The organism is Nocardioides sp. YR527 (assembly GCF_900101045.1).
Lineage (GTDB): Bacteria > Actinomycetota > Actinomycetes > Propionibacteriales > Nocardioidaceae > Nocardioides.
Window position 1 is genome coordinate 170,918 of the sequence record NZ_FNFN01000002.1, and the last position, 57,671, is coordinate 228,588.

51 protein-coding genes and 1 tRNA gene (1 of these 52 cut by a window edge) are annotated in these 57,671 nt (G+C 68.1%); 15 read left to right on the forward strand and 37 right to left on the reverse strand.

The annotated features are described in order from the left end of the window. Nucleotides 1-3: 3 nt before the first annotated feature. The 4 genes from BLT25_RS05280 to BLT25_RS05295 are packed head-to-tail and all read right to left on the reverse strand — an operon-like array spanning nt 4 to nt 4,659. Complete coding sequence (locus BLT25_RS05280) at nt 4-1,134, reverse strand: glycerate kinase (RefSeq protein WP_091042891.1); 1,131 nt, start codon at nt 1,132-1,134, stop codon at nt 4-6. Nucleotides 1,135-1,143: 9 nt separating this feature from the next. Then, on the reverse strand, nt 1,144-2,919 hold the full coding sequence (gene gcl, locus BLT25_RS05285; protein WP_091042893.1) for a glyoxylate carboligase: 1,776 nt from the start codon (nt 2,917-2,919) through the stop codon (nt 1,144-1,146). Nucleotide 2,920: 1 nt separating this feature from the next. Further along, a complete protein-coding gene (locus BLT25_RS05290; protein WP_091042897.1) occupies nt 2,921-3,814 on the reverse strand; it encodes a 2-hydroxy-3-oxopropionate reductase in 894 nt (297 codons plus the stop codon). Between the two features lie 23 nt (nt 3,815-3,837). Continuing rightward, nucleotides 3,838-4,659, reverse strand: coding sequence for a hydroxypyruvate isomerase family protein (locus BLT25_RS05295; protein WP_091042900.1), 822 nt, complete (start codon nt 4,657-4,659; stop codon nt 3,838-3,840). A 195-nt stretch (nt 4,660-4,854) separates the two neighbouring features. Between BLT25_RS05295 and BLT25_RS05300 the strand changes: the two genes are divergently transcribed. From BLT25_RS05300 to BLT25_RS05325, 6 genes are all read left to right on the forward strand, one after another. Next, on the forward strand, nt 4,855-6,387 hold the full coding sequence (locus BLT25_RS05300; RefSeq protein WP_091042901.1) for a PucR family transcriptional regulator: 1,533 nt from the start codon (nt 4,855-4,857) through the stop codon (nt 6,385-6,387). Nucleotides 6,388-6,669: 282 nt separating this feature from the next. Further along, complete coding sequence (gene uraD / locus BLT25_RS05305) at nt 6,670-8,625, forward strand: 2-oxo-4-hydroxy-4-carboxy-5-ureidoimidazoline decarboxylase (RefSeq protein ID WP_256328464.1); 1,956 nt, start codon at nt 6,670-6,672, stop codon at nt 8,623-8,625. Then, a complete protein-coding gene (locus tag BLT25_RS05310) occupies nt 8,622-10,085 on the forward strand; it encodes a xanthine dehydrogenase small subunit (RefSeq protein WP_091042908.1) in 1,464 nt (487 codons plus the stop codon). The genes uraD (BLT25_RS05305) and BLT25_RS05310 overlap by 4 nt, the downstream gene beginning before the upstream one ends. 118 nt (nt 10,086-10,203) lie before the next feature. Next, nucleotides 10,204-12,582, forward strand: coding sequence for a xanthine dehydrogenase molybdopterin binding subunit (gene xdhB / locus BLT25_RS05315; RefSeq protein WP_091042910.1), 2,379 nt, complete (start codon nt 10,204-10,206; stop codon nt 12,580-12,582). Beyond that, on the forward strand, nt 12,570-13,397 hold the full coding sequence (xdhC, locus tag BLT25_RS05320; protein WP_091042912.1) for a xanthine dehydrogenase accessory protein XdhC: 828 nt from the start codon (nt 12,570-12,572) through the stop codon (nt 13,395-13,397). The genes xdhB and xdhC overlap by 13 nt, the downstream gene beginning before the upstream one ends. 8 nt (nt 13,398-13,405) lie before the next feature. Continuing rightward, nucleotides 13,406-14,707, forward strand: a complete 1,302-nt coding sequence (locus BLT25_RS05325) for a guanine deaminase (RefSeq protein WP_091042915.1) — start codon at nt 13,406-13,408, stop codon at nt 14,705-14,707. A 507-nt stretch (nt 14,708-15,214) separates the two neighbouring features. Here BLT25_RS05325 and BLT25_RS05330 read toward each other — a convergent pair. The 7 genes from BLT25_RS05330 to aceB form a co-directional block, all read right to left on the reverse strand. After that, nucleotides 15,215-16,627, reverse strand: coding sequence for a nucleobase:cation symporter-2 family protein (locus BLT25_RS05330; RefSeq protein WP_091042917.1), 1,413 nt, complete (start codon nt 16,625-16,627; stop codon nt 15,215-15,217). 10 nt (nt 16,628-16,637) lie between these two features. Then, entirely contained in the window at nt 16,638-17,543 is a 906-nt protein-coding gene (pucL, locus tag BLT25_RS05335; protein ID WP_091042919.1) for a factor-independent urate hydroxylase, read from the reverse strand. A 1-nt stretch (nt 17,544) separates the two neighbouring features. Further along, nucleotides 17,545-17,883 carry a hydroxyisourate hydrolase gene (gene uraH / locus BLT25_RS05340; RefSeq protein WP_091042921.1) on the reverse strand — a complete coding sequence of 113 codons (339 nt, stop codon included), beginning with the start codon at nt 17,881-17,883 and terminating at the stop codon, nt 17,545-17,547. Then, nucleotides 17,880-18,386: a 2-oxo-4-hydroxy-4-carboxy-5-ureidoimidazoline decarboxylase gene (uraD, locus tag BLT25_RS05345; RefSeq protein ID WP_091042923.1), complete on the reverse strand. Its 507-nt coding sequence runs from the start codon at nt 18,384-18,386 to the stop codon at nt 17,880-17,882. The genes uraH and uraD (BLT25_RS05345) overlap by 4 nt, the downstream gene beginning before the upstream one ends. 102 nt (nt 18,387-18,488) lie before the next feature. Then, a complete protein-coding gene (locus BLT25_RS05350; protein ID WP_091042924.1) occupies nt 18,489-18,956 on the reverse strand; it encodes a helix-turn-helix domain-containing protein in 468 nt (155 codons plus the stop codon). A 41-nt stretch (nt 18,957-18,997) separates the two neighbouring features. Beyond that, on the reverse strand, nt 18,998-20,224 hold the full coding sequence (locus tag BLT25_RS05355) for a DUF6986 family protein (RefSeq protein WP_091042925.1): 1,227 nt from the start codon (nt 20,222-20,224) through the stop codon (nt 18,998-19,000). Then, nucleotides 20,221-21,810 carry a malate synthase A gene (aceB, locus tag BLT25_RS05360; protein ID WP_176883642.1) on the reverse strand — a complete coding sequence of 530 codons (1,590 nt, stop codon included), beginning with the start codon at nt 21,808-21,810 and terminating at the stop codon, nt 20,221-20,223. Before aceB ends, BLT25_RS05355 begins: the two co-directional genes overlap by 4 nt. Before the next feature lie 165 nt (nt 21,811-21,975). Between aceB and BLT25_RS05365 the strand changes: the two genes are divergently transcribed. Beyond that, entirely contained in the window at nt 21,976-22,743 is a 768-nt protein-coding gene (locus BLT25_RS05365; RefSeq protein ID WP_091042930.1) for an IclR family transcriptional regulator, read from the forward strand. 13 nt (nt 22,744-22,756) lie between these two features. Here the strand turns inward: BLT25_RS05365 and BLT25_RS05370 are convergent, their stop codons facing one another. Beyond that, the gene (locus BLT25_RS05370) at nt 22,757-23,131 is read right to left on the reverse strand and encodes a VOC family protein (protein ID WP_091042933.1); all 375 of its coding nucleotides are present in this window, start codon (nt 23,129-23,131) and stop codon (nt 22,757-22,759) included. 104 nt (nt 23,132-23,235) lie between these two features. On the opposite strand from BLT25_RS05370, the gene BLT25_RS05375 reads away from it, so the two are divergent. Together BLT25_RS05375 and BLT25_RS05380 are read left to right on the forward strand one after the other, a co-directional pair. Beyond that, a complete protein-coding gene (locus BLT25_RS05375) occupies nt 23,236-24,024 on the forward strand; it encodes a carbonic anhydrase family protein (RefSeq protein ID WP_091042935.1) in 789 nt (262 codons plus the stop codon). Between the two features lie 227 nt (nt 24,025-24,251). After that, nucleotides 24,252-25,466 carry a type II toxin-antitoxin system death-on-curing family toxin gene (locus tag BLT25_RS05380; RefSeq protein ID WP_091042937.1) on the forward strand — a complete coding sequence of 405 codons (1,215 nt, stop codon included), beginning with the start codon at nt 24,252-24,254 and terminating at the stop codon, nt 25,464-25,466. Nucleotides 25,467-25,576: 110 nt separating this feature from the next. Here the strand turns inward: BLT25_RS05380 and BLT25_RS05385 are convergent, their stop codons facing one another. From BLT25_RS05385 to BLT25_RS05395, 3 genes are read right to left on the reverse strand one after another with little or no spacing between them, the layout of a single operon-like run. Continuing rightward, complete coding sequence (locus BLT25_RS05385) at nt 25,577-25,993, reverse strand: PPOX class F420-dependent oxidoreductase (protein WP_091042939.1); 417 nt, start codon at nt 25,991-25,993, stop codon at nt 25,577-25,579. 10 nt (nt 25,994-26,003) lie between these two features. Continuing rightward, a complete protein-coding gene (locus tag BLT25_RS05390; RefSeq protein ID WP_091042941.1) occupies nt 26,004-27,188 on the reverse strand; it encodes a PrsW family intramembrane metalloprotease in 1,185 nt (394 codons plus the stop codon). Then, a complete protein-coding gene (locus BLT25_RS05395; protein WP_218131249.1) occupies nt 27,185-27,826 on the reverse strand; it encodes a hypothetical protein in 642 nt (213 codons plus the stop codon). Before BLT25_RS05395 ends, BLT25_RS05390 begins: the two co-directional genes overlap by 4 nt. A gap of 430 nt (nt 27,827-28,256) precedes the next feature. Here BLT25_RS05395 and BLT25_RS05400 point away from each other — a divergent pair, with 430 nt between their 5' ends. Beyond that, nucleotides 28,257-28,844, forward strand: coding sequence for a hypothetical protein (locus tag BLT25_RS05400; RefSeq protein ID WP_091042946.1), 588 nt, complete (start codon nt 28,257-28,259; stop codon nt 28,842-28,844). Nucleotides 28,845-29,086: 242 nt separating this feature from the next. On the opposite strand, the gene BLT25_RS05405 is transcribed toward BLT25_RS05400, so the two are convergent. The 3 genes from BLT25_RS05405 to BLT25_RS05415 all read right to left on the reverse strand — a co-directional run bounded on the left by BLT25_RS05405 (nt 29,087) and on the right by BLT25_RS05415 (nt 34,492). Then, nucleotides 29,087-30,187: a hypothetical protein gene (locus BLT25_RS05405; RefSeq protein WP_091042949.1), complete on the reverse strand. Its 1,101-nt coding sequence runs from the start codon at nt 30,185-30,187 to the stop codon at nt 29,087-29,089. A gap of 91 nt (nt 30,188-30,278) precedes the next feature. Then, complete coding sequence (locus BLT25_RS05410) at nt 30,279-32,831, reverse strand: DEAD/DEAH box helicase (protein ID WP_091042951.1); 2,553 nt, start codon at nt 32,829-32,831, stop codon at nt 30,279-30,281. Next, entirely contained in the window at nt 32,828-34,492 is a 1,665-nt protein-coding gene (locus tag BLT25_RS05415) for a site-specific DNA-methyltransferase (RefSeq protein ID WP_091042953.1), read from the reverse strand. Before BLT25_RS05415 ends, BLT25_RS05410 begins: the two co-directional genes overlap by 4 nt. A gap of 375 nt (nt 34,493-34,867) precedes the next feature. Between BLT25_RS05415 and BLT25_RS05420 the strand changes: the two genes are divergently transcribed. Continuing rightward, nucleotides 34,868-35,071 carry a hypothetical protein gene (locus BLT25_RS05420; protein ID WP_091042955.1) on the forward strand — a complete coding sequence of 68 codons (204 nt, stop codon included), beginning with the start codon at nt 34,868-34,870 and terminating at the stop codon, nt 35,069-35,071. A 634-nt stretch (nt 35,072-35,705) separates the two neighbouring features. On the opposite strand, the gene BLT25_RS05425 is transcribed toward BLT25_RS05420, so the two are convergent. Both BLT25_RS05425 and BLT25_RS05430 read right to left on the reverse strand, forming a co-directional pair. Beyond that, nucleotides 35,706-36,053 (reverse strand): hypothetical protein, encoded by a 348-nt coding sequence (locus BLT25_RS05425; protein WP_091042958.1) that lies wholly within the window; start codon nt 36,051-36,053, stop codon nt 35,706-35,708. A gap of 2 nt (nt 36,054-36,055) precedes the next feature. Beyond that, on the reverse strand, nt 36,056-36,514 hold the full coding sequence (locus tag BLT25_RS05430; protein WP_091042961.1) for a prevent-host-death protein: 459 nt from the start codon (nt 36,512-36,514) through the stop codon (nt 36,056-36,058). 467 nt (nt 36,515-36,981) lie between these two features. Between BLT25_RS05430 and BLT25_RS29390 the strand changes: the two genes are divergently transcribed. Next, nucleotides 36,982-39,204 carry a CHAT domain-containing protein gene (locus tag BLT25_RS29390; protein ID WP_176883644.1) on the forward strand — a complete coding sequence of 741 codons (2,223 nt, stop codon included), beginning with the start codon at nt 36,982-36,984 and terminating at the stop codon, nt 39,202-39,204. A 48-nt stretch (nt 39,205-39,252) separates the two neighbouring features. Here the strand turns inward: BLT25_RS29390 and BLT25_RS05445 are convergent, their stop codons facing one another. After that, nucleotides 39,253-39,459 (reverse strand): hypothetical protein, encoded by a 207-nt coding sequence (locus BLT25_RS05445; RefSeq protein ID WP_091042967.1) that lies wholly within the window; start codon nt 39,457-39,459, stop codon nt 39,253-39,255. A 66-nt stretch (nt 39,460-39,525) separates the two neighbouring features. Next, nucleotides 39,526-39,607 (reverse strand) — tRNA-Tyr (locus tag BLT25_RS05450). Nucleotides 39,608-39,743: 136 nt separating this feature from the next. Here BLT25_RS05450 and BLT25_RS05455 point away from each other — a divergent pair. From BLT25_RS05455 to BLT25_RS05465, 3 genes are read left to right on the forward strand one after another with little or no spacing between them, the layout of a single operon-like run. Further along, the gene (locus BLT25_RS05455; protein ID WP_091042969.1) at nt 39,744-40,235 is read left to right on the forward strand and encodes a YajQ family cyclic di-GMP-binding protein; all 492 of its coding nucleotides are present in this window, start codon (nt 39,744-39,746) and stop codon (nt 40,233-40,235) included. Between the two features lie 4 nt (nt 40,236-40,239). Continuing rightward, nucleotides 40,240-40,734, forward strand: a complete 495-nt coding sequence (locus BLT25_RS05460) for an SRPBCC domain-containing protein (RefSeq protein WP_091042972.1) — start codon at nt 40,240-40,242, stop codon at nt 40,732-40,734. A gap of 39 nt (nt 40,735-40,773) precedes the next feature. After that, nucleotides 40,774-41,232 carry an RrF2 family transcriptional regulator gene (locus tag BLT25_RS05465; RefSeq protein ID WP_091044275.1) on the forward strand — a complete coding sequence of 153 codons (459 nt, stop codon included), beginning with the start codon at nt 40,774-40,776 and terminating at the stop codon, nt 41,230-41,232. Between the two features lie 130 nt (nt 41,233-41,362). Here the strand turns inward: BLT25_RS05465 and BLT25_RS05470 are convergent, their stop codons facing one another. The 15 genes from BLT25_RS05470 to nuoF form a co-directional block, all read right to left on the reverse strand. Beyond that, a complete protein-coding gene (locus BLT25_RS05470; RefSeq protein WP_091042975.1) occupies nt 41,363-42,340 on the reverse strand; it encodes a sulfate/molybdate ABC transporter ATP-binding protein in 978 nt (325 codons plus the stop codon). Between the two features lie 14 nt (nt 42,341-42,354). Further along, entirely contained in the window at nt 42,355-43,197 is an 843-nt protein-coding gene (locus BLT25_RS05475; RefSeq protein WP_091042977.1) for a sulfate ABC transporter permease, read from the reverse strand. Further along, entirely contained in the window at nt 43,190-44,041 is an 852-nt protein-coding gene (cysT, locus tag BLT25_RS05480) for a sulfate ABC transporter permease subunit CysT (protein WP_091042979.1), read from the reverse strand. Before cysT ends, BLT25_RS05475 begins: the two co-directional genes overlap by 8 nt. Before the next feature lie 7 nt (nt 44,042-44,048). Beyond that, complete coding sequence (locus BLT25_RS05485; protein WP_091042981.1) at nt 44,049-45,125, reverse strand: sulfate ABC transporter substrate-binding protein; 1,077 nt, start codon at nt 45,123-45,125, stop codon at nt 44,049-44,051. 239 nt (nt 45,126-45,364) lie between these two features. Beyond that, a complete protein-coding gene (gene rarD / locus BLT25_RS05490) occupies nt 45,365-46,282 on the reverse strand; it encodes an EamA family transporter RarD (RefSeq protein WP_091042984.1) in 918 nt (305 codons plus the stop codon). 161 nt (nt 46,283-46,443) lie between these two features. Next, entirely contained in the window at nt 46,444-47,457 is a 1,014-nt protein-coding gene (locus tag BLT25_RS05495) for a polyprenyl synthetase family protein (protein WP_091042986.1), read from the reverse strand. Beyond that, nucleotides 47,454-48,998 carry an NADH-quinone oxidoreductase subunit NuoN gene (gene nuoN / locus BLT25_RS05500; protein WP_091042989.1) on the reverse strand — a complete coding sequence of 515 codons (1,545 nt, stop codon included), beginning with the start codon at nt 48,996-48,998 and terminating at the stop codon, nt 47,454-47,456. Before nuoN ends, BLT25_RS05495 begins: the two co-directional genes overlap by 4 nt. A 4-nt stretch (nt 48,999-49,002) precedes the next feature. Next, the gene (locus tag BLT25_RS05505; RefSeq protein ID WP_091042991.1) at nt 49,003-50,424 is read right to left on the reverse strand and encodes a complex I subunit 4 family protein; all 1,422 of its coding nucleotides are present in this window, start codon (nt 50,422-50,424) and stop codon (nt 49,003-49,005) included. A 1-nt stretch (nt 50,425) separates the two neighbouring features. Beyond that, the gene (gene nuoL, locus BLT25_RS05510) at nt 50,426-52,291 is read right to left on the reverse strand and encodes an NADH-quinone oxidoreductase subunit L (RefSeq protein WP_091042993.1); all 1,866 of its coding nucleotides are present in this window, start codon (nt 52,289-52,291) and stop codon (nt 50,426-50,428) included. Beyond that, nucleotides 52,285-52,590, reverse strand: coding sequence for an NADH-quinone oxidoreductase subunit NuoK (gene nuoK, locus BLT25_RS05515; RefSeq protein WP_008356449.1), 306 nt, complete (start codon nt 52,588-52,590; stop codon nt 52,285-52,287). The genes nuoL and nuoK overlap by 7 nt, the downstream gene beginning before the upstream one ends. After that, complete coding sequence (locus BLT25_RS05520; RefSeq protein ID WP_091042995.1) at nt 52,587-53,303, reverse strand: NADH-quinone oxidoreductase subunit J; 717 nt, start codon at nt 53,301-53,303, stop codon at nt 52,587-52,589. The genes nuoK and BLT25_RS05520 overlap by 4 nt, the downstream gene beginning before the upstream one ends. After that, nucleotides 53,303-53,980 (reverse strand): NADH-quinone oxidoreductase subunit NuoI, encoded by a 678-nt coding sequence (nuoI, locus tag BLT25_RS05525; protein ID WP_091042998.1) that lies wholly within the window; start codon nt 53,978-53,980, stop codon nt 53,303-53,305. Before nuoI ends, BLT25_RS05520 begins: the two co-directional genes overlap by 1 nt. Then, nucleotides 53,977-55,272 (reverse strand): NADH-quinone oxidoreductase subunit NuoH, encoded by a 1,296-nt coding sequence (nuoH, locus tag BLT25_RS05530; protein WP_091043000.1) that lies wholly within the window; start codon nt 55,270-55,272, stop codon nt 53,977-53,979. The genes nuoI and nuoH overlap by 4 nt, the downstream gene beginning before the upstream one ends. After that, nucleotides 55,269-57,482 carry an NADH-quinone oxidoreductase subunit G gene (locus BLT25_RS05535; RefSeq protein ID WP_091043002.1) on the reverse strand — a complete coding sequence of 738 codons (2,214 nt, stop codon included), beginning with the start codon at nt 57,480-57,482 and terminating at the stop codon, nt 55,269-55,271. The genes nuoH and BLT25_RS05535 overlap by 4 nt, the downstream gene beginning before the upstream one ends. After that, nucleotides 57,461-57,671: the final stretch of an NADH-quinone oxidoreductase subunit NuoF gene (nuoF, locus tag BLT25_RS05540; protein WP_091043005.1), read on the reverse strand. It continues 1,103 nt past the right edge of the window; 211 of the gene's 1,314 nt are visible here — the last part of the coding sequence; its start codon lies beyond the right edge, outside the window — the gene reads right to left on this strand; it ends in the stop codon at nt 57,461-57,463. Before nuoF ends, BLT25_RS05535 begins: the two co-directional genes overlap by 22 nt.

Consider the following 57,671-nt stretch of genomic DNA (forward strand, 5'->3'; position numbering starts at 1 on the left):
CGCTCATGCGTCCCCCCAGATCAGATGGTCGGCGGCGATCCGCTCGGCGACCTGCTCGAGCAGGACCGCACCGTCGCTCAGGCAACGGGCCAGGTCAGGCTCGATGTCCACCAAGGCGTACGCAGCACCGATCCCGGCCGCCCGCAGCCGGTCGTGGTCGAGATGGTTGACCCCGCAGACCGCCACGACCGGGACACCGGTGCGTGCGGCCGCAGCCGCGACGCCTGCTGGGGCCTTTCCGTTGAGCGTCTGCTCGTCGAGCGCTCCTTCGCCGGTGACGACGAGGGCCGCACCGTCCAGGGCCGAGGCGAAGTCGACCAGCTCGAGGACGAGCTCGATGCCCGATCGCAGCTGCGCGCCCAGCAGGGCGAGCGCGGCGAAGCCGACACCGCCGGCCGCTCCGGTCCCGGGGTGATCACGGAGATCGGTCCCGGTGAACGACGCGACCAGAGACGCCCAGCGGCCGAGCGCGGCGTCCAGCCGTCGGACCTGGTCCGCATCGGCGCCCTTCTGCGGGCCGTAGACCGCGGCCGCACCCGTGGGACCGGTGAGCGGGTTGTCGACGTCGCACGCGACGGTGACCGAGACCCCTTCGAGGCGCCGCCGCAGCTCGTCGACCTCGATCCGGGCGACCTCCTCGAGCCCGGCTCCGCCCGGACCCACCGGGTCCCCGGCAACGGTGAACAGCCTGGCACCGAGCCCGCAGAGCAGGCCCGCTCCACCGTCGGTGCTGGCGCTGCCTCCGATCCCGAGCACGATCCGGCGACAGCCCGCATCGATCGCGGCCGCCATCGCCTGTCCGGTCCCGAGGCTGGAGGAGCGCAGCGGATCCGGCGCACCCGGCAGCCGCGCCAACCCGGACGCGTCGGCGAGCTCGACGACCGCGACGTCGTCCCGCCGGGCGTACGCGGTCTCGACGGGATCGCCCGTCGGACCGGCCACGCGGACCGGGACGAGGACGAACCCGGCGGACTCGGCCGCCGCCAGGATGCCGTCGCCGCCGTCGGCGACCGGGATCGCGTCGACGACCACGTCGGGACACCCCCGGCGGACCCCGGTGCTCACCGCCGCCGCGACCTCGGCAGCGGTGAGCGACCCCTTGAACTTGTCGGAGGCGACCAGCACGCGGACCACAGGCCGGCCTCAGTCCAGCGGGACGAGCGCGGTCGGGGCGTGCTCGCCGCGCTCGGCCAGCTCCTCGAACTCGACGACGCCGTCGATCTCGAGACCCATCGAGACGTTGGTGACGCGCTCGAGGATGACCTCGACCAGGACCGGCACGCGGTACTCCGCCATCAAAGCCTTGGCCTTCTCGAAGGCGGCGCCGAGATCGGCGGGGTCGGTCACCCGGATCGCCTTGCAGCCCAGGCCTTCGGCGACCTTGAGGTGGTCGACCCCGTAGCCGTCGACCTCGGGACTGTTGACGTTGTCGAAGGCGAGCTGCACGCAGTAGTCCATCTCGAACCCGCGCTGGGCCTGGCGGATCAGACCGAGGTAGGAGTTGTTCACGACCACGTGGATGTAGGGGATGTTGAACTGCGCACCGACCGCCAGCTCCTCGATCAGGAACTGGAAGTCGTAGTCGCCCGACAGCGCGACGACCTGGCCGTCGGGGACGGCGGTCGCGACCCCCAGCGCGGCCGGGAGGGTCCAGCCGAGCGGGCCGGCCTGGCCGGCGTTGATCCAGTGCCGGGGCTGGTAGACGTGCAGCAGCTGCGCGGCCTGGACCTGGGACAGGCCGATCGTGGTGACGTACCGGGTCGAGGGCCCGAAGGCGCGGTTCATCTCCTCGTAGACCCGCTGGGGCTTGATCGGGACGTTGTCGAAGTGGGTCTTGCGGTGCAGCGTCCGCTTGCGCTCGGCGCACTCCTCGGCCCAGGACGTACGGCTCGGGATCCGGCCTGCGCCCACCCACTCCCGGGCGACCTCGACGAGCATCTCCAGAGCGGCCCGGGCGTCGGAGACGATCGAGTAGTCCGGCGCGAAGACCCGGCCGATCTGGGTCGGCTCGATGTCGATGTGCACGAACGTACGTCCGGCCGTGTAGGTCTCGACCGAGCCGGTGTGGCGGTTGGCCCACCGGTTGCCGATGCCGAGGACGAAGTCGCTGGCCAGCATGGTCGCGTTGCCGTAGCGGTGCGAGGTCTGCAGCCCCACCATGCCCGCGTTGAGCGCGTGGTCGTCCGGGATCGTGCCCCAGCCCATCAGCGTGGGAACGACAGGAACCCCGGTGACCTCGGCGAGCTCGACCAGCAGGTCGGCGGCGTCTGCGTTGACCACACCACCGCCCGCAACGATCAGCGGGCGCTCGGCGGCCAGCATCATCGTCAACGCCTTCTCCGCCTGGGCACGGCTGGCCGCCGGCCTGGCGATCGGCAGGGGCTCGTACGTCTCGATGTCGAAGTCGATCTCGGCCTGCTGGACGTCGAGCGGCAGGTCGATCAGGACCGGGCCGGGACGCCCCTCGCGCATCAGCCGGAAGGCCTTCTGGAAGGTGCCCGGGACCTGGGCGGGCTCCATCACGGTGACCGCCATCTTGGTGAGCGGTCCGGCGATGGCGGCGATGTCGACCGCCTGGAAGTCCTCCTTGTGGAGCTTCGCGACCGGAGCCTGCCCCGTGATGCAGAGGATCGGGATCGAGTCGGCCGAGGCCGAGTAGAGACCGGTGACCATGTCGGTGCCGGCCGGGCCGGAGGTGCCGATGCAGACGCCGATGTTGCCGGCCTTCGCCCGGGTGTAGCCCTCGGCCATGTGCGAGGCCGCCTCGACGTGGCGGGCGAGCACGTGCTGGAGCCCGCCGTGCTTGCGCATCGCGCTGTAGAACGGGTTGATCGCGGCGCCCGGAAGGCCGAACAGCTGGGTCGCGCCCTCCTTCTCCAGGATCAGGACAGCGGCGTCGACCGCGCGCATGCGTGCCATCTCAGTTCTCTCCCTTGGTGACAGAGCCGCTCAGGCGCTCGACCCCGCGCAGCAGTGCGGAGTGGTCCAGGCCGCCGTCGCCGTTGGCCCGCGCGCTCGCCATCAGCTGGGCGACCAGCGAGCCGAGCGGGACCACGACACCGGCCTCGCGGGCGGCGGAGGTGACGATCCCCATGTCCTTGTGGTGCAGGTCGATCCGGAAGCCGGGCTGGAAGGAGCGGGTGAGCATGTTCTCCTTCTTCTGGTTGAGCACGCTCGACCCGGCGAGTCCGCCACCGAGCACCTCGAGCGCGGCCTTCGTGTCCACGCCGTACGCCTCGAGGAAGACGACCGCCTCGGAGAGCGCCTGGATGTTGGCGGCGACGATGAGCTGGTTGGCCGCCTTGACCGTCTGACCGGCACCGCTCGGGCCGACGTGGACGATGGTCTTGCCGACGGTGTCGAAGAGCGGCTTCGCGGTGGCGAAGTCGTCGGCTTCTCCACCGACCATGATCGAGAGGGCCGCGTTCTTGGCACCGGCCTCACCCCCGGAGACCGGAGCGTCGAGGATGCGGAAGCCACGCGCCGTCGCCTGCTCGGCCAATGCCGCGCTCACGTCGGGGCGGATGCTGGAGAAGTCGATGATCAGGGCGCCGGCCGGGGCGGCGTCGAAGACCCCGTCCTCGGCGGCGAGGACCTCCTCGACGTGAGGCGAGTCCGGGACCATGACGCAGACGACGTCGGCGTCGCGGCAGGCGTCGGTGGTGGATTCGGCTGCCCGGCCACCCGCCGCGGCCAGGGCCTGGGTGCGCTCGGGGCTGTGGTCGAAACCGGCGACGGTGTGACCGGCGGCGACGAGGTGGGCGGCCATCGGGCTGCCCATGATGCCGAGGCCGATGAAGGCGATGTTGGTCATGATGTTTCCCTCCTACGGGGTCGTCAGCGGGTTGGGGTAGCGGCGCTGCGGCGCTCTCGCGGCAGCCAGTCGAAGCTCTCGGCCGAGGTCTTGGTGGGCTTGTACTCCAGCCCGACCCAGCCGGCATACCCGGCCGCCTCGAGCGCGTCGAGCTGCCGCTCGAGCGGGAGCTCGCCGGTGCCGGGCTCGTTGCGGCCCGGGGCGTCGGCGATCTGGACGTGGGCGATGCGAGCGGCGTACGCAGCGATCGCCGCGTCGACGTCGTCGCCGTTCACGGCGAGGTGGTAGAGATCGGCGAGCAGGCCGATGTTGGCCTCGCCGGCGCGGTCGATCGCCGCGATCGCGTCGGCGGCGGTGCGCAGCGGATAGCGGTCGGCACCGCTGACCGGCTCGACCAGCACGGTGCCGCCGATGCGGGCTGCGGCACGGGCGGCCAGCGCGAGGTTCTCGGCGCCGAGCTCGTCCTGCGCCTCGGGGGCGACGCCGTCGACGCGGTTGCCGTAGAGGGCGTTGAACGCGGCGCAGCCGAGCCGCTCACCGATGCCGACCGTGGCGTCGATGTTGTCACGGAACTCCGCCGACCGGGCCGGCCACGAGACCAGGCCTCGGTCACCGGCCGGCATGTCGCCGGCGAAGAAGTTGAGACCGACGAGGTGCACCCCGGCGTCCTGAACGGCGGCGACGAAGGCGTCCGCGTCCTTGTCGGACGGCACCGCCTCGGCGAACGGCCACCAGAACTCCACCGCGTCGAAGCCGGCGGCCTTCACCGCCGCGGGGCGTTCGAGCAGCGGGAGCTCGGTGAACAGGATCGAGCAGTTCACCTCGTACCGGAGCTGGTGGGTCATCACACCATTCCTTCCGTATTGCGGAATTTGATTTCTGACATTCGAAATATAAGGATGTGAGCGGAGTCACGTCAACCCGCGTCTCGGACTCGGCCGCAAAGTGGTGAAGAAACGACAACGGCCTCCCGCGTACGGGCGCGGGCGTTGTACGTTCCTCCAAGACGCGGCTGACGGACTGCGGACCGTGGAGGCACCGTGCTACTGGCAGAGCTGTTGGAGACGCCCACCCTGGGCCTGCGACTCCTGCACGCCCCGGAGGGCTCGCTGGAGCGTCCGGTGGGGCGGACGATCACGATCGACCTGCTCGAGCCGGGCCGCTATCTGAACGGCGGGGAGCTCGTCCTCACCGGGCTGGTCTGGCGCCGCGGGCCCGAGGACAGCGAGACCTTCGTGTCCTCGATCGCGGAGGGCGGCGCGACCTGTCTGCTGGCCGGAGCGGCCCTGCTCGGCGCGGTTCCCGACGACCTCGTCCAGGCCTGCCAGCGCCATCAGGTCGCCCTGGTGGAGGTGCCCGGCGACGTGGCGTTCGCCGATGTGACCGAGTACGTCGCCGCCGCCGGCGCTGCCGGCGCGAGCGCCCGGATGTCGGCCAGCCTGGCCCGCCAGCGCCAGCTCCTCTCCGCCATCGCCTCGGGCCGCAGCCTCGACGAGCTGGCCGCCCGGGTGGCCTCCGAGATCGGCCATGCGTGCCGGGTGCTCACCGCCAGCGGTCGACATGTCGTACCCGGTCCCGGAGAGCTCGATCCGGAGACGGTCGACGCGCTGACCCGCCGCTTCCTGACCGCCGACTTGCTGCCCGCCGTGGCCGAGGTGGGCGACCGCAGCTACTCCCTGTTCCCCATCGGATCGGGCCTGGCCGACCGCCTCACCGGATGGACCGTGGCGGTCGAGGGCGACCACACCACCTGGCCGCGGGAGGACCTCGACATGGTCCATGAGTTCGGCGCCATCACCGCGCTGGACCGCTCCCGGCGCGACGAGGGATTCCGTGTCCGGCGCCCCCTCGCGGCGGCGACCCTCGCCCACCTGGAGGCCGGTGCCTCACCTGCCGAGATCGCGACCGGGCTGCGCCAGTCCGGGCTCGATCCCGAGCGGCCGCTCGTGCTCGCCGTGGCGGAGCTCGGGCCGGGTGGTCCGCCGGACGCGGTCGCCGCGGTGCTCGAGGACGTGGCTCTCGGCCTGGGGCCGTCGGTGGTCGCGAGCGCCCGCGACGGCTGCGCCGTCGCGTTCCTTCCGTCCCGTCCGGACCTCACCGACCAGCTGCGCCGCTCGCTCACCCGGTTGGCGCCGGCCCTGGTCCGCGGCTCGCTGTCGGTGGGGCTGAGCGGCGAGAGCGGCATCGACGCGCTGGCCGGTGCGCTCGAGGAGGCCCGGTTCGCGCACCGGGTCGCCCGCTCCGGCGGCGGCGCGGTGGCGCTGTCCAGCTCGGAGGAGGTCACCTCCCACGTACTCCTGCTCGCCACCGTCCCCGACGACATCCGCCGCACCTATGCGCAGCGCGTCCTCGGCCCCGTCCTCGAGCACGACCAGCGCACCGGCAGCGATCTGGTGCCGACGCTCGAGCGGTTCCTGACATACGCCGGATCCTGGACGCGTACTGCCGAGTCGCTCCATCTCCACGTCAACAGCGTGCGCTACCGGATCTCCCGGGTCGAGGAGCTGACCGGCCGCGACCTGACCACGATGGAGGACCGCGTCGACGTGTTTCTGGCCCTCAGGTCGCTCTGACCCGGCCGTGTAACACGTCGTTCGTAGTACTACTCGCCCTATTGGAACGACCGGACAGTGCTCCGAACAGCGTGTTACACGCGATTCAGGCGCGGAGATTCACCCCGCAGAAACCCCTCCGAAACCGGCCGCGCGGCATTCTGGAGGATCACACAAAGCCCAGATCCACGCAGACCCCATCTTCGGATGATCGGCGGGTGCCGCTCGGGGCCACGAGAGACCAGGCTGTGGTGAGAGTCACAGCTCACCTGCCCACCAGGGCGCCCCGAGAAAGGTGTGAGGATGAACGCGAGAGCAGTCCTGAGGTCGATGCGGCCCCAGAAGAAGGACGGTGGCCGCCCCACCCACCCCGTCGACGAGGTGCTCCCGGCGCCCAAGCTCGCCGTCTACGGCCTCCAGCACGTGCTCGCGTTCTACGCCGGAGCGGTGATCGTCCCGATCCTGCTCGCCAACTCGATCGGGTTGAGTCAGCAGGAGCTGATCCATCTGATCAACGCCGACCTGTTCACCTGCGGCATCGCCTCGATCATCCAGTCGGTCGGCTTCTGGAAGGTCGGCGTACGCCTGCCTCTGCTGCAGGGTGTCACCTTCACCGCCGTCTCGCCGATGATCGCGATCGGACTCGCGGCCGGAGGCGGCACCGACGGGCTGCTCGTCATCTACGGCGCGGTGATCGTGGCCGGTCTGGCGACCTTCTTCATCGCCCCCTACTTCAGCCGGCTGATCCGGTTCTTCCCACCGGTCGTGACCGGCTCGGTGATCACCATCATCGGCATCGCCCTGCTCCCCGTCGCCGCCGCGGACGCGACCGGTGGCGCCGGCCCGACCTCGGACCCCACGAGCGGTCGCAACCTGGCGTACGCCCTGGGCACCCTGGCGCTGATCGTCATCATCCAGCGCGTGTTCAAGGGCTTCATGGCCACCGTCGCCGTGCTCGTCGGCCTGGTCGTCGGCACCCTCGTCGCGTGGGCTCTCGGGGACGCCCACTTCGACGCGGTCGCCGGCTCCGACTGGGTGGGCGTGACCACCCCGTTCCACTTCGGCTGGCCACAGTTCTCCGCCGCCGCGATCGTGTCGATGATCGTCGTCATGCTGATCACCGCCGTCGAGACCACCGGTGACGTCTTCGCCACCGGCGAGATCGTCGAGAAGCGGATCGGCCGAACCGACATCGCCCGCGCCCTGCGTGCCGACGGCCTGGCCACCACCATCGGCGGCGTCTTCAACTCCTTCCCCTACACCTGCTTCGCCGAGAACGTCGGGCTCGTCCGGCTAACTCGGGTCAAGAGCCGCTGGGTCGTCGCCACGGCCGGGCTGATCATGGTGTTCATCGGACTCCTCCCGAAGGTCGGCGCGATCGTCGCCGGCATCCCGCACCCGGTCCTCGGCGGCGCCGCCCTGGCCATGTTCGCGACGGTCGCGGTCGTCGGCTTCCAGACGCTCAGCAAGGTCGACTTCCACGACCACCGCAACGTGGTCATCGTGGCGACCAGCGTCGGCCTGGCGATGTACGTCACCGCGCAGCCCGAGGTCGCCCAGGCCGTCCCGGGATGGGCCGAGATCATCTTCGGCAGCGGCATCACCCTCGGCAGCCTCACCGCAATCGCGCTCAACATCCTGTTCCACCACGTCGGCCCGGACTACGGCCCCGCCGTCGCCGGCCAGCCCGGCGAGGGCGTCCGGCTCGACCAGGTCAACCAGATGGGACGTACGGAGTTCGTGGAGACGTTCGACGGTCTCTTCCAGGGACCGCGGTGGATGGTCGAGCGGGCCTGGGAGCAGCGTCCGTTCGCCGACACGCACGCCCTGCGCCGTGCGTTCCAGGACGCCCTCTTCAGCGGCTCCGCCGAGGAGCAGCGCGAGCTGATCGAGGCCTATCCCGAGCTGGGTTCGCGCCTGGTCTCGGAGGGGATGGTCGGCGAGGAGTCGCTGCGCGACCAGTCCTCGAAGGGCCTGACCCACCTGGCCGAGCCGGACCAGGAGGCGCTCGCCTCGCTCACCGACGCCTACCACGAGCGGTTCGGCTTCCCGCTGGTCATCTCCGTACGCGACTCCGACTCGCTCGACCGGATCCTCGCCGAGGGTCGGTCGCGGCTCGGCAACTGCGAACGGCAGGAGCACGCCGCCGCGCTGATCGAGATCGCCAAGATCGCCGGCCACCGCTTCGACGACTTCCTGCGTGACGCCAACCCGATCCACAGCGCCCGCACCCGCAACCCGATCCGGAGCCAGCCATGACCACGCCCAGCGCCCCCTGTGTCACCGTCAACGGGGACCAGGTCCCCCTGACCGGGGTCGCCACCCACACCACCGCCCTCGACTGGCTGCGAGGCCGCGGCCTGACCGGCGCCAAGGAGGGCTGCGCCGAGGGTGAGTGCGGCGCCTGCTCGGTGCTGGTCGCCCGGCCCGGCACCGACACCGCGACCGAGTGGACCGCCGTCAACGCCTGCCTGGTCCCGGTCGCCGCGCTCGACGGCCAGGAGCTGGTCACCAGCGAAGGCCTCGGCACCAGCAGCGACCTACACCCGGTCCAGCAGGAGCTCGCCGTACGTGGCGGGTCGCAGTGCGGCTACTGCACCCCCGGGTTCGTCTGCAGCCTGGCCGCGGAGTTCTACCGCCCCGGGCGCAGCGCCGATGCCGAGGCCGAGGCGTGCGACCACGAGCACGGCCCGAACGGGGTCGACCTGCACGCCCTGAGCGGCAACCTGTGCCGCTGCACCGGCTACCGGCCGATCCGCGACGCCGCGTACGCACTGGGCACACCCGACGAGGACGACGCGCTCGCCGCCCGTCGTCAAGCACCACCGCCCGCGCCGCGCCCGACCCGGATCGCCGTCGACGGCGCCGAGTTCGTACGCCCCGCGACCCTCGCCGAGGCCCTCACCCTGCTCACCGAGCGGCCGGAGACGCAGGTGGTCGCCGGCTCGACCGACTGGGGCGTCGAGGTCAACATCCGCGGCCGGCGCGCGCCGCTGGTCGTGGCGGTGGACCGGCTGCCCGAGCTCCGCTCGCTCACGGTCGGCGACGACACGATCGAGATCGGCGCCGCGCTCACCCTGACCGAGATCGAGCGTCGCCTCGACGGGCGGGTCCCGCTCCTGGCCGAGCTCTTCCCACAGTTCGCCTCGCGCCTGATCCGCAACGGCGCGACGATCGGCGGCAACATCGGCACCGCCTCCCCGATCGGCGACGCCCCGCCGGCGCTGCTCGCGCTCGACGCCGACGTCGTCCTGGCCTCGCCCCGTGGCGAGCGGGTCGTCCCGCTGGCCGACTACTTCACCGGCTATCGCGAGACGGTCCGGGCCGCGGACGAGCTGATCCGCGGCGTACGGCTCCCGCTGCCGCTGGCCCCGCTCGTCGGCTTCCACAAGATCGCCAAGCGCCGCTTCGACGACATCTCCAGCGTGGCCGTGGGGTACGCGCTCGAGGTCGCCGACGGCACCGTCGTCCGCGCCCGGATCGGTCTGGGCGGCGTCGCCGCAACTCCGCTGCGTGCCGTCGCCACCGAGGACGCGCTGGTCGGCCGGCCCTGGACCGAGGAGACCGTACGCCGCGCCGCGGCCGTCCTGGCCGGAGAGGGAACCCCGATGGACGACCACCGCGCCAGCGCGTCCTACCGCTCGGCGATGCTCGGCCAGTCGCTGCTGCGCCTGTTCCACACCCACCCCGAGACCCACCGCCAGGAGGTGTCGGCATGAGTGACCCGCGGAATGCTCACCGAGGTACCTCGGTGAACGGTCACTGCCTTCGCGGAACTCCACGAAGGAACTGCATCTACACCGAGATACCTCGGTCAACATCCGAGGAGGCCGCAGCATGAGCGCCCTGTCCGAACGCCCCGACAACCCGACCGTCGGGATCCCGCTCCCGCACGAGAGCGCCGCGCTGCACGTCTCCGGCGAGGCGCTCTACACCGACGACCTGGTCGGTCGGATCGCCGGCACGCTGCACGCCTGGCCGGTCCAGGCCCCACACACGCACGCCCTGGTCACCGCGCTCCGGACCGCCCCGGCCCACGAGGTCCCGGGCGTCGTCCGCGTGCTGACCGCCGAGGACGTACCCGGCATCAACGACGCGGGCGTCAAGCACGACGAGCCGCTCTTCCCGACCGAGGTGATGTTCCACGGCCACGCGGTGTGCTGGGTGCTCGCCGAGACCCAGGAGGCGGCCCGGCTGGGCGCGGCCGCGGTCGAGGTCGACTACGAGCCGCTGCCGTCGCTCGTCACCGTGCCGGAGGCGATCGCCGCCGAGAGCTTCCAGGGCACCCCGCGCAACCTCGAGCGCGGCGACGCCGTCGCGGCCATCGAGAACGCCGCCCACGTCTTCGAGGGCGAGTTCGAGTTCGCGGGCCAGGAGCACTTCTACCTCGAGACCCACGTCTCGCTCGCCCTGATCGACGAAGGTGGTCAGGTGCTGGTGCACAGCAGCACCCAGCACCCGTCGGAGACCCAGGAGATCGTCGCCCACGTGCTCGGCGTACCGAGCCACGAGGTCACCGTCCAGTGCCTGCGGATGGGTGGCGCGTTCGGCGGCAAGGAGATGCAGCCGCACGGCTACGCGGCCATCGCCGCGCTCGGCGCGACCCTGACCGGACGGCCGGTCCGCCTGCGCCTGAACCGCACCCAGGACATCACCATGTCCGGTAAGCGCCACGGCTTCCACAGCACCTGGCGCGCCGGGTTCGACGACGAGGGCCACATCGTCGGCCTCGAGGCCACGCTCACCGCCGACGGCGGCTGGAGCCTCGACCTCTCCGAGCCGGTGCTGGCCCGCGCGCTGTGCCACATCGACAACGCCTACTGGGTGCCGAACATCCGTGTCGACGGCCGGGTCGCGCGCACCAACAAGACCTCGCAGACCGCCTTCCGCGGCTTCGGCGGACCGCAGGGCATGCTCGTCATGGAGGACCTGCTCGGCCGGTGCGCGCCGCTGCTCGGCATCGACCCGCTCGAGCTGCGCCGCCGCAACTTCTACCAGCAGGACCAGACCACGCCGTACGGCCAACAGGTCAAGCAGGCCGACCGCCTGGCGGCCTGCTGGGACCAGGTCGCCGAGTCCGGCGAGGTGGCCCGCCGCCGCGCGGAGATCGCCGACTTCAACGCTCGCCACCCGCACACCAAACGGGGCCTGGCGATGACGCCGGTGAAGTTCGGCATCTCGTTCAACCTCACCGCCTTCAACCAGGCCGGCGCCCTCGTCCACGTCTACAAGGACGGCTCGGTGCTGATCAACCACGGCGGCACCGAGATGGGCCAGGGCCTGCACACCAAGATGCTCCAGGTGGCCGCTACCGCGCTCGGCCTGCCGCTGTCCCGGGTACGCCTCGCCCCCACCCGCACGGACAAGGTGCCCAACACCTCGGCGACCGCGGCCAGCTCCGGCGCCGACCTCAACGGGGCCGCGATCAAGAACGCCTGCGAGCAGATCCGCGAACGGCTCGCCCAGGTCGCCGGCGGCCGTCTCGGGATCAGCCCCAGCGACGTACGTTTCGACGACGGCGTCGTCCACGGCCTCTCCCCCGCTTCAGGGGAGATCGGCTGGAACGAGCTGGTCAACGCCGCCTACCACCAGCGGGTTCAGCTGTGGGCGGCCGGCTTCTACCGCACCGAGGGCCTGCACTGGGACCCCAACGTCATGCGGGGTGAGCCGTTCAAGTACTTCGCCAACGGGGTCGCGGCCTCCGAGGTCGAGGTCGACGGCTTCACCGGTGCCTACACGCTGCGGCGCGTCGACATCGTCCACGACGTCGGCGACAGCCTGAGCCCGCTGATCGACATCGGCCAGATCGAGGGCGGCTTCGTGCAGGGCGCCGGCTGGCTGACCCTGGAGGACCTGCGCTGGGACACCTCAGACGGACCGAACCGGGGCCGGCTGGCGACGCAGGCAGCGAGCACGTACAAGCTGCCGAGCTTCTCCGAGATGCCCGAGGACTTCCGCGTGAAGCTGCTCGAGAAGGCCCACGAGGAGGGCGCCGTCTACGGCTCCAAGGCCGTCGGCGAGCCTCCGCTGATGCTGGCCTTGTCGGTCCGCGAGGCGCTGCGCGAGGCGGCCGCCGCGTTCGGGCCGGCCGGCACCAGCGTCGACCTGGCCTCGCCCGCAACGCCCGAGGCCGTCTATTGGGCGCTCGACCGAGCACGTACGCCTGTCGAACCCGCGACGGAGCCTCGCGAGGAGGTGCTGACATGGAGTGGCTGAAGGCCGTCCAACGCCTGCGTGAGCGGCGCGTTCCCGGCGTACTCGTGACCCTGACGTCCGTACGCGGCCACTCGCCGCGCGAGGCCGGGGCGAAGATGGTCGTCTCGGCCGACCGCACCTGGGCCACCGTCGGTGGTGGCAACCTGGAGGCGGTCGCGATCGAGCGCGCCCGGGCGATGCTGACCGACGGTCTGGCGACCCCGGAGAGCCTGAAGGTGTCGCTCTCCGACAAGGCGCCCTACCAGCACGGCGTCCAGTGCTGCGGTGGCGAGGTCGAGCTGCTGCTCGAGCCGCTGCCCGTAGTGCCGTCCGTGGCCGTCTTCGGGATGGGCCACGTCGGGGTCGAGCTGGCCCGCATCCTGGCCCGCCACGATCTCGAGCTGCACCTGGTCGACTCCCGAGCCGCCCAGCTCGAGCCCGACCAGCTCCGCGGGCTCGAGGACGCCGTCGCCGGCGTCCACGTCCACCAGGTGCCGGTGCTTCCCGAGCTCGTCATCGGCGAGCTGCCCGCGGGCACCCACGTCCTGATCATGACCCACGACCACGCCGAGGACGCCGCGCTGTGCGACGCGGCTCTGCGTGCCGGGCATCTCGGGTCGATCGGGCTGATCGGCTCGAGCGCCAAGTGGAGCCGGTTCCGGGCCAAGCTCGCCGAGGAGGGCCACGCGCCCGAGGCGATCGCCCGCATCACCACGCCCATCGGGCTCCCAGATCTCGGCGGCAAGGAGCCGGCCACGATCGCTGTCAGCGTCGCGGCCCGGCTCCTGCAACTCTTCGCGGGCGACCCCGCGCGGACCGAACAACAATCAAGGTGACATCCAGAATGACGCTCTTCCGAGGGACCTTCCTCGACACCCCCGACGACCCCTTCACCGGCGGCCGGCTCCGCACGGAGCAGGACGGCGCGCTGCTCGTACGCGACGGCGTGATCCGCGCCCGCGGATCCTTCGCCGACCTGCACCGTCAGCACCCCCAGGAGGACATCGTCGACCTCTCCGGCGGCTTCGTGCTGCCCGGATTCGTCGACACCCACGTGCACTTCCCGCAGGTACGCGTCATCGGCGGCCTCGGCATGCCGCTGCTCGACTGGCTCGACCGGACCGCGCTGCCCGAGGAGGCACGCCTGGCCGACCGGGCCTACGCCGAGGGTGTCGCCACCGACTTCGTCCGCGGCCTGGTCGGCGCCGGCACCACCACCGCGCTGGTCTTCGGCAGCCACTTCGCACCCGCGGTCGACACCGTCTTCGCCGAGGCGGCCCGCGTCGGGCTGCGGATCACCAGCGGCCTCGTGGTCAGCGACCGGCTCATCCGCGAGGACCTGTTCACCGACCCGGACCGGGCCCGCGAGGAGTCGCTCGCGCTCGCCGCCCGCTGGCATGGCGTCGGCCGAGCCCGCTACGCCGTGACCCCGCGGTTCTCGTTGTCGTGCACCGACGACCTGCTCGCGGCCTGCGCGGACGTGCTGCAGACCGTGCCCGGGGCGATGCTGACCTCCCACGTCAACGAGAACATCCGTGAGATCGAGACCGTCGAGGCGCTCTTCGGCTGCGACTACGTGACCTCCTACGACCGCCACGGCCTGGTCGGCCCCGGCACCGTCCTGGCGCACAACGTGCACCCCACCGACCCCGAGCTCGCACTGTTGGCCGCGCGCGGAGCCGCCGTCGCACATTGCCCCTCCAGCAACGCCGCCCTCGGCAGCGGCCTCTTCCCGCTCGCCCGCCACCGCGCCAACGGGGTGCGCGTCGCGATGGGCTCCGACGTCGGCGCCGGGACCGGGTTCTCCCTGCTCAAGGAGGGCCTGAGCGCGTACGTCGCCCAGCAGCTCCTCGGCGAGGCCGGTCACCCCTTGACCCCCACCCACCTCCTCCACCTGGCCACCCGCGCCGGCGCCGAAGCCCTCGGCCTCGGCTCCGCCGTAGGCGACTTCTCCGTAGGCCGCCGCTTCGACGCGCAGTGGATCAAGCCCGCCCCGAGCACACCCCTCGACGTCGGCCTCACCCACGCCACCGACCCCGGCGACGCCCTGGCCAAGATGTTCGCCCTAGGCACCCCCGCCGACGTGCACCGCGTCTGGATCGAAGGCGACCCCATCACCGCCCCCGACCCGCACCTCGTCGGCTGACCCCGCAAGGGGCCGAGTCGGCGCATCTTGACGTGAAATCCGGCCGAGTCGGCTCGTTATGACGAGCCGACTCAGCACAGTTAGGCGAGGCGTCACCCCCGTCGGCCGAGGCGTCACCCCCGTCGGCCGAGGCGTCACCCCGGTCGGCCGAGTAGTCAATGCGATGTCAACTCGACCGACGCGAGTGACGTCTCGGCAGTCGTGGACCCACTGCAGGCCACAGTTCGTTGACCGACCCCTGCCGAGACGTCACGTACGTCGCCCGAAGCGTCACTTTGGTCGTTCGAGTTGTCATCGTGATGCCAACTCGAACGACCGGACTGACGCCTCGACCGACCGGGCTGATGTCTCGGCCGACGCCCCGAGCGCCCGCCGCTTCTCCCAACGCCGAGTCGGCGCATCCTGACGCAGAATCAGGCCGAGTCGGCTCGTCATGACGAGCCGACTCGGCCTGATTTGGGGTGAGGACGAGCCGACTCGGCCTTTCGTACGGCAATCCTCAGCCGGTCACGACCGCTCGATGTCGTCGTCGAGCCGGTCCCCGAAGCCCTCACGAGAGTCCTGGGACGCCGCGAAGACCGAGGCGCCGGAGCGGTTGCCGACGGTGATCTCGTTGAACAGCAGGTTGAGCACGACGGCGACCAAGGCGGTGGCGCTGATGCCGGAGTGCATGATGACGCCGAGCCACTCCGGGAAGGCGTCCCAGAAGGTCGGTGCGGCGATGGGCAGGATGCCGACGGCGATCGCGACGGAGACGATCACCATGTTGAGGTTGTCCTCGTAGTCGACGCGCGACAGGGTGCGGATCCCGGAGGCGGCGACCGAGCCGAAGAGCACGATGCCGGCGCCGCCCAGCACCGGATAGGGAATAGCAGCCACCACCGCTCCGACCACCGGCAGCAGACCGAGCAACAGCAGGACGAGACCGCCAGTCGCCACCACGTACCGGCTCCGGATGCCGGTCAGAGCGACCAGCCCGACGTTCTGTGCGAACGCGCTGCACGGGAAGGTGCCGAACAAGGGGGCGACCGTGGTGGCGGCCATGTCGGCACGGAGACCGCGAGCGACCCGTCGGGCGTCCACGTCGGTCTCCACGATCTCGCCGATCGCCAGGATGTCGGCGGTCGTCTCGGTCATGATCACCAGCACGACGATCGTCATCGAGACGATGGCGCCGACCTCGAAGGTGGGACTGCCGAAGTGCAGGACCGGCGGCAGCGCGACCAGGCGAGCATCACCGACCGAGGAGAAGTCCGCCTGCCCCGCGATCGCCGCGATCACCGTCCCGACGACGAGCCCGATGAGGATCGACAGCCGTGAGATCGCTCCCTGGAACACCCGGCTGATCACCAGGATGATGAGCAGAGTCAGCCCGGCGTACGCGATGTTGGTCATCGAGCCGTAGTCCGGCGCGGTCGCGTCGTTGCCCATCGCCCAGCGGAACGCCACCGGCATCAGCGAGAGGCCGATGACCGTGATGATCGTGCCGGTGACGACGGCCGGGAACAGCCGGACCAGCTGGGCGAAGAACGAGGACAGGACCAGCCCGATCAGGCCGGCGACGATGATCGCGCCGAAGACTGGACGCAGCCCGTCCTCGCTGGCGATGGTGACCATCGTCGACACGCTGGCGAACGAGATGCCCTGCACGATCGGCAACCGGCTGCCGAACGGTCCGAGGCCGAGCGTCTGCAGCAGCGTCGCGAGGCCGGAGACGAAGAGGCCCGCGGTCACCAGCAGCGCCAGGTCCGTGCCGGAGAGGCCCGCGGCACCCCCGACGATGAGCGGCGGCGCGATCACGCCGCCGTACATCGTCAGGATGTGCTGCGTGCCGTAGGCGAGGAGCTGACCCGGCGGATGCCGCTCGTCCTCAGGTCGGGTCGGGCCGGATGCGGTTGTCTGTCTCCTACGACCGAACATGGCCCGGCCCTCAGCAGAATCCGGGGATGGCGTGCCAGGCGTTGCCGGCGTCGGGGGCCTCGTCGCGTACGACCGAGGCTTCGATCAGGCCGTAGGGCCGGTCCGCGGCGAAGAAGACCTCGCCGGGGTTGTCCAGGCCGAAGGGCGAGAGGTCGGAGAGGAAGTGGTGCTTGTTGGGCGCGGAGAACTTGATCTCGGCGACGTCACCGTGCTGCTCGAGCACCGAGGTGCCCATCCCGTTCAGGGTCTGCTGCAGCGCGAGGCTGTGGATCTCCGCGAACCGCTGCAGCAGCAGCGCCCGGATCGAGTCGTACGACTTGTCCCAGTCCACGTCCGTGCCGTCATAGCGCCAGCGGGCGACGAGCGAGGTCGCCAGGATCCGGTCGGTGGTCTCCTGCAGGGTCGTGTACTCGTCCTTGAGGAAGCCGTGGAACTCCGAGCCGGTCGACTTGAGCACGACCAGGTCCTTGATGCCGGAGACGACGTGCGCCACCCGATCCGACCCACGGCCGTCGACGTTCACCACGGTGGTCCGTACGCCGCCACCCGAGCGGACGAAGGAGTGGTCGTGACCCGCGCCGTCGACCTGGATCCGGTCCCAGGCGTACTCGTCGATCTCTACCCGGGCGCCCTCGGCGGCTGGGCAGGCCTCGAGGTAGCGGTCGGCGAGGGCGAGCGCGAACTCCTCGATCGAGGCGACACCGATCTTCTTCGCGTAGGCGAAGACGGTGTTCTTCTGGGTGTCGGTGGGCAGTACGTCCTTCTGGTCGCCGCTGGTGTGGGCGTCGTCGAAGCTGCCGCGCAGCGAGGTCGAGACGTTGAGGTCCCGGATCTGGTGACGAGGCGTGTCGCGGTAGATGCGTACGACGCGGTTCTCGGCTTTGCCGTACTGGTTCGGGCCAAGGCGGATGGGCATGTCAGCTCCCTCGGTAGGTGGAGTAGGCGAACGGACTCAGCAGAAGTGGCACGTGGTGGTGCCGCCGGTCGGTGACCGCGAAGGTGACGGAGACCTGCGGGTAGAAGCACTCCTGACCGGTCGCCGCGTAGTAGGCGGCGGTGCCGAACCGGAGCTGATAGGTGCCGGCCGGGACCTGATCGGGTCCCAGGTCGGCCACCCGGCCGTCACCGTCGGTGACGGCGTCGGCGAGGACGACGGACGACTCGTTGGCGTCGATCCGGCTGAGCCGGACCGGGACACCGGCGGCCGGGCGGCCGAGCGCGGTGTCGAGCACGTGGGTGGTGATGGCGCTGTTCATGCCGAGACCTCGGCGTCCAGGACCCGCTCGAGGCGGAGCAGCGCGATCCGGCGCAGCTCGTCGGCGACCACCGCCGCCTCCTCGTCGCGCTCGTGACCCAGCCTCTCGCGGAGGGCGCCGAGCACCTGGTCGGCCGAGAGACCCGTGGCGCAGATCAGGAAGACCCGGCCGAAGCGCTCCTCGTAGGCGCGGTTGCCCTCGGCGAGGGCATGTGCGGTGGCCTGGTCGGTGCCGACCGCGGCCTGCTCGCGCCGCGACCAGGCGGCCTCGGCGTGCTCGCCCTCGGCGCGCTCCCCGATCCGCGGGTGAGCGGCCAGCGCCTGGTCGATGTCGGCCGCGGTGAACCGGCGGGCGGCCAGGTCGGCAGCGCGGGCGACGTCGGCCTCGTCGGCGTAGGGGCGGCCGGCCAGTACGGCGGCGACCCAGCTCGGCGCGTCGCAGCAGGCCTGCAGCACAGGGCGTACGACATCCGCCGGTGAGGTGTTGAAGCTCTGGAGATCCATGAACCGTTCTCTCTCGCTATGCGGAAACTAATTTCCGTACAGCAACAACGATTGCATGTGTCGCTCATCACAGTCAACAGTTTGTTGAAAACGCCTTGGGGACTACTCGCGTTCGCGGTTCAGGTAGTTGTAGACGGTGAACCGGGTGACCCCGAGCGCCCCGGCCACGATCTCGGCGCTCTTGCGGTAGTCGAAGGCGCCGCGCTCCTCGAGCAGCCGCACCGCGCGCTGCTTGCCCTGCCGGTCCAACGTCCGCAGGTCGCCTCCGAGCTCCTCCGCGACGTCGGCGAGGAGCCCCTCCAACCCGCCGGCCGTACGCCGCGGCGCGCTGTGTCCTTCGACGCGCACCTGGAAGGTGATCTGGTCGGCGCCATGGTCGAGACCCGCGGCGACCACCGAGGCCAGGGTCGCCAGCACCGCCTCCCGCTCGCCGCGCACCGAGGTGCCCAGCGGCCCGAAGTCGCACTCCAGACCGGCCTCACGAGCGGCCTCGAGCGCCGCCGTCGCGTGCTCGGGCGGCTCACCCTCGCCACGGAACGGTTCGGTGGTGAACTCGGCTTCGACGCGCATGGCGGCAGGCTACCCAGCCTGCCGCCGCGCGATCGTCATGCTCAGGCGGCGATCCGCCGCCGCGCGAGCTCGGCCAGCTTGGCCAGGTCGATCCCGGCCAAGCTCTCGACCTCGTCGGCCGCGACCGCCCCGCACTCCACCCCGCGCAGCACGAACGCGGCGAGCGCGGCAGCAGTGGCGGGCTCGTCGAGATAGCTGGAGTCGCCACCGTGGACGTACGCCCGCAGCCGGGCCGAGGCGACCTCGAGCCCGTCTCGGAAGAACGCGTACGTCGCCAGGTAGCGACTCGGCAGCTGGGCCGGGTGCAGGTCCCAGCCCTGGTAGATCCCACGGGCCAGTGACCGGCTCACCAGACGCGAGTGGAGCCGCCACGCCGCGCGCACCGCATCGGGGTCCCCGACCGGGAGCACGTTGGTCGAGCCGTCCGAGACGAAGACGCCGGTGCCGGCGGCCGCCACCTGCATCACGTCCTTGGCGTGGTCGGCGACCGGGTGCTCCATGCTCTGGAAGGCCGCCGCGACCCCGAGCGAGGCGGAGTAGTCGTAGGTCCCGTAGTGCAGACCCGTGACCCGACCGGACCCGGCGGCGATCATCCGCGCGATCAGCGCGGTGCCGTCGGAGCCGAGGATCGCCTGCGGCGTCTCGACCTGGATCTCGAACCGCAGGCTCCCGGCCTCGATCCCGTGGGCGGCCTCGAGCGCGTCCAGCGCGGTCACCATGGCAGTGACCTGCTCGACCGAGGTCACCTTGGGCAGCGTGATCACGAACCCGTCACCCAGACCGCCGGCCCGGGCGAGCTCGCCCAGGAACAGGTCCAGCGTACGCAGCCCGCGGTGTCGCGTCGGCGCCTCGAAGGACTTGATTCGGATGCCGTGGAACGGCGGCGCGGAGCCATCCTGAACGGTGGCGGCGAGCACCGCGCCGGCGGCGACCACCGCGGCGTCCTCGTCCTCGTCCGGCCGGTTCCCGTAGCCGTCCTCGAAGTCGATCCGCAGGTCCTCGATGGGCTCGGCGGCCAGCTTGGCCCGCACCCGGTCAAGGACCTCCGCGTCCACGTCGGCCATCGATGCCGCATGCTCAGCCAGTACCTGACCGGCCTCGGCGGACCACTGCGCCACCGTCTTCTCGTCGTAGCGGTCGCCCGGCACGTAGACCGTGTGCACCGGCTGCCGTACGCCACGGTCCCCCGGATAGCTCGCGGTCAGGGCCGCATCGGCATCGGCGAGCTCACGATCGATTCGCCCGAGGATCTCCTCGAGATAGCTCATGCCCCGACCACCTGCTCATAGGCCGGCAGGGTCAGGAAGTCGACGTAGTCGTCGGCGAGCGCGACCTCCTCGAAGATGGTGCGCGCCTGCTCCAGGCGGTGCTCGATCCCGTCGGCCGCGGCGAGCAGCTTCGCCATCTCCTCGTCCAGGACCTGGCGTACGAGCTCCGCGGTCACCTGCGTCCCGTCATCGAGCTTCGACTCGTTGTGGATCCACTGCCAGATCTGCGAGCGCGAGATCTCGACCGTGGCCGCGTCCTCCATCAGGTTGTGGATGGCGACGGCACCGGCACCACGGAGCCAGGCGTCGAGGTAGACCAGCGAGACCTCGACGTTGTCGCGCAGGCCGGCGAGGGTGATCGCGCCATCCGCGGAGGCGACGTCGAGCAGGTCCTCAGCGGCGACCGAGACGTCGTCGCGCTGCCGATCGACCTGGTTCGGTCGATCCCCGAGAACGGAGTCGAAGATCTCCCGGCAGATCGGCACCAGGTCGGGGTGCGCCACCCAGGACCCGTCGAAGCCGTCGCCGGCCTCGCGCTCCTTGTCCTCGCGGACCTTGGCGAAGGCGATGGCGTTGACCTCCTGGTCCCGGCGACTTGGGATGAAGGCGGCCATACCGCCGATCGCGTGCGCGTTGCGCCGGTGGCAGGTCTTCACCAGCAGCTGGGCGTACGCACGCATGAACGGCGACTTCATCCCGACCGTGGCACGGTCCGGGAGCACGAACGATGGCCCGGCGTCTCGGAAGTACTTGATCAGGCTGAACAGGTAGTCCCAGCGGCCGGCGTTGAGCCCCGAGGCGTGGTCGCGCAGCTCGTAGAGGATCTCGTCCATCTCGAACGCGGCCGGGATGGTCTCGATGAGGACGGTCGCGCGCACGGTGCCGTGCGGGATCCCGAGCTCGGCCTGGGCAAACGTGAACACGTCGTTCCACAGCCGCGCCTCGAGGTGGCTCTCCATCTTGGGGAGATAGAAGTACGGCCCGCTGCCCCGCTCCACCAGCTCGCGAGCGTTGTGGAAGAAGTAGAGACCGAAGTCGACCAGGGCGCCGACGACCGGCTTGCCGTCGACCACGACGTGCTGGTCGTCGAAGTGCCAGCCCCGCGGGCGCATCACGATCGTGGCCAGCCGCTGGTCCTGCTTGAGCTCGTAGAGCTTGCCCTGCGGGGACATCGCCGAGATCTGCCTCCGCACGGCGTCGTACAGGTTCACCTGACCGCCGACCACGTTGCTCCAGTGCGGGGTGCTGGCGTCCTCCATGTCGGCCAGCCAGACCCGCGCCCCGGAGTTGAGGGCGTTGATCGTCATCTTCCGGTCGGTCGGGCCGGTGATCTCGACGCGGCGGTCCTGGAGGTCCTCGGGCACGGGCGCGACGGTCCAGTCGCCGGCGCGTACATCGGCCGTCTCCGGCAGGAAATCGAGCCGACCGGTGCGCGCAACCTCCTCGCGGCGGGTCCTGCGGGCGGCCAGGAGCTCGTCACGGCGGGCCCCGAACCGTCGCTGCAGTTCAGCGACGAACTCGAGGGCCTCCGGGGTGAGGATCTCGGTTCCTCGCTCGACCTCGCCACCGGTGATCTGAATGTTCACGAGCTCCACCCTCCCAGGGTTAGTGTTTTCCTTTGAATGGATTCTTCTTTCCGCATTGCGGATATTAATCCCGTCAGACAAGGGACGCAACCAGCCGGGTTTCCTCTAGACGACGCTAGACTTCCGTCATCCGGAAGAACAGCCCGGAAGAACTAAGGAGTTCAGGTGAGCGAGAACGAGAAGGCGCCGAAGGCACGCACGGGGGCCGTGCAGTCGATCGAGCGAGCCTTCGCGCTGCTGGAGACGATGGCCGACGCTGGCGGGACCATGGGACTCTCCCAGCTCGCCGCGGCTTCCGGCCTGCCGCTGCCGACCATCCACCGGCTGGTCCGCACCCTCGTCGACCTGGGCTACCTCCGCCAGGAGGCCAACCGGCAGTACGTCCTCGGCCCGAAGCTGATCCGGCTCGGCGAGAGCTCCTCGCGCATGCTCAGCACCTGGGCCCGCCCCCACCTCGCCCGGCTCGTCGACGAGGTCGGCGAGTCGGCCAACCTGGCGATGCTCGACGGCGACCAGATCGTCTACGTCGCCCACACCGAGTCGCGTCAGTCGATGCGGATGTTCACCGAGGTCGGCCGCCGGGTGTCCCCGCACTGCACCGCCGTCGGCAAGGCGATCCTCGCCGACATGGCGCCTGACCAGGTCCGCGACATCCTCCGGCGCACCGACATGGTCCCCTACACCTCCACCACGATCACCTCGCGCGACGACTACCTCGACCAGCTCGAGCAGGTCCGCGAGCGCCGCTACGCCATCGACGAGGGCGAGCAGGAGGCAGGCGTACGCTGCGTGGCCGTCGCCGTCCCCGACTACGCCCCGCGCCTGGCGATGTCGATCAGCGGCCCCACCGGCCGGATGAGCGACGAGCTCATCGAGCGCGCCGTCCCGCTGCTCACCGAGGCCGGCAAGCAGCTCGCCGCCGACCTGGCCTGAGCTTCGTCGGCGGTCAGCCGCCGTACGGCACCGTGATGATCTCGAGGTTGTGCCCGTCGGGGCTCTCCCAGTAGACGCCGCGACCGCCGTCGTTGTGGTTGATCTGGCCCTCCCGCCGGTGGAAGGGGTCGGCCCAGTAGGTGATGCCGCGCTCCTTGATCCGCCCGAAGATCTCGTCGAACTCGGTCTCGGAGACCTTGAACGCGTAGTGCTGCGGCCGGAAGCCCTGGTCCTCCACCACGTCGAGGCTGACCTGGTTGGTGAGCTCGACGACCCGAAACGGGCCGAAGACCTGGGCCTCCGGAAGTCCGAGGATCTCGGTCAGATGGGTCGCCATCGCGTCCCGGTCGGAGGCGTGAACGATCGTATGGTTCAGCTGGACGCTCATCGAATTCTCCTCTCGCGTCATGACGACTCTAGGTCGCGGATCCGACGCCGCCGACCGCAATTCGTGGTACGTATTGCGGTCCACGGGTCACCTCGACCCGGTAGATCTCGGGAGATCTCCATGTTGCGCACCACCGTCGGGCTGAACCGTCGCGCCCTGCTCCAGGGAGCCGTCGCCGTCGCAGGGCTCACCCCTCTGTCCTCGCAGCGGGCGCTTCCGCGACCTCCGCCGGCCCACCGCACCAGAGTCCCATCCGCATCTACCGCGGCGGCACCCAGCAGGAGCACCTGCCCGCTCTGCGCGTCCACTATCCCCACGATGCGACCGTCACGATGAAGTACATCCGCGAGGACGCGGACGAGGCCGACGGCTGCGCTGTCCGGGGCGACGAGGAGACCGTACGCGCCGAGCTCCCGCCTGGCGTCGGTTCGCTCGAGATGGCCGGCGTGACGTACGGCCTGGTGCAGTTCCACTGGCACACCCCGAGCGAGCATCTGCTCTCCGCGCGGGGCTACCCGATCGAGATGCACTTCGTGCACCAGGACGCCTCAGGCCACACCCTCGTCGTCGGCGTCTGGGTCCGCCCGGGCCTCGTCAACCCGACCCTCGGCCGCCTCTACGACCACCTGGTCTCCGAGTGCGCGACCGCCGACCACGTCGGCCACATCGACGTCGGCGCCCTCCTACCCCGCCGGCACACGTCCTACCGCTACGACGGCTCCCTGACGACCGCGCCCTACACCGAGCACGTCCAGTGGGTCATGCTCACCGACCCGATCACCGCCTCACCCCGCCAGATCGACCGGTTCCGCACCATGTTCCCGACCGGCAACCGGCGCGACGTCCAGGACATCAACGACCGCTTCGTCCTCACCGACGGATACAGACCCTGACAAGAAGCGTCCCGACGCCAGCGTCCGAAATTGGCCAGTGCGCCGAGCAACTCGGGGCGGCGGCAACTGCTTAGGGAGACTCAGTCGCTCCGACCTTGTCGACTATCACACCGTGGCACTGCCGCGCCCGTACACCCAATTAGGTATACAACCTAAGGCTAGGTCACGCCGAGCCAACCCCTGCGCAACCCTCCCAAGTCTCGAACCAAGAGTCTGCGGAGGACAGCGTGGCGAAGTCGCTAACAGTCGAGTCGTTGGCGAAGGAGATGGGCATTGATACCGATGTTGCTTTGGTGACTCTCTGGGACGTCGGCATCGAGCAGATCGAGGACATCGATCAACCGATCCCAACGGTCCTCCACAAGCAGGTCCGCCGAGCGTTGGGTGGCGCGACCCCGAGAGAGATGCAACAGCTTGCTTATTGGATGAACCTTTGGGACTCCGACCGAGAAACAGTCGTACGCCGCGTGAAGGAGCAGTTCGGCGTCACCGTCAGCGCGGGTGCCCGCACTTTACCCACGGGTGCTCTCAAGCGAATGCGTGCGGCGGAGCAACAACACCGGCCATTGACCGCGCCGCTCGCAGCTACCCCCGCACCCATAGCTATCTCTCAGATAGCGGAGCCGTTCGAACTCCAGCTCCCTGGGCGGAATCGAGTAACCGAGATGCTTGGAGTAGACGAAATACTCAGCGTGCATCATGCACTCGTCAGTGCTTTCGAGGAGAGTGGAGACCCGATCGATCCTCCCGGCGTCCGGGACGAGAATCTACTTTGTAGCGCTGTCATGCGCCCGAACACCGGGATCGGGGACGTCGCAAAGTACGACACGGTCGAGGGGCATGCCGCGGCACTTCTCCACAGCCTCGTGCACAACCACCCTTTCCACAACGGCAACAAGCGCACGGCCCTTGTCAGCATGCTCGTACTCCTGGATCGCAACGGAATCCTGCTGACCTGCGACCAACAGGCACTGTTCAAGCACGTTCTCTTCGTCGCCCAGCACAAGCTAGTTAGCCACGGAGCGTCCGACTACGCCGACCGGGAGGTCCAGGCAATAGCTGACTGGATCTGGGAGCACTCACGTCAGATCCAGCATGGAGACCGACTGCTCACATGGCGGGAACTCCGCCGAATCCTTACAAAGTTCGACTGCACCATCAGCAACCCGATGCCAGGAAACAAGGTGCGCATTGAGCGGAGGAGCAGTGAACGCCGCAGTGTCTTCGGAAGGCGTCGCGAAGCAACACTCCGGTTCGTCGCGGGCTACCGGAATGAGGGAAGCGACGTGGGCCGAGCACAACTTGCCGCGATCCGTAAGGAGTTGAAACTCGCCGAGAAGGACGGCTACGACTCGGAACACTTCTACGGAAACGATCGCCGCGAGCCCGACTCGTTCATCGCCGAACACCGATTGCTGCTTCGCCGCCTAGGACGTCTGTGACGTGGTTCGACAGCTTCAAACTAGCCCGGCTCCTTGCCTGAAGGACCTAGTCGGAAGCCGCGCAGTTCCCGGTCAACCGGCGCACAGCGCAGCGGGTCGACCGGGGCCGATTACCAGCCCGACGGACGTACGTTGCCCAGCACCCGGGTCACCGTGATCTCGATGACCACGCGCTCCGGGTTGGGCCGGGGCTGCCGGTAGCGCTCGGCGTACCGCCGCTCGGCCTCGGCCACCGACTCCGCGTCGTCCTTGACCACCGCGGTGCCCTCCAACGTGCACCACCGGCGCCCGTCGACCTGGCTGACCGCCGCCTGCGCGCCGTCGGGCCCGGCCGCGCGTACGTTGCGGACCTTCTTGCTGCCCGCACTGCTGATGACACGCGCGATCCCGGACTCCGGGTCGAACGTCACCCCCACGGGGACGAGGTGCGGGCTGCCGTCCGGTCGGCTCGTCGTCAGGAAACAGACCCGCCGCTCCCGCCAGAACTCGTCGTTGTCCGCGGCGGGCGCAGCTGCATCAGATGTCATGGGTGCTCCTTCACTGGACACGCAAGCGTTCCAGCTCGCTACGTGCGAACAGCACCCGGTCGCTGTCATGCCCGCCGCTGCGGGCGAGCTCATCGGCGAGATCGTGCCCTGCCTCGAGCCGGTGGTGGCGCCGGGCCCGGTCACGATGGCCGTGTCCGTGGCGCCGGTAGCGGCGCCGGGCCCAGCCGTCACCGGCGAGAGCGTCCAGCTCCTCGTCGGTCAGGATCCCGCTCTCCACCTCGGGTGTGAGCACTGTGCGCATGGCGTGCCGTTCCGCGCCGACGGTGAGGCGGAAGACCGAGACGACGGCGACGAGCGTGAGCACCACGCAGCCGATCATCATGAACAGGATGGCAAGCCCGTTGCCACCCGACAGCGCCGCCGTGGAGTCCCACACGAAGTGGAGCGCCATGGCGGTCGCGCACAGCGCGAGGCCGAGACCCGGCCGACGGCGCTGGGCGACCGTGCCGACGATGAACACGACGCCGGCACCGAAGATCGCGGCGTAGGCGATGTGGGACGTGAATCCGGTGGCCAGCCGGAGCACCACGGTGTGCAGGCTGTTGCCGATCTGGTCGGTCCCGAAACCGTCCGGCGCGGAGTTCAGTGCGTAGAGGGTGTCCTCGATGATCTCGAACCCGAGACCGACGAACGCACCGACGATGAAGCCGTCGTACGCCGTACGGATCACCGACGAGGCGATGAAGAGCAGCAGGAGGACACCGGCGCCCTTACCGAGCTCCTCGAAGAACGGGGCGGCCAGGCCGGCTCCCCAGTCCTGGGCGAAGCTCGCGCCGAACCACTTGGAGTAGAGGCCGATGATCGCGCTGTTGCCGTGCAGCGCGATCGTCCAGGTGGCGGCGAACCCGCCGTAGACGAAGGCCGCGACGACGACGCTCAGCGGCTGGCGCGAGTAGCGGTCGATCCGGGTGGTGAACCACCAGAACGGGATGGTGTAGCCGGCGAAGATGAGTGCCGACAGTCCCAGCGCCGGCGCGTAGAGCGGCGTCTCGGCGCGCACCAGGGTGACGGTGTAGTAGAGCCCGTAGCCGACCAGGACGACGTAGACCCAGAGGCAGGCGTTGCGGGGCTGGAGCCACGACACGCGGTTGCCCCACCCGGAGGCGGCGATGACGGCCGCGCGCGCCTCGACGGCGGCAGTGCGGCCCTGCTGCGATGGAGTGGTCGCGCTCATGCGGCGCCTGCCTCGGTCGCTGCGTCCAGCGGACGGACGCTCTCGAGCATCGCGATGATGTCGGCCTGGGTGGGTGCGTCGATGGTGGTCGGGCCGTACGCCGTCACCTCGACGCCCACGCCGTCGAACACGAACGCGGCGAGGACACCGATGCCGGAGCTCGCCGAGAACTTGGCGATCACGCCGTGCTCGCCGCTGGTCGTCGTGAAGGTCGACGACTTGCCGTCGATGGTCAGTGCCGAGTCGGAATGCTCCGCGTCGTTGGTGTCCCGGATCTGCTCGAGCAGCTCGGCCGGGGTGCCGTCGAAGGAGTCGGCGGTCACGGTGAAGGTGACGCCGTTGTGGACCACCTGAGCCGTCTTGGGGTTGCCGGTCGGGCCGGCCTCTCCCTGGCGGATGCCGGCTTCGACGTTCCACCCGGCAGCTGGCGCGAAGGTGACCGAGTCGCTCAGCTGGATCACGTCTCCGGCCCGGACCGGGTCATCGAGGTCGGTGGCCGCGTTGAGGGCGGGTACGCCCCAGAACGCCAGGGCCGCGAAAGCCGCCACGAGGACCGCCGGGAGCAGTGTCCGGCGATCGATTCCGAACAACCTGCGTTCCACCGGCACCCAGCCGGTGGGTGTCTCCAACCCGGTCACGGGACCTCCCAGTCCGCGTCGAAGGACCCCGCTCGGCTAGCCGGTCAGCAGGATGAACTACTGGTCATCCAATCACGTCCAGACCAGTTCAAGACGCGTTTCTGGCGGCCGGACCTCGAAGGTGTTCACCATCGCCGACCACATCAGTCGGTGGTGGGCGAGGACACCGTTGGCGAGCACGCCGCGCCCAAGCGAAACACCCCGGTGGCCAACGTTTCCGCTGGTCACCGGGGTGTTCTCCCAGGCGTGGCAGATGAAGGATTCGAACCATCGAAGGCAAAGCCGACGGATTTACAGAGCGGCGGTAACACCACCGCTGACCTGCCCAAACATGCGACCGCCTGATTCTGCGGACGCGTCCCGGACGCACACCCCGGTTTCGGGCGTCTTCCGGGGACACGCGCCCGCCTCCCTCGATAGGTTGTTCGGCATGGACATTGACCCTGCCGTCGCGAAACTTGGTGTCGACCTGGCCGGACTCGCTGCCAAGAAGTCCGCCGCGTCCATCTTCGCCACTGTGCGTGCCGCGAAGCAGAAGTCCACTCACGCGGAGCAGGTGAACGAACTATCGGACGTGATCAATGAGCTGGTCGAAGAACGCGGCCACCTGATCGCGATCGCCCAGGCCTACCGGGAAGAACTTGAGTCACGGCGCCTGTCCGACGAAGACCTCACTTATGTGACCACGGAGATCGTCCCCGTGGTCAAGCAGATCGCAGACCTGTTCGGCTCCGAGGACCGGGGGCAGGCCGACGAACTCGTCCGGATCGCCGAGGCTCTTCTGACCGAGAAGACGCTAACGATCATGCAGATGCTTGGGTTCGACTATCGAGAGGCCCTGGGGCGCCCGCTGACAGACCTCGCCCGACTCCACATCCTGAATCAGGCACCAACCTCAGACAAGGCGACTGCTGAGGAGATGCAGTTGCTCGCACAGAAGCGGGAACTCGCCCTCCTAGAGATTGCCAAGGATCCCGACGCGTTCAATCGATTCGAGACGTTCAGAACCTCAGATTGATCCCACCGGTAGGCGGCGGCCCTCCGCCCGCGCGGACCGAGCGTCCGCGCCGGAAGGATTAAAAGTGGATCGCTCGCCAAGCTCTGGCCAGCCAGGACACGACAACACGACCGTCTTCGGGGAGAGATAGGGGATGAAGCCCGAGTCCAGCCCGGCCGACCGCGCTTCACCTCAGATCACAGACTGCAGCGCGACCCGTCATCACGAACGCCCTGAGTCGACTGACGAAACCGCAAGGTGGCCTACGCCCAGAGCTCCGGAGAGAACACGCCGGAGGCCTTCATCCTGCGTCCCTGCTCTGGAGCAACTCGGAACTGTCCGCCCTTGAGGCCAATCTGAACCGGATGGCCGAACCCCGAGAAGTTGAGCTCAGGCTCCTCCAAGACAGTTGGCCACTGAGCTCCGGGCTGAACCAGCAGTTGGGGATCGCTGCGGCGGTCGGCCCACACCACACTTAGCGATGTAACTGCGGTCTCAACGACAGATGCTGTTGCCTCGAGCGCCCCCCGCATCAGTCCGAGCGGATCCTCCATCAGCCAGACTGAACTGAAGCCGAGGCCCTTCCCAACGAGCGCCTCGGTCATTGACCACTTCGGCTGCCGCTCGAACAGGTGGACCAATCTCACGGGCTCAGCCTTCGTTGGCTTCGTTGCTGCGATCATCCGCATCTTGGGTGCTCGGTGAGCGCTGGTGTTCCGCGTCCCATCGATCCATTGGAGCCAATCGCTCGGGCCCGCCACCAAGGCGGCGTCGAGGATCGAGCGTCGCAACTCGTCCTGTTTCTCCCGCCCCGCGGCGGACTGTGCCCCTCGGTTCTTCTCGGTCCCTTGGCACTTCTTCCATTGCTCGTCGCTGTCGATGATCCGCCAGTCAGCCTTAAGGATCTGTGTCCTGAGTGCGCCTACGCCAACAACGACTGCTGCAAGACGGTCGAAGGCCTGGGCCAAGTGGTAAAAGAGGTGTTCCCGTGCGAGTCGCATGCGGCGATCTCGTTTCTCATCGAGGCCCGAGCGATGCAGGGCGCGAAAGATCGCTCCCACGTCGCCGCCCGCCTGCTGAGCCGCGCTGATTCTGTCGCGCGTCCACTTGGTATCGGCGAAGGAGTATTGGCTGAACTCGTCGACCAGGAAGGCGGCGTCTTCGAGGGAACTTGTGATCCCATCGACTGACGCGATCAGGTACTCGGCGATCAGCGCGAGCCTCTTGTCATCGATGTAGCCGCGCCACCACGTGAAGCCATGTTGTTCGTCATCCAGGTCTCCGAGCATGGCCCGATGGAGCTGGTTCAGCGCGTCGACGGCGTCGGCGACTGGAGCGAGGTACTGCGGAGTGGCGGCGTTCACGGTCCGATGATCCCTCCATCGGCGCGTGCTGCGGTCGAATTCGCCGCTGTGGCCGGCAGTACGGGGTATCTCCGCGAAGAGCTCGTGAAGGTTATTGGAACGCCTGGCCTCCGTTCTTGAGTGCGGCCCAGGTGGCGGCGGAGGCGATGACGGATTCGGAGGCGAGGAGGTAGGCCCACTGGTGGTGGACGGAGTCTGAGGCGTTGACGGTCTTGACCCATTCGCGCGCGGCATCCCTTTTGGCAATGACGGTGTTGGAGGTCATCTCGCTATCGGCCTTGCCCTCAACGATCCAATAGGTTCCTTGGATGTCGACGACGATGAAGTCGGGTTCGTACTGACGCTGGATCGCGGACAGGTGGTACGGGATCCGCAGGGGCACGGTTTCGTTGATTCGGATCCATGCGGTCACGTCGCCAGGGGCTTCGAACAGCGACGCGAGGCGGAACTCGGTGGAGTAGGCGTCGAAGGTGTTGATCTCGTAGACCGACTTCGCCCATCCTTCGTAGGGGTAGCTGCGGGTGAACTCTGCAGAGCTGGTGATGACGTGCCGGTCCGCTGGGGGTCGGGTCTCGATGACGGTGGGCGGCTCCGGCCACTTCACGTGGGTGACTTCCTTGACTTCGCGGGCAGGGCTGGAGGTCTGCTTGGAGTTGATCCATTCTGCGAGCCGGGCGGTGGCTAGCCTGCCGTGCTCGGCACGCCAGGGCGTGTCCACTGTGACGTCGGCTCCGGCCATGAAGGCGCGAGCGATAGCGAGCGCAGCGTTCTTCTCGACGGAGTTCATGAGGATGCCGTCGGTGCGGAGCAGCCGCTGCACCAGGTCAGTCTCGATGTCTCCGTAAGGGATCGCGACCTGAGACGCGGCGACGGAGTATGTGGCGTCACTGATGACGACCCTGGCGCGGCCCTCGTCGTCGCGCTCGGCGTCGATCTGCTTGAGCACGAAGGTGGGCGCCTCGTCTTCGGCGAACTTCCTGCCGAGGAGCTCCACCTCGGTCAGGTCGATGGAGTTCAGGGTGAACGGGTCCCGTTCCCATCTGGTGGTGACGCGCGGTAGGAACATCGGGATGCGAAGCTTGCCGGGCATCCGTGGGTGCAGGGTGCGGGTGAGGATCTGCGTGGACTGCTCGGCCGTGGCGACACGTGAGCCCAAAGTTGCGAGGCTCATGCCCAGGTGGGTCTGGGTCGAGTCGGTGGCATTGGCCTCGTCTGGTTCGAAGAGCCCCATCTGATCCGGGTCCGTGGCTGCTGGCCCGGGCAACCAGATCTGTACCTCACCGCTAGTCGGCAAAGCGACCTCGGGGAGATCGCCGCTGGCGGTGAGAGGGACCCCAGGAACCTGCTTGCCGGCCTGGGGGTTGACCGCGATCGTGGCCCCAGATGCACGCTCCCCCAGGGTCTCCTCCAGGAGTGCCCGGGCGCGCTTGAGGAGGGCGGCAAACGAGTTGTGAGAGAGGACCTCGACGGTGTCGAGCATTGGGTTGCCGGTGCGTTCCCCAAAGGGGAGTCGAAGACCTCTGCCGAGGATCTGCTCGGACAACAGGTCCGACTCCAGCGCCCTGGTGGAGGCAACGACGTAGATGTTTTTTACGTCCCAGCCCTCGTTGAGCATGTTCACCGACACGACGGCACGTATCGGAGACTTGGGGTCTTCGATGGTGTCGAGCAGCCGCAGAGTCTCCTCGGTCTCCTCGGAGTTCACCGACAGGACCTTGGCGGGGTCGCCGAGCATGTCGGTCCCGGAGAGTAAGTCGCGGTACTCGTTGGCTTCGTCGATGGTCTGGGTGACCACGAACAAGATCGGTTCGACGTAGGTCTTCCTGGTCTGCCGACAGTAGGCACGCATCGCCTCGGCCTTGGCGTCCAGCAGCGTGAGCCCGTCGGCCACCTGCGTGCGTGCGTCCTTGATGCCGTCCTTACGGGACACTAGCACCGGGATCTTTACGTAGCCGTCAGCGATGGCCTCTGAGAGCCGGTACCGGAAGACGATCTTCTCCGCTGGCGTGGAGGGGTGCGGAGTGGCGGTGAGACCGATCATTGCCGCCGGCTTGAGGTCGTCGATCGCGGACTGGAACTTCTTCGCCGAGCCCGAGTAGTAGATGTGGTGCTCATCCGCGATGACCACCAGGTCATCGGCGGCGGTCAGGTAGTCGTAGACGGCCTGCCCAAGCGTCTCGTGCGGACGGTGGGCGCGCCGTTGCGCCTCCTTACCGCCTTTGCCGGCGCCGAGCAGCGATTGGACGGTGAAGACGAACACCTTGAAACGGTTCTCGTCCTCCAAAGCCGCTGCGACCTGGCCCCGTTCGATCGTGTCGAGCGTAATGATCATGGGGTTGCACTGGAGCCCACGCAGGTACTTGCGGTGACCTGGCGTTAGGTTGTCGATCGTCTTCTTCTGGATCGTGGACCCGGGGGTCACGATGACGACGTTCCGAACACCCGACTCGTACAGGTAGTCCAACGCGCCGCCTGCGATGTATGTCTTCCCGACCCCCGTAGCGAGATCGGCGACCATCTCCTGGCCGGGCACGGCGACGTCCAACACCTCGGCCAACCTGTCCAGGGCCGCCTGATTAGGTGCCCGAAGATCGAGGGTGTGCGAGATCTGCTCAACGAGCCCCACATCGTAAGGAATGCTCACAGGACTGCCGCCTCCGCAACCAGGAGCTGAACGGCGCGTTCAGCGGCCTCTGTTCGGCGACGAGCCCGCTTGGCCCCGGCCGACAACAGGTCACGCGGCGCCTTCCTGATCTTCGACCCCTGCGAGAGCTGTTTGAGGGCCTCATCGGCCCCGGGCAGTACGGCCTTGGCCACAATGGTGACCCGTTCCTTGTCTCCAAGCGCGGCCACAGTTTGCCGGACCTCCTCGCTCCCAACCACGCCATCGAAGACGGCTAACCGCATCCGGCCCCGCGTCCCACAGAACGCGCCGTCCGGCTCCCAGTCGAAGCCCAACTGCCCAGCTACAGCACGGGCAAAACGCCCATTCGTCGCCCACCCTGCGAGGAGAACGCCGAAGGGTGTGGCCGAGTACATCGAGAGGGCCACAGACACCGACCGGAAGCCCCCGCCACCGGCCCATCCGACAGCCTCGGTGATTCCGCCGCCCTCGTCACCATTAACCACGAGTTCGAGGCGCGGTCGCGTGTAGTCGCCGACCGTTGTCGCTGCGATCTCCGAGGTCACCCAGCGGCGACCCATCTTGTGCGCCACAGCCGCAGTGGTGCCCGACCCCCCGAAGCAGTCCAGGACGATGTCTCCAGGGTTTGATCCGATTTGAATAACGCGTTCAAGGAGCCGCTCAGGCTTTGGCGTAGAAAAAGGTGGGCGATCGGGGAACATCCTCCGTAGGTGGTCACGCTTGGCCTCTTGGTTGTGGCCGACCTCATCCGCACTCCACCACGTGCGCGGGACCACTCCTCCTTGAACCTCTGTGAGGTACTTCTTGATGATGGGCATGCCATCGCCGTTTCGACCGAAGTAAACCCGCCCTTCTGCCCTTGCGCGCGCGAAGGTCTCCGGGCCGAAGGCCCAACCTCGGCCTGAAGGCGGTACCACTACCCGGCCGGACGGCAATTCAATCGGCCAGCGGCTCGACGCGCTGGCGCTTTTCGCGGTGCCGTTGTCGCCTTGCAGCCACGGACCACGTGCGTCGGCGTCCGGATTCTTGTATCTGTCTTCCTGTTCCTTGGTGCGGGGCAAGAGATTGCGACTCTGTCCCCATCTCCGGCGATCTGCTGCGTAGATGTGGATGTGGTCATGTGAGCCAGATACAGCGGTGTCGTTTCGTCTCCCCTTGTCTTTCTCCCAAGCAACCGAAGCGACGAAGTTCTGCGCCCCGAACACCTCGTCCAACAGGCAGCGCATCCGGTGCTGCTCGGCGTCATCGAGGTGGACCCAGACGGAACCATCTGCGGCGAGCAACTCCTTGATCAGAAGGAGACGATCGCGCATGAACGACAGCCAGGTGGAGTGCTCCATCCAGTCGTCGTAGTGGTCGAAAGCCTGGCCCGTGTTGAACGGCGGGTCGATGTAAACGAGCTTGACCTTCCCGCGGTATTCGCGGGCGTACTCGGGCACCTCGGCCAGGATGCGCAATACGTCGAGGCTGTCGCCGGTGAACAGCAGGTTGTCAGTGTGGGGGTTGTCGGCGCTGACCTCGCCGACTGCGTCGGTGAAGTCGCTGAGTCGGACCTCGGACGCGGCGGGGTGATCGGGGTCAACCCAGACCGGCTTCCCAGCCTCGTCTTTGGGGGCGAGAAGGAATTTGTCCTTGTTCGGCCAGGTGAGTTCGAGCCGCATCGCCCGATGCTCCACAGGTGCCGCTGGCCCGAGCGCCCACAGTTCGCCGTCAGTCAGCGCGGGGGCACGAGAGATCGTCATACCGCCAGAACCTGGCAACAGTTGGGCGGGCCCAGCCGTCGCATGGGAGCCGCGTACACCAATTTGGGGGTACGAGTTTGAGGATCGATGCGGTTAGTCTCTGCGTCTGGATCGACGGAATCACCCACTAGTCCCTGGCCTCGTCTTCGAGGTATCGATCGGCTCCGAGCGGCACCCAGCCCTCGAGGGACTGGAGATGGCCGGCACCTGCTGGTGACCGGTCACCGAAACGTCGACGCGCACGACGATGGAATGATCACAGAATGTCGGTGGTCGCAGCCAAGATAGTTTGGCATGAACGAATACAAAGTCGATGTGTCCGTCAACCGCGCCACCAACCACGTCTACGCAGTCACCGTCTCCACTCAGGATGGCCAGTACGTAGGCCGCTGGAAGGAGCCGTACACCGACGTCACGGCCGAGAGGCTCGGAGACAAGGATGAGGTCCGCCGGATCGTCAAAGAGATCCGTGCCCTCAGGATCTCTTGCAGCAACTGACGTGACAACGTCCCAAGTGACATCACACGCCATGGGATCAGGAACCAGTCAGAAACCAGCGAAGCTTCGGGTCATGTGTTGCCTATGCCAGCGGCGCATCCCTGGAACCAAGGATGCCCACGCCATTGATGGCGAGTGGGTGCGCCGACACCAGGAGATGACCGGAATCATCACCTGTGCGGACTGCGTCGCAACGGGAAAGAACTACTGGCGCTGCATTGATCCAGGGACCGAGGACTTCGTATCCGGCCACGCCCGTCAACGACACAGCCCAGAGAGAGCGACTTCGATCACTGGTCCCACGATCTCGCTTACGGAGGTCTCAATGCCATGGTCGTCCTCTACCCGTGGGCAGGACTGATGCAAGGCGCTGAGCCCTGGATCCGCCGCCTCAGCGCAGCGCCACGCACCAACGCCACTCGCAGGTGGCTCCTCGAAAACCTCGAAGAGTGGGACAACGCGGCCGCAGATCTACGCCAGTCCAATTATCGCGCGCTCTATGGGGGCCGCGCGGCTATGGCCCGGCACGACAACTAGGGCGGTACGTCACCGAAGTCGGCATCATCCTCTGACCAGGACACATAAGAACCCATGATCATGACGAGCACGGGTTCTCGGCGCGCTCTAACCAGCTCTACTTCGTCTCGTTCGGATGGCTCGTGTGGACCTGCTCCAGGAACACCGTGTGCTCGTGGACGTAGAACCAGATGCGCGCGGTGCCTTTCGCCGTCGGCTTGTGCTGCCAGCGCTCGTGGCTTGCGCCGTTGCGGTGAACGGTGCCGAGATCGCCTTTGAGCCGGTAGTTGGTCGGCGTCATGGTCATGGGCGTTCTCGTGAGGAAGTCCCATGCTTCGGCCATGGGGTTACGGATGGTCGCGACAAGGTCCCGCCATCCCTTCTGCGCGTCGGTAGTCGCGAACTTGATCTCGTACTCGGTCTTCTTCACAGGGCGCGGGACCGCCGCGCTCTTCTTGGCTGCCACAGTCAGGGACGCTCTACAGACTCGTCTTCGTCGAGCCACTCCAGGTCTGCGTTGCCGAGACCTGCAGCGACCGCCGTAGCAGTTTCCTTCCAGGACGTCAGCTCTGCGATCGCCAGATGAGGCTGGTCGGTGGAGAACGAAGCGCGGGCTGCATCGACGAGGTCCTGCGCGCACTGCTCGCGGTCCTGAGCGTTCAGCGCGAGCATCCAGGGATAGGCCTTGGCCATGCGCTCGGCGAGTGAGCCCTTGTCGTCCAGAGTGACGGTGATCAACTGAGCTGCGAAGTTCAACAGGCGGGCTCGACCCTCGGCCTCGCGCTGTGACATGAGTACGAGGGGTGCACCGTCACGCCGGGTCACCGTCACGGGGTGGTCCTCGGCCTCGGCGAAGACCTCGGCCGAGTGCTTGCTCAGGTCCGAGGAACGCCGGGTCGAGCGTGGAAGGTCAGCTGCGATGGTCATGGTTCCATTGTATTCGGAACGTGTTCGGAAGTCTATTGAACTGGCAATGACTCAAGCGGAGCGCCGCTGCTTGGGCTGGGGCAGAAGCGCCGCCAGACGACGGTGGGCGTCCGCATCAACACTGCGAGTCGAGTCGACGACTTCGCTGCGGTCTTCTGAGCAGCTGGGACAGCTTCCATGGCCTGCGCGATGCTGGTCGAGCCGCCAGCGGTCGGGGTGGCTCATCACCGGCGGAGGGACCAGTTCGCGGTCTTTCAGGTTCTGATACCCCCTTGGTCTTGGCCCAGCGATACCTGGCGATCACCTCGCGAGCGCTCAGGAAGAGGTGCCGCGGGTCGTCGCCAGTTGGGGGAGCGTGTTCTGTCATGCCATCCAACGAAGCAGGGAACGGCTCCTCAACTCGACCTAGGGCCGGCAACTTCCCCGAAACCGATCACCCCGGGCTAACCGGGGGCAACAATGTGCGGATGCAGGAGTCTGAGCCAGCTTCTTCGAGTCATGCGGGACGCATCAACCAGCCACGGCCGCTGTATGTGGTCCTCTGCCCTGTGAGCAGCGATCCGACCGCCCCGTACGAACCTCTCGCGTTCTCGCCTGACATCGACGCCGCGACAACGTCCTTCGATCCGGAACTGATGCCGGTCCTGCCGGCAATCTGGTATGCGTTGCACCTGCCCAAGACACGCTTCGACGTCGTCGACATGCCGCCACGCTGGATCCGTGAGTCGCTGAGCGAGAGCCGACGTCACAACATCCTGCTGGTGCAGAGGGAAGCACACGAAGATCCGTTGTTCCCCGCTTGGCTCGGGTTCGGTGAGCCCACGCTCGTGCTGTGCGCTGACGATGACCTCCGGGATGCTGAGGCGATGTCAGCCGCCGGCGGATTCGCGCTCCCTCCGGCGAGCGTCTCGAGCCTGTCACAGGAGACGCTGGAAGCCCATTGGAAAGCGATGAGTGACCGTTGGGAGTCGAGTTGGCCCTCCGGAATAGACCTTGCCCCGACCTCACCTCGCGATTGGACGCCGGACATCTCGTTGGAAGGGTCCGTGCTGTCTCTGCGCCGCCTGGCGAGAATTCTCGGGTCGGACTCGCTTCCAGCCGTCGACGACAGCGAACCCAGCATGAGCGCCCTTCAGGCTCTTCGACTTCGGGCTCGCATCGAGGCGCTGACAACATTGGCCGAATTGGACGAGGATCCCGAAGATCCGCAGAAGCAGTTCGATTCTGTAATGGAGACCGTTGTTCGTCGGATTCGTGCGCCACTCGCTCTGACACTGCCAGGAGTAGCCCCGCGATATCGACGTCTCGTCCGAGAGCATGGCAACGGTGGCTCGTCTGGCGTGCCAGGCACGGCCAACAACGGCTCCTCCGAAAAATCCACGACCGGCTCTACGCCTCCGACCGCGCGGCCGTCCGGTGACCCTCCCGAAGTCCTAGGACTGATGGTCGCCCATCAGGCTGCAGGCGACGACTCGATGGGAGTGGTCATAGTCGACCCGGTCCCCGATACTGCGTTTGTCGCCCTTGCAGATCTGGAGCGTTACTGGCTTGATGGTGTTCGCAGCGCCAGGGGTGTTCAGCCAGCCAAGGAAGAGAAGCTACGCGGACGCTTGGACGATGCCATGGCGTCGTTCTGGACCGACTCGATGGTGACGACGATTCAGAGAGCATCGCGGATCGACGCCTACACGAACTTCCCGATCGGACTGTTGCGTATGCCGGGCAGCACTGCGCCGCTCGCCGCGATGGTCCCGATTGCGTACCGGCCGATCAATCCGCTGACTCGCGCTCTACAGCTCGAGTTCGACCCGGACCGCGTCACCGACCTGTCGGCAGGTATGCGAGTCCTGGTTGTCGAGTGCATCCCGACCGATGACGTCGTGGGGCGGATCTCGCGAAGCATATGGTCAGAGGCGGCATCCAACCTGAATGACGAAACTCGCTCCGTGTCCGTCGATCTGGTCTCGGTGAACAACAAGGCCGAGTTCATCGAAGCCGTCGCCAAGCATCGACCCGATGTGCTGGTGATCAGCGCGCATGGGATCTATCAGGCGGATTCGAACCTCGCAGGCCTGATGATCGGCACCGAACGGAGTATCGGCACCGACCTGGGTCCAATGCCGCCGATGGTCATCCTCAGTGCCTGCCACACCGGGCCACGAGGTGGAGGTCCGGTCGCGGTCGCCGATCTGCTGCTACGTCAAGGAGCCAGGGCTGTCCTGAGCACACTCGTCCCTGTGGGTGTCTTCCATAACTCAGTCTTCATGAGACGGCTCTTGCTCTACATGAGCGAGAGCATCGCAGGCACCGAGAGGCACGTCAGCATGCTCGACCTGTGGCACCGCGTCCAGACCAATACCGTCATCATGGACATCCTCTACGGCAACCCCCGCCTGATGGACTGGGGGCACTCCAGCGAAGGTGGGGTACCGCCGATCTTCGAGTTCATGAGTCGCCGGGCCGCCGGCCGAATTAGTCCCGAGCACTTGTACGACGACGCCGAGGCTGTACTGCTCGAGATTGCGGCCGAACGTCACGAAGAGGAGAAGGTCCAAGGCTGGTTGCGCTCCCCTGGATATCTCCCTGAATCCATGATGTACACCTTCATCGGCGACCCCTCCGCCATACGTCTCCAGGCACCGCGGCTCATCACACGGATCGACTCAGGTCAGGGACCGGTCGGCCTGTAGGTCTTGGCACGCCCCCGCCATGTCATGCGCGGGTGCCCGTAGATCCGGTCAGACGCCGGCTTCCTGTAGTCGGCCCCGGAGCCAGGCAGGGATGAACTCGTCGGCCCGCGGGAAGTCCTCGAGGTCGTCGGCGTAGTTGGCGGCGTAGTTGGCGGCGTCGATCGGCCGGCTCCATGCGGGCTCGTCGTCGTAGTTGAAGTTGACGGACGCGTATCGGACGTGACTACCGGCAGATAGCAGGCTACGGCTGGACACAGCCGGACAAGCGAAACACCCCGGTGGCCAGCGTTTCCGCTGGTCACCGGGGTGTTCTCCCAGGCGTGGCAGATGAAGGATTCGAACCTTCGAAGGCAAAGCCGACGGATTTACAGTCCGCTCCCATTGGCCGCTCGGGCAATCTGCCTGGGTTGTTCGCGCGCCCCCGTGAAGGGGATCGCGACAGCAATAGACAATAGCGCAGGGCCTGGCGGCGTACGAAAACGGGACGAGGTCCTAGGGTGAGACACCACAGACCTGGACAGAAGCTAGAGGAGAGAGTCATGGCTGACTCGTCGTTCGACATCGTGAGCAAGATCGACCGCCAGGAGGTCGACAACGCGCTGAGCCAGACCGCGCGGGAGGTCTCGACGCGGTTCGACTTCAAGGGGACCAACGCGACCATCGAGTGGAGCGGCGATCAGGCGATCGAGATCTCCGCCTCCGCCGACGACCGCGCCAGCGCGGTCCTCTCGGTCTTCCAGGACAAGCTGATCAAGCGCCAGCAGTCCCTGAAGATCCTCGACGCCAGCGAGCCGCGCCAGTCCGGCCAGCAGTCGAAGATCTCGGTCGCGCTGAAGGAGGGCATCTCCTCCGAGGATGCCAAGAAGATCTCCAAGCTGATCCGCGACGAGGGCCCCAAGGGCGTCAAGGCGCAGATCCAGGGCGACGAGCTCCGCGTCTCCTCCAAGAAGCGCGACGACCTGCAGACCGTGATCTCGCTGGTCAAGGGCCAGGACTACGACTTCGCGGTGCAGTTCATCAACTACCGCTGACCTCGTGGCCTACGAGCACCCGAAGGCCACCGTCGAGATCGACGCCCCGATCGAGGCGGTGTGGCGGGTGATGGTCGAGACCGAGTCGTACGCCGTCTGGAACCCGTTCGTCGTCCGCGCCGAGACCGCGCAGCCGGCGGCGGTGGGCAACCCGATCGTGCTGCATGTGACCTGGGCGAACGGCGGCCGCGCCCGCTCGCCGGAGCGGATCTCGGCTCTCGACGCACCGGTCGTCGGCGAGGACGGGGCCGGGGTTGCGTACCTGGCCTATGTCTATGAGGGCTGGCCGGCGCGGCTCGGCCTGGTCCGCGGCGTACGTCATCAGCGGCTGACCCAGCGACCCGGCGGGCCGACGCGCTACGAGACGGTCGAGGAGTTCTCCGGTCCGCTGGTCGGGCTGGCCGGGCCCGCGCGAGTTGCGGACGGGTTCCGGCGGCATGCCGCGGCCCTCAAGACGCGCGCCGAGACGCTCGCGAATGAAAGTGGACTTGACCACTAGATTGAGCGAAATTCTGCATTCATCTGCAAGAATGTGGCCGTGCGAGTATCTGCCAAGTCCGACTACGCCCTCCGCGCCCTCATCGAGATGGCCGCGCGCGAGGACGGAAAAGCTGTCAGCGCCGAGGAGCTCGGCCGCGCCCAGGAGATCCCGCACGGGTTCCTGCAGGCGATCCTCGCCGACCTCCGCAAGGCCGGCGTCGTCATCTCACAGCGCGGCCAGTCCGGCGGCTGGCGCCTGGCCCGCAAGGCGTCGGACGTGTCCGTCGCCGACGTGATCCGCGCCGTCGACGGTCCGCTGGTCTCGGTCTACGGACTACGTCCCGAGGGCGTCACCTACAACGAGCGCGCCGACGTCCTCCAGCACGTGTGGATCGCCGCCCGCGACTCGCTGCGCGAGGTCTTCGAGAAGGTCTCGATCGCCGAGCTCGCCTCCCGCGAGCTGCCCGACGAGGTCACCACCCGCACCGCGCGCGACGAGGCCTGGCTGCCTCACTGAGCGGTCGGTTCCTCCAGCAAGGCGGTGTCCTGAGCCTGTCGAAGGGTATGCAGCAAAGGGCTCACATCCCCCGCGGAACTCCGCACGGGATGTGAGCCCTTTCCTGCATACCTCGACGAAGGAACAGCCCCTACGCCGCCGACGAAGGCGCCGGCATCGTGTAAGCCCCAGGCGTCGGCGTGACGAACACGTTGGCGCCCTCCTCGAGCCGTAGAGCCCGGGCATGCGTACGCGTCAGCTCGGCGGTCACGACCTCACCGTCGTCGGTGAGAACCGTGAGGCGTACCTCGAACCCGATCCGCAGGACGCGCGAGACGGTGCCCTCGAGCGAGTGCTCGGAGATCGGGGACGGGGTCACCTCGACGTCATGGGGCCGGATCAAGGAACCGCCCAGTGTGGTCACGTCGCCGAGGAACGACATCACGAAGTCGTTGGCGGGCTGGTCGTAGAGCTGCTCGGGCGTGCCGATCTGCTCGATGCCGCCCTGGTTGACAACCACGATCTCGTCGGCGACCTCGAGGGCCTCCTCCTGGTCGTGGGTCACGAAGACGGTGGTCACGTGCACCTCGTCGTGGAGCCGTCGCAGCCAGTCACGCAGCTCCTTGCGTACCTTCGCGTCCAGGGCCCCGAAGGGCTCGTCGAGCAGCAGCACGGACGGCTCGATCGCGAGCGCCCGCGCCAGCGCCATCCGCTGCCGCTGGCCGCCGGAGAGCTGCGAGGGCAGGCGGTTGGCGAACTGCGAGAGGTGGACGAGCTCGAGCAGCTCCCCGACCTTCTTGGCGACTTCGGCCTTGGGGCGCTTGCGGATCTCCAGCCCGAAGGCGACGTTCTTGGCGACCGAGAGGTGCTTGAACGCGGCGTAGTGCTGGAAGACGAAGCCGACGTTGCGCTTCTGGACCGGCAGCGACGTCGCGTCCTTGCCCTCGATCACGACCGACCCGGTGTCGGGCGTCTCCAGCCCGGCGATGACGCGCAGCAGCGTGGTCTTGCCGCCGCCGGAGGGACCCAGCAGGGCGGTCAGCTGCCCCGTCGGGATGGTCAGGTTGATGTCCTCCAGTGCGACGAAGTCGCCGTAATTCTTGTTGACACCGCTTACTTCGATGCTCATGGGATGTGGTCCTTTCACCGCACGCGCGCACCGCGGGCGCGCAGCACGAAGACGATGAGGATGCAGATGACCGAGACGCTGGCGAGGAGGAAGGCGACGGCGTACGCGCCCTGCTGGTCGAAGTTGAGGTACTTCTCCTCGACCGCGAGGGTGGCGGTGCGGGTCTGACCGAGCACGTTGCCGGAGACGACCTTGACCGCGCCGAACTCGCCCAGCGAGCGAGCCAGGGTGAGCACGACGCCGTAGATGACGGCCCACTTGATGCCTGGGAGCGTGATCCGCCAGAAGATCTGCCAGCTACCTGCGCCGAGCGACGCGGCGGCCTGCTCCTGCTCGGTGCCGATCTCCTCCAGCACCGGGATGACCTCGCGGATCACCAGCGGCAGCGACACGAACGCGGTCGCCATGATGATGCCGGGCGTCGAGAAGATGATCTGGATACCGGCCGACTCGAGCGTCGGCCCGAACCAGCCGTCGCGGCCGCCGTAGACCAGCACGAGCGCCAGGCCCACGACGATCGGCGAGACCGACAGCGGCAGGTCGATCATCGCGCTCAGGAGGCGCTTGCCAGGAAATTCGGTACGCACCAGCAGCAGCGAGATCGTGACGCCGAAGAGCAGGTTGATCAGCGTCGCGACGACCGCGGCCACGCAGGTCAGCTGGATGGCGTGCATCATCTGCGGGTCGTTGAAGATCTCGGTGAACGCCTCGGTCGTGAACCCGACATCGGGCACGTGGAAGGCGTTCCAGGCGACCAGGACGACCGGCCACGCCACCAGGAGCCCGAGGTAGCCGATGACGATGACGCGGAGGACGTACGTCAGTGGGGTGCGCGGAGCACGACGGGTCTCAGCCACGGCGGACCATCCTCCTCTGGACCAGGTCGAGGACGACGATGACGGCCAGCGAGACGGCCAGCAGCATCGCCGCGATTGCGGCCGCGCCCTCCGGGTTGTCGTTCTCGATCGCGGACAGGATCCGCACCGAGGCGACCTCGGACTTGAACGGCAGGTTGCCCGAGAGCAGGACCAGGGAGCCGTACTCCCCCATCCCGCGCGCGAAGGAGAGTGCCGCGCCCGCCGCGATGGCCGGGGTCAGCGAGGGCAGGATGATCCGCCAGAACGTGGTGAACCGGGAGGCCCCCAGAGAGGCCGCGGCCTCTTCCACGTCGGCGTCCAGCTCCTCGAGGACGGGCTGCACCATGCGTACGACGAAGGGCAGCGTCACGAACGCGAGGGCGAGGTAGACCGACGTCGACGTGTTCGCCCAGTGCAGGCCGAGGGGTGACTCGGCGCCGTAGAGGGAGAGCAGCACGAGGCCGGCGACGATCGTCGGCAGCGCGAACGGGATGTCGATGATCACCTCGAGCAGGCCCTTGCCCCAGAACTTGTCACGTACCAGGACCCAGGCGATGACCGTGCCGATGACGACGTTGATCAGGGTGACCACGATGGCCGCACGGATCGTCAGCAGGATCGCCGACGCGGTCTGCTCGTTGGTGAGCTGGTCGGCGAAGGCGGACCAGCCGCCGCTGGAGGCGGTGATGATCACCGCCACCAGCGGGATGAGGACGAGCAGGCTGAACCAGAGCATCGTGATGCCGAGCCCGATGCCGCTGGTTCTTGTCAGAGTGGTGGCCGGCCGGCTGCGACGTGTCGAACGTGGGGCAGCCGGCCCGGCCGTAGGGATGGTTGTCGTCATGACCGGACTACTGCGAGGCCTTGCCGGACTTGGCGATGGAGTCGGTCACGATGCCGAGCTCCTCGCCGTCCTCACCGGTGCCGAACAGCTTCTCCTTGACGCCCGACCAGTCGCGGCCGCCGAAGTCGTTCTCCAGGGTGAGCAGCTGCTTCGGAGCCGGGAACGGGTCGGCGGGGTCCTTGGCACCCTTGATGTCCTCGGGCTTCAGGCCGATCGCGTCCCAGTCGACGACGCCGGGCTCAGCGGTGTTGACCGGGCGGAAGCCGGTCAGCGCGAACTGCTTCTGGCCGCCCTGGGGGTCGAGGACGAAGTCGAGCCAGTCCTGGGACGGCGCGGAGGCGTCCTCGAGGATGGCGCCGGGGTTCTCGATCAGCACGGTGGAGTCCGGGACGATGTAGTCGAAGCCCTCGCCCTGCTGCGCCGCGAGGATCGCCTCGTTCTCGTACGCGAGCAGCACGTCGCCGGTGCCGCCGAGGAAGGCGGTGGTGGCGTCGCGACCGGAGTTGGTCAGGGTGACGACGTTCTTGAAGAGCTTGTCGAGGTACGCCTTGCCCTCCGCCTCGGTGCCGCCGTTCTTCACGACGGAGCCCCAGGCGGCCAGCGCGTTCCAGCGCGCGGCGCCGGACGAGGCCGGGTTGGCCGTGACCACTCCGACGCCCGGCTTGATCAGGTCCTCCCAGCCCTGGATGTTCTTCGGGTTGCCCTCACGGACACCGAGCACGACGATCGAGCTCGACACGATGCCCTTGTTGTCGCCGTCGTCCCAGGACGCGTCGACGAGGCCGGCCTTCTCCAGGCGCTGTACGTCGGTGCCGACGGACAGGTGGACGTAGTCGGCCTTCAGACCCGACTCGACCGCACGGCTCTGGTCGCCCGAGGCGCCGTAGGAGGTCTCGAAGGTGACGCCCTCGCCCTCGGGGGTCTTGTTGAACTCCTTGGCGATCGCCTTGTTGGCCGTCTCGGGGACGGCGAAGCCGACGATGGAGATCGACTCCGCGTCGCTGTCGCCGCCGGAGCCACCGCACGCGGTCAAGGTCAGGATGCTCGCAGCGGCCAACGCCGCTGCAACCTTGATCTTCTTCATCTGGTTCCTCACTTCTGCCCTGCCGAGTCAAGGTCGATCGGGTTACGAATGTCGAGGAGAATACTTGAATTAACCGACTGAATGTGAAAACGCGGGATCGGTCCGATCCTTGGACGGCAACCCGCCCGCCGAGGCGTCACTTGGGTCGGTCGAGATGGCACCTGGGTGACGTCTCGACCGACCTAGGTGACGTCTCGGCCGGCGGGGGTGACGTCTCGGCCGGCAGGGGTCGGCGAGGTCTAGACGGTCGTCGAGCTCGGCGGGGTCACGAGCGTCCGCAGGACCTTGCGGCGGTGGTGAACGGCCTCGGCGCTGAAGATGATCAACGCGATCCAGACGATCGCGAAGCCGGCCCAACGGCCGGGAGGCATCGCCTCGTGGGCGATGAAGACACCGACGGCGAACTGCAGGATCGGCGCGAGGTACTGGAGCAGCCCGATCGTCACCATCGGCACCCGGATGGCGGCCGCGCCGAAGCAGGCCAGCGGCACGACAGTGATGATGCCGAGGCTGATCAGGAGGAGTACGTGCACGACGCCATGCCCGACGAGCGTGCCGTTGCCGGTGGCCTGGAGAGCGACGATCAGGGCCACCGCGAACGGTGCCGTCACGGCGGTCTCGACGGCCAGCGACTCGAACGGACCCACCCCCGCGCTCTTCTTCAGCAGCCCGTAGGTGCCGAACGAGAACGCCAGGATCAGGGCGACCCACGGCAGCCGGCCGTAGTCGATGGTGAGCACGATGACGGACACGAACGCGATCCCGAGCGCCACCCACTGCAGCTTCCGCATCCGCTCGCGCAGGATGATCACGCCCATCAGCATCGTGACCAGCGGGTTGGTGAAGTAGCCCAGGCTCGTCTCCACGATCCGCCCGTTGTTGACCCCCCAGATGTACGTCACCCAGTTGATCGAGATCACCGCGGCGGCCGCCGTCAGCAGCAAGAGCTTGCGCCGGTCGCGCAGGATCGCCGCCACCTGCTTGCGGCGTCCCACGATCAGCACCAGCGCCGCCGCGACCACCAGCGACCACAGGATCCGGTGCCCCAGGATCTCCCAGGCTCCGGCCGGCTCCAGGAGCGGGAAGTAGAGCGGGAACGCACCCCACATCACGTACGCCGCGGCGCCGAACATCACTCCACGCCGCTGCTCACTCACAGCGTTACGTTACCGCTCCGGGTATGCATTTCTTTACCCGAGGCCGAAGGTCGAGACCTGCCGAGGCGTCACTCGCGTCGGCCGAGTTGGCACGTGGGCGCCAACTCGGCCGACGTACGTGACGTCTCGGCCGACGTAGGTGACGTCTCGGCTGGGTCTGGTCAGACGGAGCGGACGGCGACGATGTCGGCGAAGGCCTCGAGGGCCTTGCGGACGGGGCCTTCGGGGAGTGGCGCGAGGGCGGCCTTGGCCTCCTCGGCACGGGCCTGGACGTAGTCGCGAGCCTCGGCCAGCGCCGGGTGGGCGCGGAGGAGGGTGACGCACTCGGCCAGGGCCGCGTCGTCGGTGAGGTCGCCGTCGAGCAGCTCGAGGAGACGGGCGTCGCCGGGCTCGTTCGAGCGGCGGGCGTAGAGGACGGGGAGGGTCGGGACACCTTCGCGCAGGTCGGTGCCCGGGGTCTTGCCGGACTCGTCCGAGGCGATGTCGAGGATGTCGTCGGAGAGCTGGAAGGCGACGCCGACGATGTCGCCATAGGCGATCAGCGCATCCTGGATCGACTTGTCGGCCCCGGCGAAGAGCGCGCCGTAGAGCGCCGAGGTGGCGATCAGGACGCCGGTCTTCCCGGCCAGCACCTCGAGGTGGTGGTCGACCGGGTCGACACCCTCGGCGGGCGCGACACCCTCGAGGATCTGGCCTTCGACCAGCTTCGCGAAGGTGGCCGCCTGGATGCGTACGGCCTCCGGGCCCAGCTCGGCCGTCAGCGACGAGGAGCGGGCGAAGAGGAAGTCGCCGGTCAGGATGGCGACGTGGTTGTCGAAGCGGGCGTTGGCGGTGTCCTCACCGCGGCGCAGGAGCGCCTCGTCCATGACGTCGTCGTGGTAGAGCGAGGCCTGGTGGGTGAGCTCGACGACGCAGGCGGCGGTGATGACCTCGTCGGAGAGCGTGTCCGGGCCGCACTCGGCGGCCAGCAGCACCAGCAACGGCCGGAACCGCTTCCCGCCGGCCTCCAGCAGATGCGACGCCGCTTCCGTGACGAACGGGGAGCTGCTACGGGCGTAACCCGCCAGCTTCTCCTCCACGATCGCCATCCGAGCGCGCAGCCGCTGCTCGAGCTCGGGATCGGTGATCGGGAGGGCGAGTTCAGGGGCTCGGTCGGTGGGTGCGCTGGTGCTCACCCGATGAATCCTCCCGCATCCACCAACAGGCTGAGCACAGGGCCCGGAATTACACCCAACAAGACGGTGGCGACAGCGCTCAGTGCGATCACGACGGTGGTGGCGTACGAAGGGGTCACGACCGCGGCCGCGTCCTCACGCGGGTCGGTGAAGAACATGACCATGATCATGCGCACGTAGAAGAAGATCGCGATGATGCTCGAGCCGATCGCGACCGCGACGACCGGCCACTGCCCGGCGCCCAGCGCGGCCGCGAAGACGCCCCACTTGCCGATGAACCCGCCGGTCAGCGGCAGCCCGGCCATCGAGAGCAGGAAGACGGCGAAGGTCGCCGCGACCCACGGGTTGGACCGGCCCAGTCCGGCCCAGCGCTCCAGCGAGCCGACCTCGCCGTTGGGCCCTCGCACCAGGGAGACGATCGCGAAGGCGCCGAGGGTCGCGAACCCGTAGGCGGTCAGATAGAAGAGCACCGCCTGGGTGGAGCCGAAGGCGTCGGTCTGCACGCCGAGGAGGCCGGTCAGCAGGAAGCCGGTGTGGGCGACGGCGGAGTAGCCGAGCATCCGCTTCACATCGGTCTGGACCACCGCGAAGGAGGCGCCGAGCAGCATGGTCAGCACCGCGATGACGCCGATCGCCGGACGCCAGATGTCACCCTCCGCGCCGAAGGCGACGTAGAAGAGCCGGAGCATCGCGGCGAACGCGGCGATCTTGGTGGCCGCGCTCATCCACGCGGTGACCGGTGTCGGGGCGCCCTGGTAGACGTCGGGGGTCCAGGAGTGGAACGGCACCGCACCGGTCTTGAAGAGCAGGCCCACGGCCATCAGGCCGATCCCGAGGAGCAGGAGCGGGCTGGAGCCTTCCTCGGCCGCCACGTCCCCGATCTCCGCCAACGACATCGACCCGGCGAAGCCGTAGACCAGCGCGAGACCGTAGAGGAAGATGCCGGAGGAGAACGCGCCGAGCAGGAAGTACTTCAGCGCCGCTTCCTGGGAGAGCAGCCGACGACGCCGCGCCAGCCCGGTCAGCAGGTAGAGCGGCAGGGACAGCACCTCGAGGGCCACGAAGAGCATCAGCAGGTCGCCGGAGATGCAGAAGAGCATCATCCCGCCGACCGCGAACATCATCAGCGGGTAGACCTCGGTGTGCTCCAGACCCCGCTGGGAGGCGGTGCGCTCGGCCGGTGTGCCCGGCAGTGCCGCGGCCTGACCGGCGAAGGCGCTCACCCCGTTGTCGAGACGTCGCTCGGCGAAGAGCGCGACACCGCCGAGCGAGACCAGCAGCACCAGCCCCTGGGAGAAGACCCCCGGGCCGTCGACGATGAGGGCACCCTCACCCGTCGAGGCGCCGAGGCTGGACCCGGCGCCGACGGCGACGGTCCCGGCGAGCGCGGCGACCAGACCGGCCAACGCCAGCGACACCTGGGTGTTGAACCGCGCGGCGCGCGGCGCGAAGGCCTCCACGACGACGCCGGCGCACGCCACGGCCAGCACCAGCAGGACGGGCCAGAGGGTGGCGTACGAAATTCCGGGGGACTCGAACATCGCGTCACTCACCTGCCTGGATCACATTGACGAGAGGCTCCACGACCGGCGACGCCGCCGAGATCAGCGGTCCGGGGACGAAGCCGAAGAAGAGAAGGGCGACGAGGAGAGGAGCGACGACGCCGATCTCTCGCCGATCCAGGTCGGAGACCGGTCTGGAGAGCTGAGCGGGTCCGGTGAAGATCCGCTGGTAGGCCCACAGCACGTAGATCGCGGCGAGCACGATCGCGGTGACCGCGATGACACCGACCAGCCAGTGGTAGTCGAAGGCGCTGATCAGGACCAGGATCTCGGAGACGAACTGGCTCAGGCCGGGCAGACCGGCGGTCGCCAGACCGGCGATCAGGAACGAGCCGGCGAGCACCGGGGTCGCCTTCTCCAGTCCCCGCATCGACGAGATCGAGGCGGTGCCCTTGCGGGCGATCAGGAAACCGGCGATCAGGAACATCGCCGCGGTCGCGACACCGTGATTGACCATGTAGAGCATCGCCCCGACCAGGCCCTCGCGGGTCGCCGCGAAGATGCCGAGGGTGATCAGCCCGAAGTGCGACAGGGAGGTCAGACCGATCAGGCGGAGCAGGTCGTCCTGCCCGATCGCCAGCACCGCGCCGTAGACGATCGAGATCAGCGCCAGCACCACCACGACCGGCGTAGCCCAGGCGGACGCCTCCGGCACCAGACCCAGGCAGAGCCGGATCATGCCGAAGGTGCCGATCTTGTCAAGGACGCACACCAGGAGCACCGAGGTCGGCGTGGTGGCCTGCTCGGTGGTGTCGGCCAGCCAGGTGTGCACCGGGAACAGCGGCGCCTTGACCGCGAACGCGATGAACATCGCCACGAAGATCCAGCGCTCGGCGTTGGTGCCGATGTCGAGCTGGGCGAGGTCGCTGATCAGGTAGGACGGCGAACCGGCCTCCGAGGAGACCACGAAGAAGCCGATCAGCGCACCGAGCAGCACCAGCCCGCCGCCGAGCTGGAACATCAGGAACTTGAGCGCGGCCCGGGCCCGGTTGGGACCGCCGTGCTGGCCGATCATGAAGTACGCCGGGATCAGCGTCGCCTCGAAGGCGATGTAGAAGAGGAAGAGATCGCCGGCGGTGAAGGTGAGCAGCGCGAAGGCCTCCAGGGCCAGCGCCCAGGCGTACCAGCGCTTGTCGTGGTCCTTGACCGCCGCGACCATCACGAGCGGCACCAGGACGACGGTCAGCATCACCATCAGCTTGCCGAAGCCGTCCATCTCGAGTGCCCAGTGGACGCCGAGCGGCTCGATCCAGACGAGATCGGTGTCGGGGGCCGTGAACATCGTGACGATGCCGGCGATCAGGGTGGCGAGCGCGAAGCCGAAAGCCCACGCCTTGGGCCGCGCCGGCATCACCGCGGTGATCAGCGCACCCGCGAACGGGACGAGGACGAGGATTGTCAGCAAGTCAGCTCACCACGATCAGGGCCAGGGCAACGAGAACCGTGCCACCGAGGACGGAGAGGGCATACGAACGTACGTAGCCGGTCTGTGCCTTGCGGAGCTCACCGGCGATCGCCGCGAGGGCGATCGGGCCACCGCTCATCAGGCCGTCGACGGCGTACTTGTCGGTCGCGAGGGTGCCGCGGACGACCGCCATCCCGGGCGGCACCACGACGTCCTCGACGTGCGGAACGTGCAGGTAGGGCGTCGGCGCGGTCGTGACCGGGCGACGTCCGAAGACGAACCCGGCGGCCGCGACCCCGATCGCGACGACCAGCACCGCGAGGACGGAGGTCGCCCAGACCGGGAGCGGACCGTGGTGCTCGGCGGGGCCGGCCGCGACCACCGGCTCGAGCCAGTGCTCGATCCAGCCGCCGAGCGCGAAGACGCCACCGAGGACCGACAGCGCCGCGAGGACGACGAGCGGACCGGTCATGATCCGCGGCGACTCGTGCGGATGTACGCCCTCGGGCCAGCGCTTGCGGCCGAAGAAGGCGAGCATCATCAGGCGGGTCATGTAGAACGCGGTCACACCGGCGGCCAGGAGGGCGATGATGCCGACCAGCCAGCTGTCGGCGAAGGCGACCTCGAGGATCTTGTCCTTGGACCAGAAGCCGGCGAACCCGGGGAACCCGATGATGGCCAGGTAGCCCATCGAGAAGGTGAGGAACGTGACCGGCATCGCCCGACTCAGGGCGCCGTAGTGCTTGAGGTTCACGTCGTCGTTCATGCCGTGCATCACCGACCCGGCACCGAGGAACATGTTGGCCTTGAAGAAGCCGTGGGTGAGCAGGTGGAAGATCGCGAAGGCGTAGCCCGGCCCGCCCAGCCCGGCGGCGAGCATCATGTAGCCGATCTGGCTCATCGTCGAGCCTGCCAGGACCTTCTTGATGTCGTCCTTCACACAGCTGACCGCAGCACCCCAGATGATCGTCACCAGGGCGACGACCACGACCGCGGTTGAGGCGGCCTCGGCGGCCTCGAAGATCGCGCTGCTCCGGACGATGAGGTAGACGCCCGCGGTCACCATCGTCGCCGCGTGGATCAGCGCCGAGACCGGGGTCGGGCCCTCCATCGCGTCCAGCAGCCAGCCCTGCAGCGGCACCTGGGCGGACTTTCCGCAGGCACCGATCAGCAGCAGGATGCCGAGCCAGTTGAGGGTGGTCGTGGTGGTGTCGCTGACGTCGATCGCCGAGAACGACGTCGACCCGAAGGTGACGAAGCAGAGCGCGATCGCCAGGCTCAGGCCCATGTCGCCGACGCGGTTCATCACGAACGCCTTCTTGGCAGCGGCGGCCGCGGACGGCTTGTACTGCCAGAAGCCGATCAGCAGGTAGGACGCCAGACCGACGCCCTCCCAGCCGAGGAAGAGGCCGACGTAGTTCTCCGCCAGCACCAGCATCAGCATCGCGGCGAGGAAGAGGTTGAGGTAGCCGAAGAACCGGGTGCGCCGCTCGTCGTCGGCCATGTAGCCGACCGAGTAGATGTGGATCAGCGTGCCGACACCGGTGATGAGCAGCAGGAACAGGCTGGAGAGCTGGTCGTAGAGCAGGTCGAAGCCCACGTCGAGGGAGCCGGTGTCGAACCAGGTGTAGAGGTGCTGGACGACCTGCCGGCTCTCCTCGTCGCGACCGAGGGCGGCGATGAAGAGGACGACGCTGAGCACGAAGGACGCTCCGGCGAGCCCGACCGCGAGCCAGTGCCCCACCCGGTCGAAGAGCGCCGGTGCCAGCGGCCGTCCGATCAGGATCAGGGCAGCACCGGCGAGGGGCAGCGCGATGACCAGCCAGATCAGCGTGAAGACGCCGCTGGCCTCGACAGGATTTACCACTTGAGCATCCTTGGCTCGTCGACCGAAGCCGTGTTTCTGGTGCGGAAGATGGTCATGATGATCGCCAGCCCGACGACCACCTCAGCGGCCGCGACGACCATCACGAAGAACGCGGTCACCTGCCCGTCGAGGTTGCCGTGCATCCGACTGAACGCCACCAGGGCGAGGTTGGCCGCGTTGAGCATCAGCTCGACGCACATGAAGACGACGATCGCGTTTCGCCTGGTCAGCACCCCGATCGTGCCGATCGTGAAGAGGATGGCGGACAAGATGACGTACGCCGTGGTGTTGTCTGTCATTCGCCCTGCCCCTCGTCAGCCGATCCGTTCGAGTTGCCTCCGGCGAGGATCGCCGGGACCGACTTCGTGCTCTGCGAACCGTCCGGCAGCAGGGCCGGGGTGTCGTTGCTGTTGTGCCGCGCGAAGGTGCCCGGTGGGGGCAGCGGGCCGAGGTGCTTGCCGCTCTTCGCGTAGTCGGCGACCCGCTTCTGGGCCAGGTCGGTCTGGCTCTGCTTCGGGTCGATCCGCTCGCGGTGGGCCAGCACCATGGCGCCGATCGCGGCGGTGATCAGCAGCGCACTGGTCGCCTCGAAGGCGATCACGTAGCGCGAGAAGAGGAGGTCGGCCAGGCGTTGTACGTTGCCGCCCTCGTTGGCGCTGGCCAGCCCGCGCATCGTGGCGATGCTCGCCTGGCCGACGCCCGCGATCAGCGTCGCGCCCAGCGCGACCCCGAGGACGACGGCGAGCACCTTCTGCCCGGCGATCGTCTCCTTGAGCGTGTCGGAGGTGTCGACGCCGACCAGCATGATCACGAACAGGAACAGCATCAGGATCGCGCCGGTGTAGACCACGATCTGCACCGCGAACAGGAACGGCGCCTCCAGCGTCGCGTAGATCATCGCGAGCCCGACCATGACCACCGCCAGCGACAGTGCGGCGTGGACCGGCTTGCGCGCGAACAGGAGGCCCATCGCCGCGATCACCGTGACCGAGGCGAGGATGACGAAGCTCATCAGTGGCCCCCGTTGGTTGAGCCGCCGGAGCCGCTAGGCGAAGGCGTGTCGAAACCAACACGGTCCCCTGCCGCGCTCGATCCGACTGTGTTGGTCTCGACACGCTCGGCCGCAGGCGGCCGAGGGTCTGAACGAAGTGGCCCTCGACCAGCGGCCGGCTCGGGCGCGTAGTAGGAGGTGTCGTCGTTGCCGAGGAACATCGGGTGCGGAGGCGCCTCCATCCCATCCTCGAGCGGCGCGAGCAGGTCCTGCTTCTCGTAGATCAGGCTCTCGCGGGAGGTGTCGGCGAGCTCGTACTCGTTGGTCATCGTCAGCGCACGTGTCGGGCAGGCCTCGATGCACAGCCCGCAGAGGATGCAGCGCAGGTAGTTGATCTGGTAGACGCGGCCGTAGCGCTCGCCGGGGCTGTAGCGCTCCTCCTCGGTGTTGGGCGCACCCTCGACGTAGATCGCGTCGGCCGGGCAGGCCCACGCGCACAGCTCGCACCCGACGCACTTCTCCAGCCCGTCGGCATGCCGGTTGAGCTGGTGCCGGCCGTGGAATCGCTCCTCGGTCGGCTCCTTCTGCTGTGGGTACTGCTCGGTGACCGGCTTCTTGAACTGGGTCCCGAACGTCACCGCGAACCCGCTGACCGGGTCCCAGAAACGCTCCTTGAACGAGCGGTCGTCGTTGCTCACTTGGCCTCCTCAGGAGAGGGAAGAATGCGTACGCCGTTGGTGGCTGTCGACACAGCCGGAGGTCCGAACACCAGCGGCTGCGCGGCACCCCGCACGGCCCCGCCCTGCGGCAGGGTGGGCGTGGGGAAACCGCCGGTCGGTTTGGTGACCTGGGCCTCCTTCTCCGGTAGCCGGTTGAGGAAGCCGAGCACGACGACCACCGTGACGGCCAGACCGAAGCCGAAGAGGATCCAGTTGGGGCTGAAGCCGCCCTCGATCGCGGCCATCTTGATCACCGCGACGACGACGATCCAGGCGAGGCTCGCCGGCAGCAGCACCTTCCAGCCGAGGAACATGAACTGGTCGTAGCGCAGCCGCGGGAGCGTGCCGCGCAGCCAGATGAAGACCCAGATGAAGAAGAACATCTTCAGGAAGAACCACAGCACCGGCCAGTAGCCCTCGTTGGCGCCGGCCCAGACGGTGCCGAGGCCGAGCGGGGCCCGCCAGCCGCCGAGGAACAGCGTCGTGGCGAGTGCGCTGACGGTGGCCATGTTGATGTATTCGGCCAGGAAGAAGAGCGCGAACTTCAGGCTGGAGTATTCGGTGTGGAACCCACCGACCAGCTCACCCTCGGCCTCGGGGAGGTCGAACGGCGCGCGGTTGGTCTCACCGACCATCGAGATGCAGTAGATCAGGAAGGACGGCAGCAGCAGGGCGCCGAACCACCAGTCCTCCTGCGCCGCGACGATCTGGCTGGTGGACAGGCTGCCGGCCATCAGGAAGACGGTGACGAGGGCAAGTCCCATCGAGACCTCGTAGGAGATCATCTGGGCGCTGCTTCGCAGTCCCCCGAGGAGGCTGTAGGTCGAACCCGAGGCCCAGCCACCCAGCACGATCCCGTAGATGCCGATGCTGGCGATCGCCATCACGAACAGCACCGCGACCGGCATGTCGGTGAGCTGCAGCGGCGTCTGTACGCCGAAGAAGTTGACCTCCGGCCCGAACGGGATCACCGAGAACGTCACGAACGCGGGCACACAGGCCAGGATCGGCGCGGTGATGAAGACGATCTTGTCGGCCTTCTCCGGGGTCAGGTCCTCCTTGAGCGCCAGCTTCACGCCGTCGGCGAGGGATTGCAGCAGACCGAACGGTCCGTGCCGGTTGGGCCCGATGCGGTGCTGCATCCGGGCCACGACCTTGCGCTCCCACCAGATGTTGAAGAGCGTCAGCACGACGCAGACGACGAAGACGAGCAGGACCTTGATCGCGATGATCCACCAGGGGTCCTGGCCGAACTGCTCCAGCCCGTTCACTGCTGCGCTCCCTCGATGGTGACGGTCGAGCCCGGTGAGGCCAGATCCGCCCAGACGCCTCGCCCGAAGCTGTTCGTCGGCACCCACACGGTGTTGTCGGCCAGCTCGGCCGCCATCGCCGGGAGGGTCCAGCTCCCCCGGTCCCCGGTGATCGTCACGACGTCACCGAGCTCCTCGTGGAGCGCGGCAGAGATGCGTACGAACGCCGGTCGCGCGGTCGCGGCCAGCGCCTTGTCGCCGCTCTGCAGCGTCCCGTTGTCGAGCATCAGGCGCCAGGTCGCCAGCCGAACCCCCGCCGAATCGGTAGTTGTTGCAGCCGAATCGGTAGTTGTGGGTGACCATTCGACACTTTCGTCCGCCACTTCTGCGGACTCGGCGTCCACAAGTGCGAACTCGGCGGTGATGTGCCCGAGGACCTCGGCGTCCGAGTAGGCCGCGGGCTTGTCGAAGACCTGGGTGAACGGGCGGCGGCGGCCTTCCCAGGTGACGAAGGTGCCGGCCTTCTCCGAGGCGGCGGCGACAGGGAGTACGACGTCGGCGCGCTCGGTCACCGCGGTGATCCGCTGCTCGAGGCTGACCACGAAGCCGGCCTGGTCGAGGGCTGCCAGGAAGGCGGCGGGGTCGGCGGTGTCGTCGGGGTCGACGCCCGCGACCAGCAGTGCGCCGAGGTTGCCGCGGACGATGGCCTCGGCGTCGAGACCACCGTCGCGCGGGAGCAGGTCGGCCTCCACCGCGCCCCGGTCACCGGCACGGCGCGGCACCCAGGCGAGCTTCGCGCCGGTGCGGTCGGCGAGCTCGGCAGCGGCGGAGTAGGCGCCGGGGCTGGTCGCCAGCCGCTCGCCGACCAGGATCACCGAAGCCTCGGTGACCCCGCTGACCTGCGACAACGCGTCCTTCTCGGCACCGGGAGCGGTCAGGACGACCTCGGCTCCGAGCTTGCGAGAGCCCTCCGAGGCGTACGGACTGAGGGTGGTGATCCGCAGACCCTTGCGGTTCGCCTTGCGCAACCGCAGGAAGAGCGTCCCGGCCTCGTCCTCGGGCTCGAGGCCGGCCAGGACGACGTGGTCGGCGGCATCGAGGTCGGCGTAGGTGACCGAGGTGCCTGCGACCCGTGAGCGCAGGAAGCCTGTCTCCTCCTCCGACAGCGGCCGCGAGCGGAAGTCGATGTGGGGAGTGCGCAGGGTGTCGCGGGCGAAGGTGGCGTACGCCTTCGCATCCTCCAGCGTCAGGCGACCACCGGGCAGCACACCGACGGAGCCGGCACCTGCCAGCCCGGCGGCGGCGACGGCGACGGCCTCGAGCCAGGACGCCGGCCGGAGCTCGCCGTCCTCACGGACCATCGGCGAGGTGAGCCGGTCGCGGACGGCGTAGCGGAAGCCGAAGCGGTCCTTGTCGGAGATCCACTCCTCGTTGACCTCCGGGTCGTTGCCTGCGAGGCGGCGCATGACCTTGCCACGGCGGTGGTCGATGCGGACCGCGGCGCCGCAGGCGTCGTGCTCGGCGACACCGGGGGTCGAGACCAGGTCGAAGGGCCGCGCCCGGAACCGGTAGTCGTCCGAGGTCAGGGCGCCGACCGGGCAGATCTGGATGACGTTGCCGGAGAAGTAGGACGAGAACGGCTTGTCCTCGGCGATGCCGATCTGCTGCTGCGCGCCGCGCTGGATCAGCGCGATCCCCGGGTCGCCCGGGATCTCCGCGGCGAAGCGGGTGCAGCGCTGGCAGACGATGCACCGCTCACGGTCGAGCAGCACGTTGGGCGAGAGGTTGATGGGCTTCGGGAACGTACGCTTCGTCCCCTCGAACCGGGTCTCACCCTGCCCGTGGGACATCGCCTGGTTCTGCAGCGGGCACTCGCCGCCCTTGTCACAGACCGGGCAGTCCAACGGGTGGTTGACCAGGAGGAACTCCATGATCCCCTGCTGCGCCTTCACGGCCGTGGAGTTCTGCGTCTCCACCACCATGCCCTCGGCGACCGGGATCGTGCAGGAGGCCTGCGGCTTCGGGAAGCCGCGGCCGTTGCCGGCGTCGGGGATGTCGACCAGGCACTGCCGGCAGGCACCGACGGGCGCGAGCAATGGATGGTCGCAGAAGCGCGGGATCTCGATCCCGGCCTCCTCGGCCGCCCGGATCACCAGCGTGCCCTCGGGCACGCTCACGTCATGTCCGTCGATCTTGACGGTCACTTCGGTCACTGAACTGCCTCCGCCCATGCCGTCGACTTCTTGGCGTCGAAGGGACATCCACCCTGCTCCAGATGGGCCAGGTATTCGTCCCGGAAGTACTGGATCGAGCTCGTGATCGGGCTCGTCGCGCCATCACCGAGCGCGCAGAACGAGCGGCCCAGGATGTTGTCGCACTGGTCGAGCAGCAGATCGAGGTCCTCGGGCTTCCCGTCGCCC

Bases quoted from the DNA above. Each gene is read 5' to 3' on its own strand.
- gcl (WP_091042893.1), bottom strand. From the start codon at position 2,919: ATGGCACGCATGCGCGCGGTCGACGCCGCTGTCCTGATCCTGGAGAAG.
- BLT25_RS05290 (WP_091042897.1), bottom strand. From the start codon at position 3,814: ATGACCAACATCGCCTTCATCGGCCTCGGCATCATGGGCAGCCCGATG.
- BLT25_RS05295 (WP_091042900.1), bottom strand. From the start codon at position 4,659: ATGACCCACCAGCTCCGGTACGAGGTGAACTGCTCGATCCTGTTCACC.
- uraD (WP_256328464.1), top strand. From the start codon at position 6,670: ATGAACGCGAGAGCAGTCCTGAGGTCGATGCGGCCCCAGAAGAAGGAC.
- BLT25_RS05310 (WP_091042908.1), top strand. From the start codon at position 8,622: ATGACCACGCCCAGCGCCCCCTGTGTCACCGTCAACGGGGACCAGGTC.
- xdhB (WP_091042910.1), top strand. From the start codon at position 10,204: ATGAGCGCCCTGTCCGAACGCCCCGACAACCCGACCGTCGGGATCCCG.
- xdhC (WP_091042912.1), top strand. From the start codon at position 12,570: ATGGAGTGGCTGAAGGCCGTCCAACGCCTGCGTGAGCGGCGCGTTCCC.
- BLT25_RS05325 (WP_091042915.1), top strand. From the start codon at position 13,406: ATGACGCTCTTCCGAGGGACCTTCCTCGACACCCCCGACGACCCCTTC.
- BLT25_RS05330 (WP_091042917.1), bottom strand. From the start codon at position 16,627: ATGTTCGGTCGTAGGAGACAGACAACCGCATCCGGCCCGACCCGACCT.
- pucL (WP_091042919.1), bottom strand. From the start codon at position 17,543: ATGCCCATCCGCCTTGGCCCGAACCAGTACGGCAAAGCCGAGAACCGC.
- uraH (WP_091042921.1), bottom strand. From the start codon at position 17,883: ATGAACAGCGCCATCACCACCCACGTGCTCGACACCGCGCTCGGCCGC.
- uraD (WP_091042923.1), bottom strand. From the start codon at position 18,386: ATGGATCTCCAGAGCTTCAACACCTCACCGGCGGATGTCGTACGCCCT.
- BLT25_RS05350 (WP_091042924.1), bottom strand. From the start codon at position 18,956: ATGCGCGTCGAAGCCGAGTTCACCACCGAACCGTTCCGTGGCGAGGGT.
- BLT25_RS05355 (WP_091042925.1), bottom strand. From the start codon at position 20,224: ATGAGCTATCTCGAGGAGATCCTCGGGCGAATCGATCGTGAGCTCGCC.
- BLT25_RS05370 (WP_091042933.1), bottom strand. From the start codon at position 23,131: ATGAGCGTCCAGCTGAACCATACGATCGTTCACGCCTCCGACCGGGAC.
- BLT25_RS05385 (WP_091042939.1), bottom strand. From the start codon at position 25,993: ATGACATCTGATGCAGCTGCGCCCGCCGCGGACAACGACGAGTTCTGG.
- BLT25_RS05390 (WP_091042941.1), bottom strand. From the start codon at position 27,188: ATGAGCGCGACCACTCCATCGCAGCAGGGCCGCACTGCCGCCGTCGAG.
- BLT25_RS05400 (WP_091042946.1), top strand. From the start codon at position 28,257: ATGGACATTGACCCTGCCGTCGCGAAACTTGGTGTCGACCTGGCCGGA.
- BLT25_RS05415 (WP_091042953.1), bottom strand. From the start codon at position 34,492: ATGCGGCTCGAACTCACCTGGCCGAACAAGGACAAATTCCTTCTCGCC.
- BLT25_RS05420 (WP_091042955.1), top strand. From the start codon at position 34,868: ATGAACGAATACAAAGTCGATGTGTCCGTCAACCGCGCCACCAACCAC.
- BLT25_RS05430 (WP_091042961.1), bottom strand. From the start codon at position 36,514: ATGACCATCGCAGCTGACCTTCCACGCTCGACCCGGCGTTCCTCGGAC.
- BLT25_RS29390 (WP_176883644.1), top strand. From the start codon at position 36,982: ATGCAGGAGTCTGAGCCAGCTTCTTCGAGTCATGCGGGACGCATCAAC.
- BLT25_RS05455 (WP_091042969.1), top strand. From the start codon at position 39,744: ATGGCTGACTCGTCGTTCGACATCGTGAGCAAGATCGACCGCCAGGAG.
- BLT25_RS05470 (WP_091042975.1), bottom strand. From the start codon at position 42,340: ATGAGCATCGAAGTAAGCGGTGTCAACAAGAATTACGGCGACTTCGTC.
- cysT (WP_091042979.1), bottom strand. From the start codon at position 44,041: ATGACGACAACCATCCCTACGGCCGGGCCGGCTGCCCCACGTTCGACA.
- BLT25_RS05485 (WP_091042981.1), bottom strand. From the start codon at position 45,125: ATGAAGAAGATCAAGGTTGCAGCGGCGTTGGCCGCTGCGAGCATCCTG.
- nuoN (WP_091042989.1), bottom strand. From the start codon at position 48,998: ATGTTCGAGTCCCCCGGAATTTCGTACGCCACCCTCTGGCCCGTCCTG.
- nuoK (WP_008356449.1), bottom strand. From the start codon at position 52,590: ATGACAGACAACACCACGGCGTACGTCATCTTGTCCGCCATCCTCTTC.
- BLT25_RS05520 (WP_091042995.1), bottom strand. From the start codon at position 53,303: ATGAGCTTCGTCATCCTCGCCTCGGTCACGGTGATCGCGGCGATGGGC.
- BLT25_RS05535 (WP_091043002.1), bottom strand. From the start codon at position 57,482: ATGGGCGGAGGCAGTTCAGTGACCGAAGTGACCGTCAAGATCGACGGA.